The 57,671-nt window shown below is 55.8% G+C and carries 23 protein-coding genes (2 of these 23 only partly in view); 10 read left to right on the forward strand and 13 right to left on the reverse strand.

The genetic code is table 11. The features are described 5' to 3' along the window. Nucleotides 1-559: the start of a hypothetical protein gene (locus FYC48_RS15035; RefSeq protein ID WP_160149543.1), read on the reverse strand. The gene continues 1,037 nt to the left of window position 1, outside the view; only the first 559 of its 1,596 coding nucleotides appear in the window; it begins with the start codon at nt 557-559; the stop codon falls past the left edge of the window. Between the two features lie 324 nt (nt 560-883). Here FYC48_RS15035 and FYC48_RS15040 point away from each other — a divergent pair, with 324 nt between their 5' ends. Both FYC48_RS15040 and FYC48_RS15045 read left to right on the forward strand, forming a co-directional pair. Beyond that, nucleotides 884-2,074, forward strand: coding sequence for a trans-sulfuration enzyme family protein (locus FYC48_RS15040; RefSeq protein ID WP_149497708.1), 1,191 nt, complete (start codon nt 884-886; stop codon nt 2,072-2,074). Beyond that, nucleotides 2,071-3,234, forward strand: coding sequence for a trans-sulfuration enzyme family protein (locus tag FYC48_RS15045; RefSeq protein ID WP_149497539.1), 1,164 nt, complete (start codon nt 2,071-2,073; stop codon nt 3,232-3,234). The genes FYC48_RS15040 and FYC48_RS15045 overlap by 4 nt, the downstream gene beginning before the upstream one ends. Here the strand turns inward: FYC48_RS15045 and FYC48_RS15050 are convergent. The 3 genes from FYC48_RS15050 to FYC48_RS15060 all read right to left on the reverse strand — a co-directional run bounded on the left by FYC48_RS15050 (nt 3,231) and on the right by FYC48_RS15060 (nt 6,302). Beyond that, a complete protein-coding gene (locus FYC48_RS15050; protein WP_149497709.1) occupies nt 3,231-4,373 on the reverse strand; it encodes an iron-containing alcohol dehydrogenase in 1,143 nt (380 codons plus the stop codon). The two genes, FYC48_RS15045 and FYC48_RS15050, sit on opposite strands and share 4 nt — an antisense overlap. A 95-nt stretch (nt 4,374-4,468) precedes the next feature. Continuing rightward, the gene (epsC, locus tag FYC48_RS15055) at nt 4,469-5,440 is read right to left on the reverse strand and encodes a serine O-acetyltransferase EpsC (RefSeq protein WP_149497540.1); all 972 of its coding nucleotides are present in this window, start codon (nt 5,438-5,440) and stop codon (nt 4,469-4,471) included. A gap of 403 nt (nt 5,441-5,843) precedes the next feature. Further along, nucleotides 5,844-6,302 (reverse strand): hypothetical protein, encoded by a 459-nt coding sequence (locus FYC48_RS15060; protein WP_230775784.1) that lies wholly within the window; start codon nt 6,300-6,302, stop codon nt 5,844-5,846. A gap of 410 nt (nt 6,303-6,712) precedes the next feature. On the opposite strand from FYC48_RS15060, the gene FYC48_RS15065 reads away from it, so the two are divergent. Beyond that, nucleotides 6,713-7,135, forward strand: coding sequence for a hypothetical protein (locus FYC48_RS15065; RefSeq protein ID WP_149497542.1), 423 nt, complete (start codon nt 6,713-6,715; stop codon nt 7,133-7,135). A 209-nt stretch (nt 7,136-7,344) separates the two neighbouring features. Here FYC48_RS15065 and FYC48_RS15070 read toward each other — a convergent pair whose 3' ends face one another. Next, nucleotides 7,345-8,742: a tetratricopeptide repeat protein gene (locus FYC48_RS15070; RefSeq protein ID WP_149497543.1), complete on the reverse strand. Its 1,398-nt coding sequence runs from the start codon at nt 8,740-8,742 to the stop codon at nt 7,345-7,347. Between the two features lie 148 nt (nt 8,743-8,890). Next, nucleotides 8,891-10,444 (reverse strand): sigma-70 family RNA polymerase sigma factor, encoded by a 1,554-nt coding sequence (locus FYC48_RS15075; protein ID WP_149497544.1) that lies wholly within the window; start codon nt 10,442-10,444, stop codon nt 8,891-8,893. A gap of 841 nt (nt 10,445-11,285) precedes the next feature. On the opposite strand from FYC48_RS15075, the gene FYC48_RS15080 reads away from it, so the two are divergent. Continuing rightward, the gene (locus FYC48_RS15080) at nt 11,286-11,810 is read left to right on the forward strand and encodes a hypothetical protein (RefSeq protein WP_160149544.1); all 525 of its coding nucleotides are present in this window, start codon (nt 11,286-11,288) and stop codon (nt 11,808-11,810) included. A gap of 178 nt (nt 11,811-11,988) precedes the next feature. Here the strand turns inward: FYC48_RS15080 and rnhA are convergent, their stop codons facing one another. Beyond that, the gene (rnhA, locus tag FYC48_RS15085) at nt 11,989-12,447 is read right to left on the reverse strand and encodes a ribonuclease HI (RefSeq protein ID WP_149497546.1); all 459 of its coding nucleotides are present in this window, start codon (nt 12,445-12,447) and stop codon (nt 11,989-11,991) included. Next, a complete protein-coding gene (locus FYC48_RS15090) occupies nt 12,444-14,264 on the reverse strand; it encodes a sensor histidine kinase (protein ID WP_149497710.1) in 1,821 nt (606 codons plus the stop codon). Before FYC48_RS15090 ends, rnhA begins: the two co-directional genes overlap by 4 nt. Before the next feature lie 458 nt (nt 14,265-14,722). On the opposite strand from FYC48_RS15090, the gene FYC48_RS15095 reads away from it, so the two are divergent. Both FYC48_RS15095 and FYC48_RS15100 read left to right on the forward strand, forming a co-directional pair. Next, nucleotides 14,723-16,306, forward strand: a complete 1,584-nt coding sequence (locus FYC48_RS15095) for an SHD1 domain-containing protein (RefSeq protein ID WP_149497547.1) — start codon at nt 14,723-14,725, stop codon at nt 16,304-16,306. 216 nt (nt 16,307-16,522) lie between these two features. Continuing rightward, nucleotides 16,523-17,041: a GrpB family protein gene (locus FYC48_RS15100; RefSeq protein WP_149497548.1), complete on the forward strand. Its 519-nt coding sequence runs from the start codon at nt 16,523-16,525 to the stop codon at nt 17,039-17,041. Nucleotides 17,042-17,204: 163 nt separating this feature from the next. Here the strand turns inward: FYC48_RS15100 and yaaA are convergent, their stop codons facing one another. Beyond that, nucleotides 17,205-17,975: a peroxide stress protein YaaA gene (yaaA, locus tag FYC48_RS15105; protein WP_149497549.1), complete on the reverse strand. Its 771-nt coding sequence runs from the start codon at nt 17,973-17,975 to the stop codon at nt 17,205-17,207. Nucleotides 17,976-18,119: 144 nt separating this feature from the next. Between yaaA and FYC48_RS15110 the strand changes: the two genes are divergently transcribed. Continuing rightward, nucleotides 18,120-18,899 (forward strand): class I SAM-dependent methyltransferase, encoded by a 780-nt coding sequence (locus FYC48_RS15110; RefSeq protein WP_149497550.1) that lies wholly within the window; start codon nt 18,120-18,122, stop codon nt 18,897-18,899. A gap of 216 nt (nt 18,900-19,115) precedes the next feature. Here FYC48_RS15110 and FYC48_RS15115 read toward each other — a convergent pair whose 3' ends face one another. From FYC48_RS15115 to FYC48_RS15125, 3 genes are all read right to left on the reverse strand, one after another. Then, nucleotides 19,116-20,117 (reverse strand): ThuA domain-containing protein, encoded by a 1,002-nt coding sequence (locus tag FYC48_RS15115; protein ID WP_149497551.1) that lies wholly within the window; start codon nt 20,115-20,117, stop codon nt 19,116-19,118. Nucleotides 20,118-20,348: 231 nt separating this feature from the next. Then, complete coding sequence (locus tag FYC48_RS15120; RefSeq protein ID WP_200836615.1) at nt 20,349-20,849, reverse strand: cold shock domain-containing protein; 501 nt, start codon at nt 20,847-20,849, stop codon at nt 20,349-20,351. A 202-nt stretch (nt 20,850-21,051) separates the two neighbouring features. Next, the gene (locus FYC48_RS15125; protein ID WP_235034265.1) at nt 21,052-21,831 is read right to left on the reverse strand and encodes a YqgE/AlgH family protein; all 780 of its coding nucleotides are present in this window, start codon (nt 21,829-21,831) and stop codon (nt 21,052-21,054) included. Between the two features lie 188 nt (nt 21,832-22,019). Here FYC48_RS15125 and pdxH point away from each other — a divergent pair, with 188 nt between their 5' ends. Further along, the gene (gene pdxH, locus FYC48_RS15130; RefSeq protein WP_149497553.1) at nt 22,020-22,667 is read left to right on the forward strand and encodes a pyridoxamine 5'-phosphate oxidase; all 648 of its coding nucleotides are present in this window, start codon (nt 22,020-22,022) and stop codon (nt 22,665-22,667) included. A gap of 260 nt (nt 22,668-22,927) precedes the next feature. After that, the gene (locus FYC48_RS15135) at nt 22,928-23,464 is read left to right on the forward strand and encodes a hypothetical protein (protein ID WP_149497554.1); all 537 of its coding nucleotides are present in this window, start codon (nt 22,928-22,930) and stop codon (nt 23,462-23,464) included. A gap of 30 nt (nt 23,465-23,494) precedes the next feature. On the opposite strand, the gene FYC48_RS15140 is transcribed toward FYC48_RS15135, so the two are convergent. Continuing rightward, nucleotides 23,495-24,652 (reverse strand): baeRF3 domain-containing protein, encoded by a 1,158-nt coding sequence (locus FYC48_RS15140; protein ID WP_149497555.1) that lies wholly within the window; start codon nt 24,650-24,652, stop codon nt 23,495-23,497. Between the two features lie 874 nt (nt 24,653-25,526). Between FYC48_RS15140 and FYC48_RS15145 the strand changes: the two genes are divergently transcribed. Beyond that, a protein-coding gene (locus FYC48_RS15145) for a tandem-95 repeat protein (protein WP_149497556.1) crosses the window boundary here: on the forward strand, nt 25,527-57,671 show its 5' portion. It continues 7,389 nt past the right edge of the window; only the first 32,145 of its 39,534 coding nucleotides appear in the window; its start codon is at nt 25,527-25,529; the stop codon falls past the right edge of the window.

A 57,671-nucleotide genomic window follows, 5' to 3' on the forward strand; every position in this document is an offset into this window, starting at 1 on the left:
AAATCTCTTCAAACTCCGGCCAGCCGTTGAGGTCGGTCGGTTTGCCCTGAAGGAAGTTCTCGATTTGATTTTCGAATGCGTGATCGGTCAACTTCGCAACGATTCGTTCGAGGCGGTCGATCTGCTCGGCATCGGTCAAACCTTCTCGGTGTCGCCGCATTGAAGGAATCGCCGTGGCACCGAGTTGGTAAAGTTCTTCCGAGGCTGCCTCGCGGGTTTTGAACTTCCCGCTAGCTAGCATTTCGACCAATCGATCGACTTGTTGCTCGGTGGACTGTTGTTCGGGGGGAAGGGAGGTGTTCGAGCTCGTCTCTGTCCCCGTTCTCGGATGCTCTGTCCCTGGAAGCTCTGCCCCCAATCCATTCGTGACAGGAGTGGCGACGACGAGGATGAGCCAGCAAATCAGGGGGTGCGAGGTTTTCGGCCAGCGGGTGGGGCGCACCGCGATCACTCGCGGGCCGGTTCGGGTGAGAAGAGGCGAAGCGAACGATCGATGACGCGAAAAAAGCCGTCGGGGCGGTGTCGATTCGGCGTCATGGTGTAAAGCTGGATGGATCATGCCGTCATTCGGGTCGGCGATTTGCCAATGCGGGTACTGCAAAACTGTTTTGCCTTGTCGATTCTATCCCGCGTAGCTACCCTGTGTGCAGTGACATTTCGAGGCATTTGCATGGTCTCGGATGTATTTAACGGGATTTACGGCCACTTGCAGCCTTACTGCTAAAGAGCCATGAGAACAGAACAAACTGCACGCGACGCTTCGGCGTCAACACCGACGGCTACCGATTCGGCCGTCTCGAAAACTTCTTCCAGCCGATCGGACGCTGCCCACCAAGCTGGCGGGCCTCAGCAGTCAGGCAGGTCTCAGCAAACCGGTAACGCCATGCAACAGGGTGATCCGCGGCAAGCTGATCTATCGACCCAGTGTGTCCACGCAGGCGAGCGGCGGCAAAAAGATTCCGGCAGTATCACAACGCCGATCTATACCGCCGCCACGTTTACTTTTGAATCGACGGACGACTTGCTTCGATTCGTTAACGGCGAAGAAGAGCGGGAGGAGTACGGTCGCTACGGCAATCCCAATGAACGCAGCGTCGAAGCAAAAATCGCGGCGCTCGAAAAGTGCGAAGAATCGATCGTTTACGGTAGCGGTATGTCGGCAATCGTTGGCTTGCTGATGACCAAATTATCTGCCGGCGATGAGATCGTTTTCTTTGACCAGTGTTATCATCGCAGTCGCGAGTTTTGTGCGAAGCACTTGTCGCGTTTCGGCGTCGTGACACGCCAAGTGACCACCGGCGACTATGACGCGATGGAAGCGGCGATCAACGAGAACACCAAGATGTTGGTCAGCGAGTCTCCGACCAATCCGCACTTGTCGGTGATCGACTTGGAACGTTTCGCCGCGGTCGGCAAAGCCAACGAAGTCGAGACATTGATCGATGCGACTTTGGCGACCCCGTACAACTTGAATCCGACCGAGTACGGTGTGGATTACGTCCTGCATTCGGCGACGAAGTACCTCGGCGGGCACAATGATTTGATCGCCGGTGTGATTTGTGGACGCAGCGAACAACTCGAATCGGTTCGCAAACTGCGCGGTGTGCTTGGCAACATCAATTCGCCGCACAACATGTACCTGTTGGAACGAGGCTTGAAAACGTTTGAGTTGCGGATGCAACGACAGAACGAGAACGGTTTGCGTGTGGCCCAGTTCCTGGAGTCGCACCCACGTGTTGATCTCGTTTATTATCCAGGCTTAGAGAGCCACCCGACGCATGAGATCGCGAAAGCACAGATGCGCGGCTTCGGCGGTTTGATCACTTTCACGATTCGTGACGCCGATTGGAAACAGACGGCGAACATCGTCGATGCGGCACGCATTCCACGGATCGCGCCAAGTTTGGGTGGTGTCGAGTCACTGATCGAGCAGCCGCTGGTGATGAGTTACTTCCACTGCACGCCGGAAGATCGGGTCAAATTTGGCATCAGCGACAACATGATTCGCATGTCGTGCGGCATTGAAAACACCGAAGATTTGATCGCAGACTTGGAACAAGCGTTGACCGCATGAGTGATCAGAAAAAGGACTCGCTCTCGTTCCGAACCCGTGCGATCCATGTCGGCAACGAAGTGGACCCGTCAACCGGCGCGGTTGTACCACCGGTCCATTTCGCCAGCACGTTTCGTCAGCCCGGCGCTGGCGAGTGGGGCGAGTTCGATTATTCTCGCAGCGGAAACCCAACGCGCAGTCACCTGCAAGACACACTCGCGTCGCTTGAATCAGGAATCGGGGCACTGGCTTTCTCCAGTGGGATGGCCGCAATCCATGCGGTCACGATGCTGCTGGAAACCGGGGATCACGTCGTAGCGGGCTGCGACTTGTACGGCGGCGCCTATCGATTACTTCACAAAATTTGTAACCGCAGCGGGATCGAGGTTTCGCTGGTCGACATGACCGACGTGAACCGGGTCGCCGAAGCGGTCGGCGATCGCACCAAGTTAATTTGGGCCGAAACGATCGGCAATCCGCGGCTATCGATTCCGGACCTTCCCGTCTTGGCGACGCTTGCCAAACAACGTGGCGTGCTGATTGGCGTCGACAACACCTTCGGAACGCCAAGCTTGATTCGGCCGCTTGAATCCGGCATCGACATTGTCATGCATTCGGCGACGAAGTATCTCGGCGGGCACAGTGATTGCCTCGGTGGAACGCTTGCCGTTGCCGATCAAGAGCTATTCGACCGGTTGTATTACATTCAAAATGCGACCGGCGCGGTGCTGGATCCGATGAGTTCTTTTTTAATCAGTCGGGGCCTGAAAACGCTGGACTTGCGTGTTCGTGAGCAAAGTCGAACGGCATTAGAAATAGCGGCCTGGCTGCGAGAGCATCCGAAGGTCCGCGGCGTACTCTATCCGGGGCTTGAGAATCACCCGCAACATGAATTGGCGAGCCGGCTATTCGACGGTGGATTCGGGGCGATGGTGACGTTCGAGTTAGACGCGGGAATCGACCAGACGGCGCGGGTTTGCGAAGCGACGCAGTTGTTTCATCTCGCCGTCAGCCTGGGCGCGGTCGAGTCATTGATTGAGCAACCGGCGACGATGTCGCACGCGAGCTACGATGCTGCCGACCGAGAACGCTTTGGGATCACCGATGGGCTGATTCGATTGTCGGTCGGACTTGAATCGTTTGATGACCTTCGCGACGACTTGGCTGCGGCGATCGGTTAAGCGACCGAGCGATAGAGTTGCTCGGCGTTGTGGCGATCCAGCGGAACTGGGTTAAAACTGCCCGTCCATTGCTGGAGTGCTTCTTCGACAAAGGACTCGATCCCGCTGACCGGAATTTGTAGTTCATTCAAGCTGGTTTTCAGTCCCGCTTCTTCAAGCCACTTGGTCACCATGAGGGCGAGCTTTTCGGGGGCTTCCGTTTCGGTGATCGTTGGATCGACTTCACGCATCAGTTCGGCGTACCAATCGGCATGCCGTTGACCGTTCAGGCGAATGACGGCGGGAAGCATCAAGCCGACCGCTTGTCCGTGTGTGATGTCATGTCGGGCGGTCAGTGGATTGGCGGTTGCATGGGCGGCACCAAGCATCGACGTTTCAATCGCCATTCCGGCAAAGCACGCTCCCAACTGCATCGCGCTTCGGGCGTCCACATCATCGGGACGTTCCAGTACGGTGGAGAACCCCGACGCGAGCAGTCCGAATGCTCGGCGACTGTACGTGATCGACATCGGGTTGCGACGGTTGGTAACGTAGGTTTCGATCGCGTGTGAGATCGCGTCGATTCCCGTCAGCGCCGTGACCGCGCGAGGCTGCGTGACGGTGAGTTCAGGATCAAGGATCGCGATGCTGCACGCCGCTCGTTTGTCACCGCATGCCATCTTCACATGGGTTTCGGCGTCGCTGATCAAGGCGAACGATTGCGCTTCACTGCCCGTGCCACTGGTGGTCGGGATCGCGATCATCGGCAGCAAATCCGCGGTCGCTTTTCCCACTCCGTGATAATCATGGATCGTCCCGCCACAGGAATAAACAAAGTTAATTCCCTTGCAACAATCCATGCTGCTGCCGCCACCGAGACCGATCAACAAGTCCGGTTTGACTTCGGCCGCTTTGCGAACCCCCGCATCGACCATCGCCGAAGTCGGGTTTTCGGCGAAGTCGTGAAATGATTCGACTTGTAATCCTGCCGCCTGAAGATGTTCGGCGGCGTGCCGAAAGTGTCCGGCTTTGACGATGCCGTGATCGCTAACGATCAACACACAGCGGGGACGAAACTCGGATGCAAGTTTACCGAGCTGAGTAAAGACGCCTTGCCCGAAGACAAAGCGGGTACGATTGATGACGTCAAAGGGTTGCAGCGTGGGCATTGCCGGCGGGGAGTTCGTAGCGGTGGGATGGTACGCGGTCGGGCTATTCTACCCCGAAGGCAAAACGATTTCGCGTTTTCGCCGTCCTAGATTTGGTACGAACCGGCTTCGACCTGGGGTGGTTCGCCGGCCGCACCACGGACTTTCAATTCGGGTTTTTCCAGTAACACCGTCGTCCTGGGTGAAACGCTTTTTGTCACCCAAACACTCGAACCGATCACGCTATCTCGGCCAATCACCGTTTTGCCGCCAAGGATCGTCGCGTTGGCATAGACCACGACGTTGTCTTCGATCGTCGGATGTCGTTTCTGGCCACGGATCAATGAGCCATCGTCATCGGTCTTGAAGCTCAGTGCGCCCAACGTCACGCCTTGATAAAGTTTGACGTGGGCGCCGATTTCGCACGTTTCGCCAATCACCACACCGGTGCCGTGATCGATGAAAAAGTACTTTCCGATCGTGGCCCCAGGGTGGATGTCGATCCCGGTCTGCTTGTGAGCCCATTCGGTCATCATTCGGGGGATGAATGGCACACTTAATCGGACGAGTTCATGTGCGATGCGATACACGGTGATCGCTTCGATTCCCGGGTAGCAAAAGACGACTTCATCGGTCGTTTGGCAGGCCGGGTCACCGTCGTACGCGGCTTGGACGTCAGTCGCCAATGTCATCCGCAAGTCGGGGATGCGTTCAAGCAGTTCGATCGCCATCGCCTGACCTTTTGCTTCGTAGTCGGTCTCGCTTTCGCAATCGTTGTGGTTGTTGCGAACGCGATCCTCATGCCGAAGCGCACGGGCAATTTGCGTGGTTAGTTTGTCGTGCAGCGAATCGATAATGCTGCCGACGTGATAAACGATGTTCCCGGCATGCAGACCGATCTTGCGCCGATACCCCGGATAAAGGACGTCCTTGATGTCCAGCAGGATTTCGACGATCGCTTCATAGCTGGGCAGCGGACAGTGGCCCAGATGGTTGATTCCGTCATCGGGGGTGTAACTGGCCACGATGCGATCGGTCAATCGCGGCAACTGTTCTTTCAGTCGTACGTCTGATGCCACGGCTAATTCTCTGACACGCTTGGAGGAACGTGATCAATGCGGTACGGGGGCGGATCTGTCAGTGACAGTTACTGTACCAGTCCGTCAGCCTAACACGAAGGTTCGCCAATTTTTGATGAAGACGATTGCCGGCGATAGCCCGGATATCCCTCGACCGTCAGCCGCGGCAGTCTTGTGACAACCGTAGCCAACGTCATCCGGCGAGTTCATTCACGGCGGCCGATGCCAGCGTTCTCAATGGAGTGCTTCGTTACCACCGAGTTTCGGGGTGATCCATAAGCCGATGGGCGTTAGCCCCGGTTATTGCGGTACAACCGTGGCCAACACCATTCGGCTAATCTTCAAATCGTGATCAAACAAAGCATCATCCCAGACACGAGCGTCGACGGGTTGACGCCCGAGCCTAGCGTCCGATCGTCGGTGGATCGTTCAGCAGGAAGTCACGAGGCCCACGCACGGTGTAGTACGGGTAGGCAACCTGACCGGTCGGAGGTCCGGGCGTGAAGGTCTGGGCATTGGCACGCTGACCGAGGTGCCCCGGACCGAGGTGCGAACTGTAGTCCAGGCCGCCTTGTTGCCATCCGATTTTGCCGGGGACACACCCCGTTCGGCAGCCATCGCCGCACGAGTTGCAGCCGGCCAATTTGCCCAGCAGACCCGAGCCACAGTTTCCATTTGAGCAGGTGCCGGTCGAACAGGTGCCTGTTTGGCAGGTACCGTTCGAGCAGCCTTTACGCGTTTGGTGACGCAAGCAGCCGGTGCTGACGAGTAGCAATCCGGCCAGTGTTCCAATCCACATCCAACGGTTCATCGCGGAATCCTTTTGTGCTTCTTGCCAGTCAGAGACCACTGAACGTGACAAAGCGATCTCTCCGAGTCGTGAGCCAGAATGCGGGAACCTCTGGCACACTGAAACCATCGACCCTGCAGACGCCACGGTGCAAACAATCCGTGCAACCAGCACAACGGATTTTAAATCGTCAACGGAAAAGCTACGCAAACTACCTAACCGTTGCTAGCAACAGCAAATCATGTCGCTAACGAACCAAACTTCGGCTTCGATCGATCCGCAGGTGAACGTTGCTGACAGTCGTTGGTCGGCAACACCAGGACCACGCTGGCAAGCTGGACCAAGAATCTTCACGCCATCACACTGAATCGCGAAACTGGCATTGTCGTTCGGCGTCACAACTTGGTAACGGCGACTCTGGGAAGGCTCGAATTTTCGGGCACTCAGATCAAAACCACTCTCCGCGTCACGGCTTTCTTAGCATGATTGAACGCTTCTACACCATCGTCGCCGGCCTAGCGATTGCGCTCGGTGCGACGTCAACGCTGTCCGCTCAAACGACGATTTACCCCGGCAATTTGCCGTTAACACCGGTCCCAAGCAAGGCACCTTCGCTGGAAGACTACTTGGTAAGTCGACTCCGCGCGACCTCGGAAGACCAGCGTAGTTATGTTCACGAGATAGTCCGGCTGATTGACCAACGCAAACTCGACAAACGGCTCGTACTTGCGCTTGAGCGTCGCGCTCGAGGGAAAAATCCCGTTTTTCCGCTGCCAGTTTTTGAGCGCACCTTGCGGTTCGAAGCCGCACGACGACGGATCACCGTTCCCACGATCCAAGAAATCGTTGCTCGTAACGGCGCTTCGGCTGTCCAAGCGGTTCAGGATTCGCGTTTCCGCCGATGACGTGTCGGCGGGGCTTAAGATGAGGGTTTGAACGGTAGCGGAAGCCATCAAGGGGTTGTTGATTTGCGATAGTCGCCTATCACTGCGTGAAAGCTGTGTACTTCATCGCTACTTTTGCGGAGCAGAAGTCGACTCTGTTCGTCGCACTTCTGAGTCAATCAACGAGCCGTTGACGAGTTCCGCTGCTTCACACCCGAACGTGCAAAGCACTAGCCTGCCCCTAGTTCTCGATGCACGTCAGCGATGACGCTTGCCCAGTCACCCATCTGTTGCTGGCGAAACAGTTTCACGCTTGGATACCACGGCGTGCGATCACCTTCGGTCAGCCACCGCCAATCGGGGACCTTGCCCAGCATCAGACATGTTGGAACCCCCAACGCACCGGCCAGGTGTGCGAGCGAAGTATCGGTGGTGACAACCGCATCGAGATTCTTCATCACCGCGGCGGTGTCGGTGAAGGCACCTCCGGACGTGTCCGTGTCGGCCGGCAGTTGGCGGATGCTATCGCAAAAGTCGGCACCAGCGATCTGCTCGCTTCCGAACCCGAGTTGCAGACTGATCAGCTTCAAGCGATCGTCTTGGGCGAGTGGCCGCAGTGTTTGCAAGGGAATACTGCGATAGACATCCGCGTGGTGTTGAGGGTTTCCTTGCCAAGCGATGCCGACCCGTTTTCGTTGATCCTTGCCCAAACCATTTTTCTCCATCCAGTGCAGCCAATAATTCACGAGCGGCTCGGATACGTTCAGATAGCCTTGGTGATTGCCGTGATCGTGAAAGAAGTCGTTGCCCAGGGGTAACTCACCTGACGACTGAAACCAAGCGTCGACCGCATCGATGAACGAGGCTTGATAGTCGACCGGCGGTAGCTGACTGCCGGTGGGCAGCAACGACTGGATGCCGCGAACCGATGTGAACAAAGGGACCATCGCCGGGGCACACTGGACGACCACACTCGCGCCGGCTTGGGCGAGTACCGATGCGACGCGGATAAAGTGCATCTCGTCCCCGCGCCCCTGTTCGGGATAGAGCAAGATGCTCCGACCGGCGATCGGCTGGCCGGTCCAAATCGGCGCCGGCGAAGAAGGTCGTCGCATACCCGGCATCTTCCAGCGCCAGCGATACTCCGGCCAGCCACGCTCGAAGTCCCCTTGCAGCAGATAAATGACGCCAAGGTTGCGATGCAGTTCGGGTTCCTCTGGGGCGATGTGCAGCCCTTTCTCATACCAGGCCAAACCACGTTCGATTTCGCCCGACCAGATCCAAAGTGTGCCACGGTTCTTGTAAACCGATAGATAATTGCTGTCCATCGACAGCGCTTTTTCGAAGCATCGGTCGCTTTCTTCAACCTCGCCAAGCATACGAAGCGAGTTACCGAGGTTATTCCACGCGATTGGAAATGCTTCTTTAAGCGAGATCGCTTGCCGGTAGGAGTCGACCGATTCGCCGTAGCGGCGCTGGTCGAAAAGCGCGATCCCCAGATAGACGTGTGCTTCGGGGTTTCGTGGAGCTTGCTCAATGACGTGTTGATAGACACGAAGGGCTTCGTCGATTTTCCCAGCTTGGTGAACTTTCCAACCCTGGGAAAGCACATCGGCAACGGTCGGCATTGAATTCGAAAAGAGAGAGTCGAAGAGAGAAGTCGCGGAGTTTTTTGCGGCGAAGCAAACCCGAGAAAAACGAAAAGGCGACGATTATGGCTCATAATCGTCGCCTTCGGTGATTGACTGTTACCGGTGCGATTGCAGCGGTGGCAGACTAGTCGAGGAAGCCAACCAAGTCTTGGCTGCGGCTGGGTTGTTGCAGCTTGCGAACCGCTTTGGCTTCGATCTGCCGGATCCGTTCCCGAGTCACTTTGAAGATGTGCCCGACTTCTTCGAGGGTGTAACTGTAACCGTCACCGAGTCCGTAGCGGAGCTTGATGATTTCTCGCTCACGATAGGACAGAGACTTGAGGACGTTCGTGATCCGGTCGCGAAGCATTTCCTGTGTCGCGCCAATTTGCGGACTCTCGGCAGTGCCATCGGGAAGCAAGTCACCGAATTGGCTATCTTCGCTGTTTCCGACCGGTCGATCCAACGAGATCGGGAAGCGGCTCATCGTCAGGACGCGACGCGCTTCTTCGACGGTGACGTCGGCGCGGCGAGCGGTTTCTTCAATCGTGGGTTCTCGGCCGAGTTCTTGAAGCAGTTGTCGAGCGACGTTGCGAACGCGGCTCATCGTCTCGACCATGTGTACCGGGATCCGAATGGTCCGGCTCTGATCGGCGACCGCGCGTGTGATCGCTTGGCGAATCCACCAAGTCGCATAAGTACAGAACTTGAAACCACGGCGGTATTCAAATTTGTCGACCGCACGCATCAGTCCGGCGTTGCCTTCTTGGATCAGGTCCAAGAACGATAGGCCACGGTTACGATACTTTTTCGCGATCGAGACCACCAATCGCAGGTTACCTTCGCTGAGTTCACGTTTAGCTTGCTGATATTCAGAATAAACCGTTTTCAGCATCATCACGCGGTTGCGTAGTGAGGTTGGGGTTTCTTGACAGGCGGTCAGGATTTGACGACGCTCATGAAGCAATTGGTCGCGGGTTTCGCGGCCGTGCTTGGTGCGTTTTTGGTCGCGGATCAGGCGATCGATTTCGGTCAATCGGCTGCTGAATTTTTCTAGCAGCTCGATACGGGTTTCGATCCGCTGGGTACGCAAACCGAGTTCTTCGATCAAACGAACGGCGCGTCGACGACGACGAGCGAGTGCCCGCCAGGCTTCTGCACGACGTCGTTTCGAGGCGCTCTTGCTGAGTGCGACTTTGAAATCGTGCTTGTTGCGTTTAAGCAGCGTTTGCAGGGTGAGCAGGTTGTGTGGCAGACGCCCGATGATCTGTTCTTTTTCCAGTCGATCGGTCACCGAAACTTGCACGGTGCGATCGAAGGGCAGTTGGCCTCGGTAAACCTTTTTGAGGGTTTTGTAGGCTTCGACCAGAACGTAGTGGTTTTCAAGCAGCTTGGTGCGAAAACGTCGACGTGTTTCTTCGATGCGTTTTGCCAGTTCAATTTCCTGCCGCCGCGTCAGCAACGGGATCTCGCCCATCTGTGTGAGATACATACGGACCGGGTCATCCGACCAAGTCTCGGCCTCCTCGGCCAACAACTCGTCGGGACTGTCCAGTTGGACTTCGCCTTCGGCTACTTGCGGCGCCGAGACGCCGTCATCTTCGTTCTCGTCGACGGGCAATTTTCGAAAGCCACCGGTCACTGCTTCGGCAGACTGAGCGGCAACGTCGTCGAATTCGTCCAAGAGGGTATCGAACAAAGCTATGACTCCAGGAGGAATATTTCAGGATGTTGAAGGATGATGTGGTGATCGGTGTGGTTGAAGCCTTCGATCGAAAGCGATCGGGATGCATGACCCCGGCGTTGATGATCAGAGTACTTCGACCCGGCCGCACCGTCGCGGAACGTTCCACAAGGGTGCTTCGAAAGGCCAGTTGCTCGGCGTGGTTATTTCACAGTCGACTCGCATCATTGAAGTTCGCTGCGGAAACTCTACCACCCCTCTGACACTTCCCCGGTGACCTCCGCCAATTGGAAAAACTTTCCTCTTGTTCCAAATAGCTCTGATTGGTTGACTCTGCCGGTTACCGAAAGTCGAGCAGCTAGCGCGCAGAACTCGACCTGATTTTTTCCGTGCAAATTTTCCCAACAAGAGAGGCCCCCCCGGTAACGGTTTTTGATTCAGCAAACTGCGATGGTGGTTGCCAATTCCCAAATTAAAGCGAAAATCCCGATTGGGATTCCTGCCGGATTTAGGACGCCTGCACCCTGACTCTCGCAAGCTGATTCGTGCCGTCTTGGCCGTTCCCGATTTGTCACGCCAACGTGGTGGGATGCAATTCCAACTCCTTTGAACTGCTACACGAACAAATTAGTTCGTTGTCTGACCGCGGGTCATCCGGGATGTCCGGCGATCGAAGTCTAGCGCGTTTGGGCCGCAAATTCTCCAAGCAATAAAAAACTCAGAAATCAGCGCGGCGCTAGCGATCCGATGCGGGAGCGGTGCGTAATGTGGCGTGTTCGAGTACGGATTAGATTCTAGTCCGGGCAAACGCTCGGTCCAGTCGCTATCACTTCAAAACTTCTTCATATTTCAATCGATGTACTTGCTATCTTGCCCAAATTGTCAAGCGGACGTTTCGGTCACCCCAGCTCAGGCGGGAGATAGTATTGCGTGCCCTGAGTGCCAATCGGTGGTGGTGATCCCCACGCTCGGCGAACTACGCAAGCTCCCCCAGAAGGAACAGCCGGTTGCCGCGGAGCCTTCGTATGCCGGCGGCTCGCAAAGCAGTTTCGGTTTCATCGCCTTGATGCTACTCGCCGTGCTCGCCCTGCTCGTCACGTCTTACTGCGGGATTCGCTGGGCCGCGATCGAGACGACCACGACCACCGAGATTCACGTCGAGGAAATTCGCGAGGGCTACGACCAAGCTGACGCCGCTTCAATGATCATTGAATTCGATTCCATGGATCGTATTCCGCTCGAGATGTCCGGTCGCTTGGATTACCAACTGGCGAACGACCTGAAGGCCAAGTGGGCACGCAACGCTGCGATCAGCGGAGCCATTGCCGTCTTCTTCGGCATAGGCGGACTAATGCTCGCCAGTCGACGCCAATCGGCGTAAAGTTTTTCGAACTCGGTAACCGGACACTTAGGAATCGTGCCGGGACTCTTTCAGTCGCGCGCCCGGTCAAGCAATCGAAGAAAAGAAAACATCGTAGAATCGAACGGCCGGAAATGGATCTTGCAAGATAGACGTCACGTCCATCGCACTTATCCGGCAGACACGGAATCGAATGGCCTCAGCGTTTGACGAGATAACGCTGATAAGCGGCTACCGCCAATTGATCACAACGCTCGTTTTCAAGGTGCCCCGAGTGTCCTTTGACGTGCTCGAACCGAATCGTGTGCGTTTGCATTTGGCGATCGAGCTCCTGCCATAGCTCGACGTTCTTAACCGGAACCAACTTTGAACCGTCTTTCCGCTTCCAACCGCGGCTCTTCCATCCGGCCATCCATGACTTCATCCCTTGCAGCACATAGTTGCTGTCGGCGTAAAGCGTGACCTCGCACGGTTCCTTCAGCGCCTTGAGTCCCTCAATGACCGCTTGTAATTCCATTTGGTTGTTGGTCGCTGTCGGAGTTCCGGCAGCCCGCTCGAGCTCTTTGCCGGTTTTCTCGCATCGCAGGATAAACGCCCAGCCCCCGGGTCCAGGGTTACCGCTACACGCTCCGTCGGTGAAAAGTTTGACTTGCTTCATTTGCTGATCGAAGGAAGATCCGTTGGCTGGCTGAGTTCATTAGCAGCTTGTAACGACTGGTCGCTTAGTCGCCAAGGAAGTTCCACCCAGAACGTGCTGCCGCGTCCAAGCTCGCTTTCAAAGCCGACTTCCCCGCCCAAGAGTTTGGCAAGTTCTTTGACGATCGATAACCCCAACCCCGTGCCGGCAAATTCTCGTGTCAGACCTTCGCCGTCGAGCACTTTGCGGCTCTGGCGAAATTTTTGGAAGATGATCGACTGATCCTCTTCGGCGATTCCCACCCCGGTGTCGATCACCTCCAGTCGAAATCGGTCCGACGCCGAGCCGGCCGAGAGATCGTTCACGCGAACGGTGACCTTACCGCCTTCGGGGGTGAATTTAATCGCATTGGAAAGCAGGTTGTTGATGATCTGCCCGAGCTTGTTGGGATCCTGGTATGCCATCGGCAGTGACTCGGGGATCTCGGTCGTCAATGAAATGTGTTTCTCTTCGCTCAGCGATCCGATCATGTCCGCTTGGGCGGCAATCAATCGGCCGAGGTCAAATTCGTTGCGACGGACTTCCATTTTGCCCGCCTCGACTTTGGCAAGATCCAAGATGTCATTGATCATTTCCAATAGCAAGCGACCGCTCTTCTGGATGTTCTCGGCATAGCGTCGCTGCTTGTCAGTGAGCGAGTCGATCCCGTGCAGGACATCCGAAAATCCGATGATGCTGTTCAGCGGTGTGCGAAGTTCGTGGCTCATGTTGGCCATGAAGTCACTCTTGACTCGGTTGGCTTCGTAAAGTTGCCAGTTCAGTTGAGCCAGCTGGTCGACGCGTCCGTCAAGTTCGGCGTTGATGATTCGTTCTTTCTCTTGGCTTTCTAGCATTCCCCGCAACATGCGGTTAAACGCGTCGGCGAGTTCTCGAAATTCATCTTCCGACTCGATCGTCGCACGCTTGGTAACATCGCCATGGGTGATCGCTTCGCTGACATCGCGGATGTGATACAGCGGTTCAAGGACTAAGTAACGAATCAGCGCATGAAGCATGTACAGCGTCATCGCGACGATAAAGAGTGCCAAGGCAACAACAATCGAACTGATCCAAGTGGTTTGGTCCTCGGTGTCCTTGTAAGGCATGCTGACGCGAATGACGCGAAACGGTGCCAACTCGGCAAGCTTGACCGGATCGCCACCGGCGGCAAGCCGCAATTCCTCGTTCTCGGCGTAGTGGCATGAGCGGCATTCGATTTTTGGAAACGGAAAAATGGGTCGGTAGTAGATGAACGATCCGTCGACCGGGCCGACCTGTTGGTGGACCGGCTGGGTGCCCAAACCGATCATGCTCATCGATTCGTTTTCACCCAAATCGAAGGACTCGGTGATCTCAGGTTCCTGCGCGATGATCCGCGCTAGCTGTTCTCGAAATTCTGGCAGCAGTGTTTCCAGTCGAGCACGCTCGGTGGCGTCCGCGGGAGGGCGGGGTGGAGGAAGATCCGCGTATTTTGTTTGGTCTTCCAGCCCCAGGATTTCGAACTGGATATCTTGCGCCAAGATTTCATTACGGAGGTCCGCCATCACACTGGAATTGTGCGCGACCAATTCTTCGTCGCGGTCATCCGCCCAAATCGCATCGCCATGCAGCATTAGCAGCTCGGCATCGGCGAGGTCTTGGGCTCGTTGCTGAGTGGTCCGCAGGACTAACCGATTGCCCAACGTCTGCACGACGAAAAACGCACCACACATTAAAACGGTGAAGAAAAAGCCAAAAAACAGCAGGCTCTTTCGCTCCAGGCTCATCGACGAAAACAGTCGTTGAACAAAGCGAAACATTCGTATGGTGTCCTGTAAAGTGCATCGTGCGACGTTGCGGTAATCACCGAAACCGGCGGTCATTGGCAAAATCGGTGGCCGGAATGGCCAATGAGTTGACCGCAGCGATTAATATCTTCGTTGGTGACGCGATCGCTCCGGTTCGGTTCACCGCGCCGAATCGCTCGCCACACCTTTGGTCTGCGGCGACTAGGCCCGTTTTATCGACTAGACGGTTTGAAAGGACAGGCCAGTCGCGTGAGCAAGTCGAACGCCCGTCCGATCAACCGCCATCGGTGGTCACATCTGCATTTTGCCCAGTTTATCGACTTGTGACGGCATTTTGACCCAATTAGCATTGAACGTTCAATTCCACGCCCAAACGCCGCTATCGGAGCTGCGAAGCGCTGGTCGAACTCGCACATTAACCGTTGTTGATTTCAAACTGCGGCCAATCCGAGCCGTTGTAGGAGCCTAAAATGATGAAGCGAAAGGTCCGAAACACCATGCGGTGGACCCTCGTCGTCTGTTTGTCGACCGGCCTGAGCGTCGGGCCGGCCACCGCCGGAGGATTGCTGAAACGTCTGCGTTGCAAACCCGCGGCCGATCAGTGTGCCCCGGTAAGCTGCCCCCCAGTGAGCTGCACCCCCGTCGTGGTTTGTGAGCCAGTGGTTTGCGAACCAGTCTGCTGCGAACCGATCGTCTGCCCGCCCGCTTGCGATACCGGTTGCGAGACAGCACCGGAACCTTGCACCGATGGCTGTGGTTCGGCAGACGGCAGCGATGCCTCGACCGCTGTCGAAGAAAGCAACGACGCCCCGCCTATCGTCACCGATTCTCCCGAAGAGGCGAAAACCGACGAAGCTGAAACCTTCGACGCGCCTCAAACCGATGAGCCGGCGGACCAAATCGAAACCGGACGTCCGGCACTGACCGATGATGCCGCCGCGGCGGCCGGTGCCGCAGCCGCAGCCGAAAACGAAGCTGCTGACCCGAATCCGTTTGATGCGTCGGAGACAGAAGCCGCGCCTGCTGAGGAAGCCCCCACCGAGCCAGCAATGCCAGCTGAGCCGGAAGCTCCCGCCGAAGCTCCTGCTGCCGAGATGCCAACCGAGCCGGAAGCCCCCGCCGAGCCAGAAGCCCCAGCCGAACCGGCGACGGACGACTTGTTTGGTGAGCCTGCACCTGCGGAAGCACCGGCCGAGATGCCGGCGGAAGCGCCCGCCGATGAACCGGCCGAAGCGCCGCTTGACGATTTGTTCGGTGACACCCCTGCGGAACCGGCAACCGAGCCCGCCGCTCCGGCCGAAGCCGAAGCGATGGACGATTTATTTGGTGAGCCCGCCGCTCCTGCTGAAGCTCCTGCTGAAGCACCCGCGAACGAGTCAATTGATGATTTATTCGGTGACCCGCCAGCGGACGCCGCCCCCGCCGAAGCCGCACCGGCAGACGCGATGGACGATTTATTCGGCGATCCTGCTCCCGCCGAAGCCGCACCTGCCGAAGCGGCACCTGCTTCGGAATCGATCGACGACCTGTTCGGTGAAGCACCGGCCGCAGATGCAGCCGCCCCCGCAGAAGCTGCAGACGACGCGATGGACGACTTGTTCGGAACACCCTCGGAAGCACCTGCCGAAGCCGCTCCCGCAGGCGACGCGAGCGATTCGCTTGACGATTTGTTTGGTCCGGCCGAAGGTGAAGCTGCTCCAGCTAACGACAAGCCCGCTGGTGAGGAAAAAGATCTCAGCGATAGCCTGGATGATTTATTTGGGAAGACAGAAGCCGATCCTTCGGTAACCGTTCAGGTCACGTCGGTTGATCAAGTTCCCGCACTCGATCCACTCAGCGAAACGCATGTTCGGACATGGATCGACAACACCGGAACGTTCAGCGTTCAAGGTCGATTGATCGAAATCAATACGGGCAACGTCCGTCTGCTCAAGGATAACGGCCGCACCTGCACCGTGCCGGCCGGACGTTTGTGCCCAGCAGATGAAGCCTACGTCGATTCAATCCGAAAACAGATTGCTTTGAACAAGCTGGCGATGCTGAGCAGCAAGTAACACGTCTGCTTGTCGATTGACTCCATTTCAGAACGCCTGCCGCATTGTTGTGGCAGGCGTTTTTTTTCGTTTTGCGGTCACCGCCCGCAACATCGATGTTCGGGGCCATCGGGCGGGGTGACGCTGGGATACGATATGATCGACACGCGCACCGTTGCGATCCGATCGCGACGATCGAATTCCCAGTTTTGTTCATCCCACATCCGCCCGAATTTTATGGACAGTCCCGTTCGTCTGATGCACTACGACCCTCGCTGGAAACAAGAGTTCCTGCAGACGCGAAGTGGACTGTTACATAGTTGTGATGGCTGGGTCAACGAAGTCCATCACATTGGCAGCACGGCGGTCAGCGGCATGATCGCTCAACCGATCGTGGACGTCATCGCCGTGGTCAAAGACGACGCCGAACGCGAGCAGGCGCTCGCGGAGTCGACGGTGTTGATCGAAGGCATGTTCTTCCGCCGCCAGGAAACACCGATGTGGGCGGCCGAGACGATCGTGCTGGAGAAGCCTCGTGGTGGTGAACCGACGCACCGTGTGTTTTTAACCTACGCCGGCAGTCCGTTTTATCATTCATCGCTCATGATCGCCGAGCGTTTGCAAGACGATCGCGAGTTGTCGTTGCGGTTCGAAACGACCAAGGTGGATCGGTGGCGTCAGGGAGAAGGCGACCCGGCTCGCTATGCGGCCGACAAAGCCGTGTTCTTTGCACACCTGATCGAACATTCCGATTGACGTCGTGTTTGGCATCGGGTCAAGAGAATGCATAGCACCAATGCTCAACCTGGACCAAAGATCCGGCTCGGCGTATCGGCCGACGGGCGTTCGCCTGGATCACCGTACCGAAACGGTGGCTAACGCTAATCGGCGAATCCTTATTTCAAGGGTTGACGACGCACTAGCCCCGCAGGAACACCGGCTTGGCGGCTGTGGAACTCGCCTCGTCGTAGCGATAGCCATCGCCGTCGAACTGTTGCAACTTTTTGAGTGTCTTCGCTTTCTTGCGGATCACCCAGGCGGCCATCGTGCCGCGAGCCTTTTTCGCGTAGACCGTGATCACCCGGTAGTCGCCATTTTTCGATTTGTCTTTGAAGACCGGAGAAATGATTTCGGCGGCAATCGTTTTCTTGTCGACGGCCTTGAAGTACTCGTTAGAGGCGCAGTTCAGGATGAACTTCGAACCCGTCTGCTCGAGTTGGTGATTGAGCGATTCGGCGATCGAGGTTCCCCAGAATTGATACAGATCTTTGCCGCGCGCATTCTTGAGTGAGGTGCCCATCTCCAGCCGATACGGCAAGATCCCGTCGAGCGGACGCAGGACTCCGTATAGGCCTGATAAAATCCGCAGGTGTTCCTGAGCGTATTCGAGTTGTTTTGCGGTCAACGTTTCCGCTTCCAGTCCGAGATACACGTCGCCTTTAAACGCAAACGCCGACTGCCGCGTCGCATCGTCCGGCATCGGCGCGATCCAATCCTGAAAACGTTGATGATTCAGCGTGGCTAACTCATCGCTAATGCCCATCAACGAGGCAATTTGCTTGGGGGTGAGTTCACGAAGTTCGTCGGCCAATTCGGTACTCGAATCGATCAGCTTGGGGGTGGTTTTTGTGTTGACCGTTACGGGGGAGTCGTAGTCCAGTCGCTTCGACGGAGACAGTAGGATCAGCATGGCGTGGGAAAATAAAAGAACAGACGAATCAGTTTCGAGCCGACTCGAATTGCGGGTCGGCGAAGGTGATGGGCGGTCGGCGCTTGCCAAAAGAAGCGTGTGTCGGTGGTAGACGGAAGATTGTAGAGCGGTTAAAAGCCTGTCATGGAAGAACTCAACGAATCGATCTACGATCACCCCAAGTATTACGATTTGGTCTTCGGCGCCGACTGTGCGGCAGAGACAAAATTCATTCTCGGCTGCGCCAAGCGATACATGAAGAAAGCGGCGAACCGATTTTTCGAGCCCGCATGCGGGACCGGCCGCCTGCTCTATCATCTGGCACGCCAGGGTTACGATGTCGACGGTTTGGATTTGAATCCCAAGGCGATCGAGTTTTGTAACGAGCGATTTCGAAAGCACGGTTTCGACTTCCGTGCGTTTGTCGCCGACATGTCTGACTTTCGAGTCAAACGAAAGAGCGACGTCGCGTTCAACACGATCAACAGCTTCCGCCACCTTTCCACCGAAGCCGCCGCCCGTGGGCACATGGAATCGATGGCCGGTGCGGTCCGTGTCGGCGGGCTTTATTTATTGGGCGTGCATTTAACACCGACCGAAGCGGAGCCGAGCGAGGGCGAGTCCTGGTCCGCTCGCCGTGGTCATTTGACGGTTAACACACACATGTGGACCAACAGTCGTGACCCGAAGAAGCGTGTCGAGCGATTCGGAATCCGCTTTGATATTCACAAGCCCAGCGGTAGCTCACGGATCAACGACGAGCTTGTCCTGCGGAGCTACACCAAGGCTCAGATGGCGCGTTTGATCAAGCACAGCGGGAAATGGGAGGTCGTCGCGACGTACGACTTTGGGTACGACTTATCCGATCCGATCGAAGTCGACGAGACGACCGAAGATGTTGTCTACGTTCTCAAGCGAGTTTAGCAAAGCGCCCGTTTCAACGTAGCGGAACTTGTCAGCGGCCTGTTGATTGAGCTATCGTCGCAGTTCTGACTATATCAACAGGTCGTCGGCGGCTTCCGCTACTGAAATCCGCAGACACGCATCAGCGTCGAGGCTGTGTCGCAAAAACCTGTCGAAAAGCGGGGCCCGCCGCTAGCGCCGTCGGCTCACAAGTTGACATCGATCAGCGGATCCGCGTTATGACTCAAATTCGCGTTTGCTGGTTTCGTTGACGCCTGGAAAATCCTCCGGCACCTTCGTTAACGTGACTTCGCCGGTACCCGCCCATTCGCAACCGCGGAGGAGTGTGGTGATGAAACCAACGCAACTGAACGCAACGTCGTCATGCCCCATCGTCGTGTGAAAGATGCGCCCCTTGCCGTAATCGATCGTCATTAGTTTGGGTTCATGCCGATCGGTGCCACGATACTTTGGGTCAGCATAAGCGGTGGCCAAAATCGTCATGTTGAGTGCCGGACCACGAAGCTTCTGGTACAGTTCGTCCTTGGTGTGCAGCCATGCCTTGGGCAGTCCTTTGACGATCGGGTGGTCGGGTTGGCGGACAACGATTTGGTACTCGTGCGCCGGTCCGTGATTGCCGCCGGGGCCTGGCGAAAGGTCGCGTTGGACTTGGCCTTCTTTGTCGACGTAAACGTAGGGGCCGGACTTTTCATTGCGTCCGTCCCAGCCACCGAGTCCGATCATTTCATTGAACTCCGTCCATGAACCGAACGAATTGTCCGCGGCATGGATCACGACAAAACCTCCGCCCCCGGAAACATATTGTTCCAAGGCCGTTTGAGTTTCCTCCGGCCACGGTGCCGCTTTCCAGCCGAAGTTGCTGATCACGACGTCGTAATTTGAAAACGTCGGTTTGAAATCAGGATCGGACTTGGGCTGCGGTAGATCGGTGTATGACTTGCCGTCTTCGAGCGGATATTGTTCGAGCAGCTTTCCGCCTTTCCAGGTGAATTGAGTCCGGGCGATATCGACGCTGAATCGACCCGAATCTTCCAAGTACGACTTCATCATCATCGTCGTCTTCGGCCATGCCCCGTGGTTGTTCTGCCCGTCAATAATCAAGGCCTTCAGGGGCGCCGTTTCTTCTGCGGAAAGCTCCGCACAAGGAAGGATCGCCGCACAATACGTCACGGCGAGGGTCAGCACGAATCGTCGTGTCAGCAGGGAGTTTCGAAGCATAGGAGTCGCGAATAGAGACGAAGTGGAAGGGCCAACATTGGCGAAGAGATCGCAAGCGGGGACTTCCGTTAAATCGGACGCTCGCGGTTCGCTTGTCAGTATAGCCGATCAATCACGCCTCACTGAATTTCGTCAACATCAGCTGATGATTCCGCGGGAACGTTATCGCTGGTTAAGACAGGGGTCAGACCAGTAGCGGGTGCTTCTACTACGCCTGCATCAGAACGCCGCCTACTTTCGCCAATCGGGGCGTTTGCGGCGTGCTTTGGGATGGTGCGTAACGATATTGAACGTTGCGTCACGCCCGGTCATCCGCCGTCCCATCGGTCGCTTGGTCAGTTGAACGGTGGTCGCGCGGAGTTTCTTTTCGACTTCGAAGAGGTCATCGTCGATCTCAAATTCGACGTGCCGCCCGATCAGTTCTTTACTGAGTATGGGCTGGCGTGTGTCCTGATGTCGATCTCGTCGTGGCGGTCTCGAATCACGGTGCTGCGGCCGCTGATCGGAGAATGAACGCTGGTCGCGGCGGGGCCGGTTGTGCCCCGGGTCAAAGTTCTCCGGCTGTTGCCAGATCGACTGATGGAAGAAGACATCGTCTCGAAAATCCTCCGCTTCGATAAAACCGAACTCACCCTTGTCATCGATAAACCGGATTGTTCCCAGTCGTTTACGGGTGATGCGGAATTTTTTCGGCGACTCATCGTCGCGGGGGGAGGAGGTGTCTCGGGGCAACGTCGGGATCCACGGCAACAAGGAAGAAGCGTTCCCAAAAACTTAGCAAGAATGTCGGCGAGCGGAAGTCTTAACCTCGAGTGATTGCCGATCACCTCGCCGACCGGTTGGGAATGAGGTCCATTGGTGCGATTTTACGCCTGCAGGCTCGCCAGAATCTGTATCGATAGCCAGCCTCGGGCGGTTTGGCCTCGACGAAGCACTAATTTAATTCGGCGGCTGCGGGAAGCTGATCAATTCCCAGCCAGTGGGCCATGCTGTTGGTTGTCGCTCGTCGGATAACCGTTGGCCAAAGAAAGTCGTCGCGGGTGAAAACATCGTGCTCGTTGGCATCGATCACGTGCCAGAACCCAGCCTCACGCTCGGCCTGAAGCTGCTCCTGCGTCCAGCCAAGATGCCCAACAATCAGCCGATAAGGGCCCGGTTTCTGTTTGACGAGCGTTTCTAGTACCGATCGCTCGGCGGCGACGTAAACGCCCTGGCCGGTCTGAGCTTCGGCGTGTTCGCTGGAACTATGGACGGCAACGACGGGGCCTGATAGGGGACCACCGAAATGGATTGTCCCCAGAGATTTCGAGACTTCGCCGGCGGTTTTTTCGGCCAACGTGGATTCAGCGATTTCAGTAAAATCTGATGTCGGATCATCAATCTCGCCGGACTGCTGCGACGCCTCGTCCGCCAAGACATCAGCCGCCTTCTCAGGTACGCCCGGATCTGATTGCGGCAATCGCGAGCGGCGTTGTTCGTCTGACTTTGCCGCCGGTTGTGATCCTGGCGAGCTGCCAAGTGAACCAAGCATTTTGCTCAGTCCCGCCGGTGCCGCCATCGGCCGATTGAGTAACACCGCAAAGACATTCTCGGTATCTTGATGGACGACCAGAGAAACAGATCGATTCAGCATCGGATCCTGGACAGTGGTCGATGCGACCAGCAATTTGCCGACCAGAGAATCAGACGGTTGTAAGGCGTTGGAATCCATCATCGGTTGTCTCAAAAAACAAAAGAAAAGTGTGCCAAATTGGCAGGTCTTCTTGCGTGTAACCTAGCAACTCTTTTAGGGTTGCAACGCCTGTGCCAAACCGCGACAGATGCCAGTTTGCCGACTGAAAACACCGGCGAAACCCGCCGAAAGCAAGCGATCATTGCTCCGAAAATCAATGCGAGGCTTCCATGAGTTTGTATGAGATGCGAAAAAGTTACACACTCTCGACCCTATTAGAGAAAGACATTGATCCCAACCCGATGGTTCAGTTCAAAACTTGGCTGAGCGAGGCACTCCAAGGAGATTTGCCCGACTGGGTCGAGGTCAACGCGATGACGCTTTCGACCAGCGATGGAAAAGGCGAAGTGTCCAGCCGGATCGTGTTGCTAAAGGGACTGGAGCAGGATCGCTTTTGGTTCTATACCAATTACGATTCGGACAAGGCCGCACAGATGGAGTCAAATTCGCACGTCGCACTGTGCTTTTTGTGGCAACATATTCAACGTCAAGTGCGCGTCACCGGCACGGTCTCAAAGGCACCACGTGATCAGTCCGAAGCGTACTTCCGCAAACGTCCTCGGGACAGCCAATTGGGGGCGATTGTCAGTAGCCAGTCCTCCGTGGTCGAATCCCGTGAAGTCCTCGAACGGCGACTTGCCGAGCTAAAGCAGCAGCACGGGGATTCCAACCCAATTCCTTGCCCCGACAATTGGGGCGGATATTGTGTTGACCCGATCACCATTGAATTTTGGCAGGGGCGTGATAGCCGGCTTCACGACCGCCTTCGCTATCGGAAAGACGCTTCGAACTGGCGAGTCGAGCGGCTCGCACCCTAACACACGATCGAACCAGCCTCCGCAAAAGTTTGGCAACCTGGCTGACCTTCCAAATGAAACTGACAAGTCGACACAAGGCGATCGGAATCTCCATCGTCGCTCACGCAATCCTACTCGCCGTTCTGCTTGCGTGGATGGTGCCAAAGACGACATCCAAATCCTCCACGGCTGCTCGGCCGGCTCCTCCTTCAGGCCCCCCCCAGGAGCATGCTGCTCCCGCAAAGGAGCCGTTGCCATCCCCAACTATTTCGCCGCCACCGATGGAGAAAATCTCTGAGCGAGAGATTCAACAATCAGTCGACCGGCAGCTGGAAGCGGTTGAACGTTTGCCCGATGAACGCAAATTGACTGAGTTGGAAAAGAACGCGAAACGATTGCAATCGATTGCCAGCCCAGAGTCAGTCGAGCGAACAGCAACGACGGTCGCAAAATCACTCGGGGTCGACACTCAGCAGTACGCTACGATCGATAAGACGGTTGAAGGTTCGCTTGACGTTGCTTCTGCGCAAATTGAAGACGTCATCCGCATTCAAGATTCCGATGGAACTTGGAATTACACCGCAAAAATGGTTGACCGGCATGGTCACCGCAGCCAAGTACCGATGAGCCAGCAGGATGGCGAAAAGCTCTACGATACCTTTCAAATAATGGCGAAGTATCCAATGATGCGAGGCGTTTACCAATCTGTGGTGATGCCGATGTTGCAAAAGCTAACCAGTGACTCGGCGGAGGCAACGAAGCCGAGTCAACCGACGGCCGCCGAGGTCGATGCGGCCGAACCAACTGACGAACCCTAAATTCTTTGAGAACGAGCAGTACCGGCGGATTTAACTGCCGATGGAATAGCGGAAGATTGCGGCCGATGCGTTCGTCTGTTCGCTATCACGCTCGTCGGCAACGACGACCTCGCCTCCTGTTTGAATCGTCAGTCTTACCGCTTCGTCCAGCAAGTTGTCCGGCCCGTCAGGACTGACCGAAACCGATCGCTTATCTTTATCGAACGATCCTCGAACGGGCGTTTGTTGCTGGACGATCAGTGTCTCAACACGGCCATCGAGCGCGGCGAGCAGGATCTCATCAAGCTTGGTCGACCCGAGGCCCTTGCCCAATGCATTGCCAAGTTTTTCGCCGAGCGAATTACTGACGCCATGAGTTTGAGACTGACGTGTTTCAAGTAGTCGAGTGTTCCGCGCCGTTTCATTGAGGCTATCGGGGCTGGCTGAGATAACGTGGCCGATGGTTAGGTCGCAGTTGGACTTGAAGTGCCCCTGCACCTCTTCGGTCGCCATGATCCACAGCGGACCGTCATGATCATAGGCGTGACTTTTTAAACGCTTGGCGATCTGGTTGAGGTACATTTGCCGGTCAGCTTCGATCTTCTGTTCGCCGAGCCCCTGGCCGTGGTACATCGCGACGTCTGAACCGCCGCTGCCTCCTGACTGCGTGTGGTACTGAAGCTGTTGTTCGGGATCACGCTCGGTCACAATATCGTCGTAGGCGGCCGGGAAGCCGCCCGTCGTGACTTCGGTGACCGAACTTTGGTGCACGTGAAGCAAGCTCGCACGCTCCCAACTGAGCGTTAGCACGAGCGGCGTTGCCATGGTGTTGGATTGCGCGGCGAGCTGACAAAGTGAAAAGTGGCTACCGACGGTGACTTCTTCTTTAGGCTCTGTCGGTAACGAAATCCATGCCTGACGCGTGGGGCTGATCAGGATCGCCAGACCATGAGATTGATGTTGCCAAAAAGTCGAGTCATGCTCCATCCCGGCAACTTCTTCAAGTGTTTTTTTGAGAGTGTCGTTCCCACCGTCAAGTTGCTCGTGGGCCTGTCGAACTAAGTTCTTCAAACGGATCGGCGCTTGCGTTGTCTCAGGACCCGCCGTTGCCGTTTTCATGTAGATCGACACACAGCGTTCCGAAGTTTCGTTGGCGAGTTCGTTGAGGAGTTCTTTGGAAGGCAGTTCGGTTTTCGTTGCGGTCTTCATCTTGCGTTCGCCTGGGTTAGAGATTGGGAATGCTCGGTGTGGAAAGCGAGTGCTTCGTTTCGATCCGGTTCTAAAATTAGCCGAATGGCGTTAGCCCCGGTTTCCGAGCGACAACCGGAGCTAATGCCCGTCGGCTGAAGACTCTTGCCAGCGATTTCAAACGGAACTAAGCACTCGATCCAAGGAGCAAACTGATCAATGAGGCAAAGTGCATGCCGTAACGAGTCTGTGAGTCTAGAAACGGTGGTTCGTGAGCCGATTGACGCGTGATACGAGGCGCGATTTAACGGATTCAATCACCCGGCACTTCGCGGCGGGGTGGTGGTGATCGCCGGTATGCGAATTGAAAGCAAGCTTCGGATTGACGGTTATGAAGCCAATCCGGTGACAAACTCACCAAAAATACCGCGTCCGCGAGCTCCCACGCGGGGAGGAAGCGGGCAAAAATCGGCGAATCTCCATCCGCCAGTGGCTGGCGGCAAAGCGACATCCCAGCGGTGCTTGGTCACTTGCATTTGACCGGGGTGGGCGTCATCCTGGACCCATCGCATGGACGGTGCGAGTCTCCGCAATGAGGCGTGTGATAGACGAACAGTCACTGATGATCGGCACTCGTCGAATTCACCGATTTTTCCTGCCCGAATTGGCCTTGGAACGATCGCGGATGGGGCGCGGACTTTTGTTTTTCGCGAGCTTTCGTCGTTCGGTCCCAGGTTCTCGGTGCTGCTCTTTACGCGGATCTGCTGGCCCAAAACGCGATGACTTTTCATAACCACACTCTCGGTGGCCAGACCGCGAACGACGGATTCCATGCCTTTGGTGTTTAGGCAGTTGTCTCTTGTCCCCGGTTCACCACCGCAGGAAAGGCAACGCGATGAGACGGACCAGGGGCGGGCTGCGCAAGCAGGCTGGGGTGAGGCAGGTGCTGCGTGACAAGAAGCGTGTTCGTACTGCGACACTGGCGCGAAAACGATCTTCACGGCGACGAATTCGAGCCCCGTTTGAAACCCTTGAACAGCGTCATCTTTTAGCGGCGGTCCAGTGGGATGGCGGAGGCGACGGCGTCAGTTGGCACGATCGGTTGAACTGGGACACCGATCAGTTGCCCTCGCCGACCGATGACGTTGCGTTAACAGATCTCGCTGCTGACCTGGTGGTCACGATCTCGGAAAACACCCATGTCGCCTCGGTAGAAACGACCGAGAAACTGCACCTCGTCGGCGCGGAGCTGAAAACGACTTCTTTGGTCGCCGCCGAACTTGTGCTCGACAACGCAACGCTGTCCGGGACGAACACCGCAGCCCCGTCCGTGTTGGTCACCGACCGGCTCTCGATTGACCAGTCAGCGAGCGACTTTATGGTCGCCGGACAACTTCAAGTCGACGGCGATCTATTTCTGGCATCGCCGATCACTTTGATCGCCGACGGACCACAGGCATCGCTCGATGTCGCCGGCGATGTGAATTTGCAGCAAGCGCAATTGACCGCCACCGCAGGTGGCACGATTTCGATGCCGAACGTGTCGTCGCACTGGTTTGATTCCCAGGCCAACAACGAGTCGCAAGTCTTTTTTGCCGAGGGAGCCGGCAGTGAAATTAACCTGAGCGGCGTCAAGCAATTGCGTGGAGGACGTCACTACAACAACCATCTAAACTTCGTCGCCATCGCTGGCGGCTCCATCGATCTGTCTTCGGTCGAGAGCGTGGTCGATCCTACCGAAGGCAACACGGGCCTACGATCAACCAGCTTTGAAGCGGCCGGACTAGATAGCCACATCGATCTATCGTCCCTACAAACGATCGTTGATCAAAACCCCGATAATCGAAGTCGTCTCGCAGTGACTGGCGGTGCGGCAATCACGCTCGCTTCGTTGAAGAACGCCCAAGCGATTGAGATTCAAGTCGGCGGGGAAAACGGACTTTCGATTCCCGCGATTGAGTCGCTCGTCGATTCCAGTGTTGTCGTTCGCGACGTCGACCAAACGCTCGCGTTACTTCGGCTGGCGACGGGAACGGAGTTTGACATCGAAGGCGTTCAACTTTCACTGCCGCTGGTCGATCGCTTGACCGAGGGCGGTATCACGGTGACCGCCGGCGGAACTATCGACGCACCACTGCTTGAGAACATCGATGGATCTGACCTGGATGTTCGTGGCGGGAGCACGTTGGTATTGCCAAATGTCACCTCGTTCGAACACTTCGCGACCGAGATCTCGACCGTTCGGCAGTGGAGTGTCAGTGGCAGCGGTTCGCGGCTTGAACTTCCTGATTTGCGATCGATCGATGGAGCGACGACGTACGGCGGAGTCCATTCGATTGACGTTTCCGGCGGCGGCCTGCTCTCGTTGCCACAGTTGAAACAAATCGTTGACCCTGCGACTGGCAATCCAAATTTTCGGCGCGTCGAGTTAGTGGTGACCGATAGCGGAAGCCGCTTGGAGCTCGATTCACTCGTGTCGATCACGGATCGATCGTCGGGATCTGCAAGCCTAGCGTCCATCATCGACGCCTCTGACGGGGGCGTTCTGGTCGCTCCGCAATTGACCTTCATCGAAGGTGTTGCCACGACGATCGATACCCCCGGTGATCTTCAACTCCAGGGGCTCGAATCGATCCGCGAAAGCGACGTGACAATCGATGGGCGCCCGAGCAATCTCGAATCGTTAGCGTTCATCGAAGGCACCACGCTGAGACTCGCCGATACCGATGCGGTCTTGGACCAGATCACACGTTTCGAACACAACGTATTGATCACCGATCGCTCCGCGACGGTGCAGATGCCGTTGGTCCAGAGTTTGGATGGATCTGGTTTCGAGGCCTACGGCGGGACGACCATCGCGTTTCCCGGCATCACCGAATATCGGCTTGATCCACGAGAACCGAACGAACAACAACACTGGATCGCGGACGGCGCGGGGAGCAACCTGGATTTGTCCGGATTGCGCTGGATCGCAGGCGGCGACCAGTACAACACACGCTTGAGTGTCGAAGCGAGTAACGGCGGCTCGATTGATTTGCAGCAAACTCGCCAAGTGGTCGATCCGATCGAAGGCAATCCCAGTTTCCGGCAGGTCGCGTTCAATGCCATAGGCGATGGCTCGACAATCCATCTCGATCAACTGACCAACGTGATCGATCGAGATGGCAATCTGACTTCATCGTTAACCGAAGCAGCCGGTGGTCAATTGATCGCACCCATGCTTCAAAGTTTGGTCAACACAACACTGATGGGCGAGATGTCCGCGCCGTCGGCGGTCGCCGAATCCGGGCAGTCGGTACTTTCCAGCGATGGTGATGCAAGTTTTCCGCTCTCGATTCCCGGTCATGATTCACAAACGATCGTTTGGGTCGGCGGCGAAGGGGATTGGAACGACGCGGCGATGTGGATCGGGGGACGCGTTCCAGGGGCATCCGATGACGTCGAACTAACGACGGGGACGGTCACGATTTCTGCCGGCGACCATGCCGTTCGTTCAATCCGCGGTGACGGCGGGTTGACGGTGAGTGGAGGTTCATTGACCGTCCATGGCGATTCGCTAATCGGAGGCGATTTCTCGCTTGCACCTGGAACATCACTCACCGTTCAAGGCCAACAGGCCCGTTTGGTTTTAAACGGGAACCAATCGATCGATGGGGCCAATCTTTTCGTCAGTGATGGTGGCGAGTTGCGTTTCCGGCATCTCAGCAATTACTCGCACGCCGGGACCAGCAGCGAGGTTCGCGGTTGGGTGGTTCAAGGCAACGGGAGTCGTCTGGTCTTTGATCAGTTGACGCACCTGACCGGAGGAACGCACTACAACACCCAAATCAACTTGGAAGCACATTCCGGCGGTGCGATCGAACTTCCGGAATTAATCGAGATCGCCGACGGAATCGGTGGCAACACGAATTTGCGGGCCATCAATTTGCTTGCCAGCGGTTGGGGCAGCGCGATCCGTTTACCAAAGCTTAACCGGTTCATCGATCAGTCCACCACTCCATCCACCCCGGCAACCTATTCCCGACTTCACGCTCGCTTGGGAGGCGAAATCCAATCGCCCGGTTTGGAGACCATCGACGGTATCGAAGTCAGGCGGGACGTATTCAGCACGATTGATTTGTCGAGCATTACAACATTCGACAACGGAGCCTTGCATGTCGATGGTTTTGATATTTCATTGCCATCAGTCGCGTCCAGCAATGGAACAAACTTTTTCGTCCGTCATGGGACGTTGCAACTCGCCGCACTGGAAAGACTACGGCGAGGCGGATTACATGCAAGCTCGCAGGGAACGTTCGTCGCCCCGAAGCTGTTTCAAATCGATGGAAGTCAGCTTCGCACCCGGCAAGGGGCCACGATTGAGCTGCCACTGGTGACCGCCTACGAACACCTCTCCGTCGGAAATTCCGAAGAACGATTGATCGAAGCAACCGGAATCGGAAGTGTGATTTCGCTGCCCGAATTGGCTTCGGTCATCGGCCCGACCACCTACGCATCGCAGCTTGTTTTCAGATCTGACGACGGCGGTTTGATCGACCTACCCAAGCTAACGATGATCAGTGAAAACGACACCGGGAACACCGCGTACCGTGGTGTTCAATTGATTGCCGAACGGCAAGGTAGTCGTATCGAAACGCCACGATTAACGTCATTCATCGATATCGGTGAGACGGCGATCACCCAAGACACGGCACGCGGGTATTCCGGAATCACGGTGACCGGCGGAGCAACGATCACAACCTCGGCGATCACGACGCTTCAAGGTGTTCGCATCTTTGCTGACTTGCAAAGCGAGGTTGATGTGGCGTCAATCGAAACGGCGGTCAATAGCGTGATTGACCTTGTCGGTGAAAAAGAGATCGACTTCGACAGCCTTGAGCACGCACCGGGGACCGCACTTCGTTTCAATGGAGCGTCCGCGCGATTTCCAAAGTTGACCAGTTTGGTCGGTGGTGAATTGTCGGTGATAAAATCAGCAACCATCGACGCGCCGTTACTAACGAACATCGATTCGGCGACGGTTATCTCTGCCGCCGGAAACACGTTGTCGTTCCCCGGCGTCACCGCGATCACACATCGGACAACGGCGGCCGGCCAGTCAATGCGGCTGCGAGTCGAAGGAGAACAGAGTCGTCTGGAGCTGCCAAACGTCACCGCGATCGAAGGCGGCACGCACTACGACAGTCGCGTCATCCTTGAAGCATTATCCGGTGGCGTGCTCGATTTATCGGGCGTGGTCTCGATGCTGGATCCCGCAGAGGGCAACGTCAACTACCGGCGATTCGAAGTGCTCGGTGAAGGCACCGGAAGCCATGTGAATTTGCGATCGCTGTCGCAGCTTCACGATCGTTCGGCCGGCAGTCTGACCGCAGGTAATTTGTCGTCGCTAATCACGTCGCGTTACGGAGCAGTTGTCGAGCTTGGTGAGGTCGCGATGCTCGAAACTTCGCTATCTGGAGTTCGAGTCGTCACGCAGACCAACGGGACCATCGCCGGCCATTTACGGATCGAATCCGATTCAATCTTGACCGGCGATTCGACGGTGGATGGCGATGTAACGGTGGCGGGAACCGTTCGGCCCCACTCCCATTTGACGATCACACGGACTGTAAGTCTGACGCCTTCTGGGATCATTGAATTTGAAATCGCTGGGACATCACCTGCGATTGATTACGGCACGCTCACGGCCGGGCGTGTGGAGTTTGCCGGAACGATTGAGCTGATCAAAGGCGATGATTTTCAGCCGCAGCGTGGAGACAGCTTTCAGCTGATGGCGTTCGACCAGCGAATCGGAACGCCCACGTACGCGGGAGTGGACTTTGGCAGCGAGGTTTTATCACCGGAGCTGACCGATCAAACACTGGAAATAGTCGCCGGGTTTTCCAGTGGTCCGTCGGTTGAATCAGTGCAAGTATCTGATGCTGCGGATGATTCCGATGGACCTTTCGTGGTGATCACCTTTAGTGAATTGATTGACGAAACATCGTTGACGGTCGATGACTTTCTTTTGAGCGGCCCCGGCGGCGAAGAAGTCGATGTCGAATCGATCGTGGCCCTCGAAGCATCGCCCAGGCAGTATCTGATTCGTCCGAAACGAGATCAGTACGTCGACGGCACGTATGACTTGACGATCGGACCTGAGATCTTAGATCGTGTCGGTAACGCGATGAATCAAGACGCCGATCAGGTCAACGGTGAACCGATTGAGGATCGGTTCACGACATCGTTTCAGTGGACGTTACCCGATCTGCGTCTCGCCGAACAGTCGTTTTCGACCGATCAATCCGACTATCAGTTCGGTCAAGATATGGCGATTTCATTCGCGATTGTCAACGCGGGAGTCGTGGCAGCCGGCGGAAGCGATTGGGTGGATCGCATCTACCTTTCTGATGACACCATTCTTGGCGATGACGATGTTTTGTTGTCATCGCTAGATCACAGCGGCGTGCTAAATTCGGGTGATCGATACGTTGTTTCAACGATCGCATCGCTGCCGCTCACCGAATCGTTGCGGTCGGGAACGTACTACTTGCTGATATCGGTTGACGATGAAAAGCAAATTAGCGAGTTGTCGGAAGAAAACACATTCGTCTCCGGCCCTTTATCGATCAGTATCCCACCACTGATCGATCTTACCCCCAAAGCGATTTCCGGACCGAACCTATCGCAACCAAGCAAATCAACTGACTTCAGTTGGACTGTGACCAATCAAGGCGATCTGCCGACCGATGATCGTTGGTTCGACCAAATTAACTTGCGATCGATCGTCGATCCGGACCAAGTGTTTGTCGCCGGTCGAGTCTTTCACTCAACGATCTCGGTCGCACCGGGCGAGACCTATCAATCGACAATGACGGTCGATTTGCCCGACATTCCCGATGGGACCTATCAGATCGAATTGCTGACCGACTGGAATGACCGGCTATTCGAAGGACCTTATGAAGCGAACAATATTCTCACCGGAAATCAGATCACGATCGATCATCCGGACATTGAAGTGGTCGGCTTCAGCGCAGCGGCATCGGTCCAATCTGGACAGTCGTTGACGACGCATTGGGAGTTCCATAATCGTGGATCGGGAACGGCCGATTCATGGGTTCAGCGGATGTACCTCTCACAAGACGGAAGCCTTTCGGGTGACGATCGATTGATCGATCAGTTCACGGTCTCTCAAGACTTGTCTCCCGGACAGTCACGTTCACAAGTTCGTGAGGTCAATATTCCTATCGACTTTTTCGGTGATTGGAACTTGTTGTTGGTCACCGATGCCGAAAACCAGCTTGGTGAACGACCCGCCGGAGAAAGCAACAACCTCAACGCTCGATCGATCGAGATCGTCCTTTCGCCCTATGCCGATCTAGTGGTCGATGATTTAGCGGTCACATCGAGTGTCATCGGTGACCCTGCGAAGACAACCATCAGTTGGACGGTGCAAAACCGAGGAACAGGAATTGGAGTGACGACAGCATGGACGGATGCGATTGTTTTCAGCTTGAACGATCAATACGGCGATGCAGACGATATTGTGATCGCCACGTTCGATTCCATCACCACACTCGAACCGGCGCAACAATACCGTGCGAACGAAGAAGTCGAATTGCCGCCAGACGCGAGTGATCGATTTTATGTTTTCGTCGTCACAGATTTCGAAAACGCGGTGTTCGAAAATGGGTTCGAACAGAACAACCGCACCATTGCAGCCAACACGATCGATGTGATGCCGGCTCTACCGGCTGATCTGGTTGTCACTGGGATGAACGTGCCCGATTTTGTCGATGCCGGGACGCCGATCGAAGTCACGTGGGAAATTGAAAACGCCGGACCGGGGATTACCAATCGCGGTGACTGGTACGACCGGCTTTACCTCGCGACCGATCCCGCCGGCGAGTTCCCCGTCGATGGAACCGCGAAACGATTTCAACACTTCGGCCAGATCGCTCCCGGCGAACACTACCAGCGAACCGGATCGTTTGTGATCCCGCACGGGCTGCAAGGGGAACATTATTTGATCGTCGATGCGGCGTTCGATCAACCGCCGTATGAATTTCTCTTTGACGGGAACAACCGCCGAATCAGCCCGCCGATCACGATTCAATCGCCACCGACTCCGAATCTGACGATCACCGAAGTGATCGCCCCCACGACGGTCCAGGAAGGCACGCGAGTCGACATCCGCTGGACCACCCAAAACCAGGGTTTGTCGATTGCCGCCGGCGGTTGGATCGACCGTGTATTTTTGCGACCGGCCGGACAACCATCGGGTGAAATGATCGAACTGGGGACATTTCCTTTCATTGACCCAATCGAACCAGGGCACGTTTTCACTCGCACCGAATCAGTTCGAATTCCTGAACGGACAACCGGGATCTTTGATCTATTCGTTCAAACCAATGACGGTTTGTTGTTGTACGAGGGAACGGACACGACCGACAACGCGTCGTCTCGTCCAATCACGATCGATGTCCAGCCACGCCCAAACTTAAAAATCCAGTCGATCACAATTCCGGAACGCATCGACGCCGGCGCGACGTTATTTCCCAGTTTCGTCGTCGTCAACCAAGGGCCGATTGAGACGCCGGGGGCGACCTGGACTGACCGAGCCTTCTTGTCACTCGACACGGTGATCGATCAAGCTGATTTGCTAATCGGTGAATTTGAAAACGCATCGGCGCTCGACGTCGCCGGTCAATACCTTCGCGAAGCTGGCAGTGTCGAGGTTCCGCGCCACTACCGAGGCACGGTGTACGTGATCGTGGAAACGGATTCCAACGATGCGATTTCCGAATGGCCGGGCGAGGACGACAACGTCAGCTATCACCCCATCACCATCGAGCGAGATCGATTGGCCGATCTGGTAGTCAGTGATGTCGTGGCACCATCACAAGTCGTCGCCGGTGCCCGAGTCCCGGTTCGTTATACGGTGACGAACTTGGGCGAGTCGATGACGCTCGGCGAGACTTGGTTGGAAAACGTTTGGCTGACTCGCGATCAGAATCGGCCACATCCGGGGCAAGGTGACTTCGTCTTAAAGTCGCTCTCCCACTCCGGATCGCTGACACCGGGAGCCGGCTACGAAACAGAAACGATCGTGACGATTCCCAATGAACTGGCTTCCGGGACGTGGTACATCACGCCGTGGGTGGACCCGCTCGACATGATTCCCGAAGAATCATTAGCGGCGGACGAGAATCCCGACGATCCGACGAATCTTGACAACAACAACTACAAAGCCCGAGCCGTCGATGTGCTCGGGGCACAGCCCGATTTAATCATCAGTGGACTGGTGGTTCCCGATTCGGCAGCGGCCGGTGCAACCATTGATCTACAGTGGACGGTGACCAATATTGGGTTGGCCAAGGCCGGTCCGGGTGGCTGGGTTGATCGCGTTTACTTGAGTGACCAGCCGAACCCAAAATCCGATGACGCGACCACGCTGTTGCTGGGCGAAGTGCGGCGTGATCTGCCGTTGATCGCCGGCGGTTCCTACACGACGAACCTCAATGTTGATCTTAGTCCTTCGGCCGCAGGCCAATACATCGTGGTCGTGACGGACGACGATTTACCACCGCAACCGCAGATCGACTTGGGAGCGTTTTTCGGTCACCTTATCCCACCCGAAGAACAGTTCTTCCCCGTCGTTGAAGTCTTCGAAGACAACAATCAAGCCGCGGCGCCAACGGCCATCGTTCCATCGGCAGCGAATCTAAAAGTCGTCTCGTTTGACTTGCCAGACGATGCGCGAAGCGGTGAAGAGATTACGTTTCACTACACCGTTGAAAACATTGGAACCGATCCGGTGTGGGCGGGTACGCAGTACTGGAAGGATTTTGTGTGGCTGTCGAGCGATTCGACGTTTCGACGTGACCGGGCGTCGTACCTTGGAGCGACCATTCATGCGCCGGCCGAACCGTTGCAACCCGGTCAGCAATACACCGTCTCGATGACGACGACGCTGCCAGAGGGGATGGCTGCCGAGCACCAATCCTCGGGCGAATATTCCTTGTGGGTTCATTTGAACGCCAACAATGACAAGTCACCTTTTCTCTATCCCTACCTCGCTCGCCGGTTGGACGAGCAGTGGTATCCGGCCGATGAAGGCGACAACAGCCTTTGGCGATCTCACTTTGATCATTGGGCCTTCGAAGATCCATCGGACAATCTGGCTCGTGCGGATCTGCCGATCCAGTATCACGAAGCGGACTTGGTCATCACCGATGCAACCTTTCCCGAATCTGTCGTGTCGGGAGGATCGTTCGATGTAACTTACACGGTCGAAAATCAAGGCACCCGCGCGACACGTGTCAATCAGTGGATCGATCGAATGTTCATCTCTCACGATGAATCACTCAACCATCTCGATCATCAAGTCGGGATCGCCTCACGATCCGGGGTTCTCGAAGTCGGCGAATCTTACACGCAGACCATTTCGGTCAATGTCCCCGACGGGATTGAAGGTGAGTTTCAGTGGATGCTGTTCACCGATTCGGCCGCCCAAACCGATCGTAGCGGACGCTTTGGCGACATCGGATTTCGAAATATTGGCATCGAGTTTGAATTGCCGGGATCACTCGCCCCTTGGGATCTCGCGTCTCAGGCGGCCCGTGAATCGGCTCGAGGCAAGGTCAAGGAATACCAATACGAAGGCAACAACGTTATCCAGGGGAGTTCGAACATCGTGCTCGCAACTCCACCTGATCTGCAAGTTACATCGATCAACGCTCCCTCGCGTGTGGACCGTGGTCAAGTCCTACAGATCGCTTACACGGTTGAAAACTTCGGCGGTGACACCGTTGCACAGCAAAGAAATTGGACCGATTTGATTTACTTGTCGCGAGACACATTCCTGGATCTCACGACGGACGTCTACTTGGGTAGCCTCGATCATCAAGGCGGGCTACCTGCCGGCGGAACGTATGAGTACGGTGCAGAGTTTTCGCTTCCCACGGATTTGCTCGGTCCCTACTACGTTTTCGTGATCACCGATCCCGACCGCATGTCTCGGCAAGGGGATGTCTTTGAAGGACCTCACGAACGCAACAACTCCGCCCATCCCGCAGCGCCGCTGCTGATTGAACTTCCGCCGCCGGTTGATTTGCAAGTCGAATCGATCACATCGTCGGCTGACGCGGTGACCGGCGATTCGATGGAGGTGACCTGGACGGTGACAAACGCAAGCAGCGAGACCGTCACCGGTCGTTGGTCCGACAGCGTTTTTTTGTCCGACGACCCCGCATGGGATTTGTACGACACGCCGCTTGGGAAAGTCGACTTTGAAGGCACACTCGGACCGGGTGAATCGTATTCACAAACCCTGCAAACCGATGCGCCGTCGCTGACGCCGGGCAGCTATCGCGCGATCGTTCGTACGGACATCCTGAACCAAGTTTACGAAGATGCTTTTGATTCTAACAACACGGCCACGTCGCCATCGACCGTCCAGTTAACGGCGCCGTCGTTGACCCTTGGGATCGCTCAACAAGCTTCCCTCGGCGCTGGTCAGCAAAGACTCTTTGCCGTTGATGTTCCTCCCGGCCAAACTCTTCGCGTCACTGCCGCATCACACGGCCAACTTTCGACCGAAGTCTACTTGCGGTCCGCCGTCGCGCCGACAGTCCGCCAGTTCGATGCCAGTAGCGGCGGGACACTCACACCCGCACCTGCGGCGATCATTCCATCAACCGTCGCCGGATCCTATTACGTGCTGTTGCGAGGATTTGGATCCGATGACAATTCTTCACCCGTGGAAATTTTGGCAGAGTTGTTGCCTCTGGCGATCACCGATGTGCGAACGGATCGAGGCGGTGATTCAAAATACGTGACGACAACTTTGACCGGGGCCCGGTTTCAAGAAGACGCGATCGTCAAGTTGGTTCGCCCTGGCGTTGCCGAGCTATTGCCGGTCAACCAGCATTACGTTTCCGCATCGGAAATGATTCTGACGTTTGACTTCGATGACGCACCACGCGGATTGTATGACATTCAAGTCATCAATCCCGACGGACAAACGGCTGTACTGCCCTATCGTTTTCAAATCGAGCGAAGCCTGGAACCCGACGTTTCGATCGGGATCGGTGGACCACGTTATGTGTTTGCCGGTGACAACGGGACGTACAGCGTCGCGCTGGAAAACCTAAGCAACGTTGACACACCGTACGTTTTCTATCGTGTCGGAATTCCCGAGCTAGGGATCAACCAAAACGTCTACAACCTGCCTTACACGCACTTCACATCGAATCTTCGTGGCGATCCCGAAGGCGTGTTTCAAGATCTGCCCTGGGCGGAACTCGATTCGGCGATCAATCTCGATGGTCATGTCACCACCAGTGGCTACCTGTTTGATCAAGCGGCCGATCGAAGTGCCGGATTCAATTTCCAAGTTCAAACGTATCCCGGTCTTCGTGAATTAAGCGATCACGCATGGGAAGCATTCAAGTCAAAGCTTTACGACGCCCTACCGCTTTATGCCGAACAAGATTTACTCGCCGATGGTCCCTCCGCACTCGATCAGCTTTCGCCAGGTTTGGCATTGGTTTGGGAAGCGTTCGGGGCAGTTCCGGACTTGCTGACGCAGCCGTTGATTCCGTTTCAATTTCATGTCGTGGCTTCGGCAACCGCGATGACTCGTGACGAGTTCATCGACCATGCGTTGGCCGAAGCGGATCGATTGCGTCGCGGGATCTTGACCGACGCCGACGCCGACGCTGCCTTGGTGACACTGGCCGCCGACGCGGAATCTTGGCAATCGCTGTACCTAACGCATCTCGAAGAAAGTGGACGTTTGCGTTCAGAAGACGCGGTGCCACCGACGCGTCGTGATCAGGAACTTGCCAGTTTGATCGCGACCTTGGCCGGCGGTGTGCTATCCGGACCCAACGGAGAACAGGTGATATTGAGCGGCACCTTTGATGACTTCTTTGTCAATGTGCGTCGCTGGTATGGACATGACCCAAGCTTGAAAGCGTCGCTCGACGAAGATTTGATTCAGTTTGATTCGGATTCGTTGTCGTTTCTAGGCATCCTAAAAAGTTCCAATCCCGTCGCCGCATTGCCAGACTTTGATGACGCTGACTTGAACTTGCAAAGCAACACACATTTCCAAGCGATGCGAGTGTACGTGCCGTGGGTACCATTCGGTCGCCGCAGCGAAGGCATTCCGGCGGAGTATCAGATCAATGGAATCACCCCCAACGACGAGGACGTGTTTTTCCCACTGAACTTACAAGGCTACTATGACCAACAAGGCGCATCCTCCGGCGGTGTTTCGCAAACGGGACCGTTCACGTTGGAAACGGGAGGCTTCGTGCCCGCGGCGTCGGCTTTGCCGTTTACCGTTCATTTTCAAAACGATCCGAACGCCAATCGCGATACCAATGAAATTCGGATCGTGGTTCCATTCGATGACAACGTCGATCCACGATCGTTTCGGTTGGGCGATCTAAAATTCGGCGATATCAATATTCGAATGCCGAGCGGACGGTCGCTTTATCAAGACGAGTTTGACTTTGCATCGACGCTGGGATTCAACGTTCGTATCAGTAGCGGCGTGGATCTGAAATCAAACGCGGCAACCTGGACGATTCAAGCAATAGATCCGCTCACGGGCGACGTTCGCAGCGGCGATCAAAACGGGCTCTTACCACCAAACAATGCCCAAGGCATCGGCGCCGGATCGGTCAGCTATTCCATCGAAGCCTCCGAAGATTTACCGATAGGGGCGTCGCTGACTTCGCGTGCACAGGTTTGGCTGGACAACGCACCCGCCGATCGGTCACCGGAGTTGACGTACGCGGTGGATTCTCTGGCGCCGACAAGCACACTCACAGTCTCGCCGTTGAGTGGAGCTGGCGGTGACAACCATTATCGCGTGTCCTGGGAAGCTGACGATGAACCGAGCGGCAGCGGTTTCAAACATGTGACCATCTACGTGGCCGAAGATGGCGGTGACTTTCAATTGTGGAAACGTCAACTACCGGAATCGAGCGGCGAGGAAGTTTTTGTCGGTCGCGCCGGGAAAAATTACGAGTTTCTTTCGCTCGCCAGTGATCGCGTCGGCAATCGCGAGTCACCGCCGTCGGGCCGCGCGGCTGCGGATGACGGCACCGGGGTCACCTTCGGAACGACGACACAAATTGATTCGACGACATCTGGGACGTTTGGTCAACCGACCGGTCCATCGACCGAACCGGCCACGAACGCGCTGTTTGTGGCAGCCGAAAATCTAATTCCATCGCAGCGTTCTACGTCGGCTCCGGCGGCATTCCACACCGTGCTTCAGCCCTTCACGGCCGAACGCTTTGCCGATGGTTTTCAGACGAGTCTGTCGAGCGTTGTCGATTCCAGGATCGGGCCGATGGCGATCGTCGAAACGCTCGAAGGCGAAATTTTGGTTAGCGGCGGTCCGAGCCGGAACCAGATTTTTCGGTTTGGTCGTGACGGAGGAACCGCCGACCAAGTTTGGGCAGAGATCGAACATCCCGTGTTCAACTTGGCGTTCGATCTCGACGGTCGCTTGTGGGCGACGACGGGGGGCGGCCCGCTCTTACAACTCGATCCAATTGACGGAACCGTATTGGCCGAATATGGCGACGGATTGACGATGGGATTGGCGGTCGATCCTACAACCGGCGACTTGGTCGTCGGATCACAGCATGGCGTCGAACGATTCGATCCCCTGACCGGCAACTTTACAAGGCTATCTCGTGATCAAAACCTGCGGGTCGGAAGCTTGGCGTTTGGTCCTTCGAAAGAACTTTATGCGACGCGTTGGCCAGAACGAGACTCGGTCGTCAAGTTCACCCCGCTTGGTCGTGCAGAAACGATCCTTCGTTTTGACACACCGATTGATTCGCTTGCGTTTGGAATCAAGGGCACGTCGCTCGACGGTTTAATGTTCGTCACTCACAACCAAGGTCGACACCCAAACTCAAGTAGCGATACCGACAGCGACTTGACGATGGTTGACATCGCGACGATGCGACAAGTCGCGGTGGCTCGCGGTGGGCCCCGTGGTGACGTGGTGATCACGACGCGCGCGGGGCGTATTTTGGTCAGCGGGTCGGATACGGTGGACATACTCCATCCCGCAGAAACCCCCGTTGTCTTGGCAACGTCTCCGGCCCAGCAAACCGTGGTGGCGCTCCCGCTTGGAATGGTGCATGTCACATTCAGCGACGACATGTTCGTCGGCCATGGTGGCGAAGTGCATTCGGTAATCAACCCGGGTAACTATGCCCTACGTGCGGCCGATGGCACCGATCAAACGGTTTCGGAAGTGCGTTATCACGCGGCTTCACGGACGGCATACCTGTTTGTCGAGGGGCTACAGACGGGAGAACACACACTGTTCATTGGCGACGAAATCGAGAGCGTCTCTGGGGAAAAACTGGGAACCGGATACGAAGTTCAATTCAGAACCGTCAGCGAATTTTCGGCCGATGTCAGCTTCCAACTCGAAGCGACGCGTTTCAATCGCATCGATCAAACGTTGGCTTATGAGATCACGATTACGAACGAAGCCGACTACGATCTGTTGATCCCGATGTCCCTGGCAATGATACCGACGAGCGATGATGTCCATGTCGTCCCGGCACTCGCCGGATCTGCAAGGGCGAACGGACGATGGGTGTTTGACTTGGTCGATGCCGTTGACGACGGAGTCCGGCTTGCGCCCGGAGAATCGACCCGGGCGAAGACACTGCGTTGGTATTCGCCCCAAGAGTCGATCGCCGATCTGATTCCCGAACTTTTAGCGACCGGAACCGTCAATCTGCGTCCGCAGTTTGATTCGGTACCGGTTCAGGTCACTCAAACGGGGCGCGACTACACCTACGACGCCAAAGCGGTCGATCCGGATGGAGTGTCGGTGTTTTATCTACTGCACACTGCACCACCGGGAATGCAAGTCGATCCGATCACCGGCAAAGTCTCGTGGCCAGTTCCGGAACAGACGTCAGCGCGACACGACGTGGTCCTGTACAGTTTCGATTCACGTGGCGGACACATCGCACAGTCTTGGACGATTCAAGTTCAAGGAGGCAACTCGGCACCCGTCTTTGTTTCATCGCCGAGCGTCGCCGAGATGTCCGAAGATCAGATTCTGAAGCTGGTCATTGAAACCTCGGATCCCGACGGCGACTCGGTGACGACTTGGATTGATGACCTGCCACCGGGAGCGTTTTATACTCCTTCAACACAAACGTTGTGGTGGCAGCCGGGTACGTCAGCTGCGGGGACATATTCCGACGTCATGCTAGTCGCCAGCGATGGCGTAAATCTGGTGAAACATCGGTTTGACCTGATCGTTTCCGATGCCGATCGGCCACCGATCATCGATGCGATCTTGCACCAGACACTTCGTCAAGGCGACCGGTGGACCTATCGAATCAACGCCGACGATCCCGATGGGGATTCGTTGCGATTCACGAGTGACCAACTGCCCCGCGGCGCGACGCTTGATCCAATCACAGGCTTACTTCAATGGGAAGTCGGATTTGAGACATCATCTCAGGCCTTGATTCCAATCACCGTGACTGCGAATGGGCGAACAGCCACCGCCGAAATCTCGGCCGACATCATCAACGCCAATGCCGCTCCTTCATTTGGATCGATGGAACGTTGGGTGATCGACGAGGGCCAAGTCTTCACGTTGACGACGTTTGCCATTGATCCCGATCATCCGGATTTTGTCCTACCAATCCGTGACAATCAGGGAACACTGATTCCCGCGGACAGCGTTTCGCCGCTGACGTATGCCGCGACCGGGCTACCCGACGGGGCGGTTTATGATCCTATGACCGCGACGCTCCGCTGGACTCCCGATCACACCCAATCGGGCGAGTATCGTGTTCGCTTTTTTGCGACCGACGACGGCGATGGAATCGACGATCCGATCACGGTATCGGTCGAAGTTCCGATCGTCGTTCGTGACGTCAATCGTGCACCGGTAATCGATCCCTTACTATCGCGCACGATCGAACGAGACAGCGTGATCGACGTTCCCATCCAAGTGACGGATCCCGACGATGACTTGGTAACGATCGAGGTCGGTAACGGTCTTACCGGGTTGCCATTGCCAGACTTCGCTAGCTTCACCGATCACGGCAATGGCACTGGATTGCTGCATCTACGACCTAAGGCAGGAGACCGAGGCGACTACACGTTCTCGATCGTCGCGACTGACGATGGCGGTGGTGACTATTCAGGACATGATCAACGTTCGCAGTACGACTTTGTCATCAGCGTCGAATCCGAAAATGATCCGCCGCGATTGCAACCGATCCCGTCGGTGGTCGTACTCGCCGATCAGTTTCTACGTTTACCGCTAAAAACCACTGATCTGGATCAAGAGCCGCTGCGGTACTCGATCGACGGTTTGCCAGCGTCGGCAAGGATCGTCGACGGGGCCCGCTACGGTGAAGCAGTCTTGAACTGGGAACCGACCTCAAACGATCTAGGCGAATATCAAGTCACCGTGACGGTCGAAGATTCTGGCAATGGCGACTTGGCGAAAACGATGTCGGCGGCACAGTCGTTTTCGATCGAAGTCCGAAGCACGAACGCGGCGCCGACTCTGCCCCCCCTTGATCCGATGGTCATCGATGAAGGATCGGCATTCGTTTTGCAACTTGATGCGAGTGATACCGACGGCGATGACATTCACTATGCCATTGATGGGTTACCCGTCAACGCAGACTTGAATCCGATCAGCGGACGATTGGATTGGACACCGACATTCGAACAAGCCGGTGTGTATTCATTCGTAATCAACGCAAGTGACGGATCTGCGATCGAGACACAGACTGTTTCGATGGAGGTTGTCGATGTCAATCGCCCCCCGGTGCTTGCCTATCCGGCGATCCAGTACGGGCGGGAAGGAGATTGGATCGAGTTCGACGTCTCGGGCGCCGACTTCGATGGAGGTTCGACTGACTTATCGGCGAGCGATCTGCCGACTAATGCGACCTTTGATCCAGCCAGCGGTCGGTTTCGTTGGAAGCCGGATTTCGACCAGGCGGGAACATACCACGTGACCTTCACGTTGACCGACCAAGCCCTCGCATCGGACACGATCATCGTCCCAATCACCGTTGCCAACAACAACCGACGACCATCGATCAAAACGACACGGCACCAAGTCGTTGTCGGTGAGTTGCTAGACATTCACCTCGATGCGTTCGATCCCGACCTTGACGACGCCCTGACGTACGCGGCATACGGACTGCCACAGGGAGCGGAATTCGACACCGGCAGCGGGACCATTCGCTGGATTCCGAATCCGGGACAACTGGGAAAGTTCTACGTTGATGCGCGTGTCAACGATGGATTGTCAGAAGCCCAAACAACGGTTGTGATTGAAAGTGTTGCCGTACCGACACGACCAACCCTACAGATCATCGCGACCCCAAGTTTCCCTGCTGTCCCGGGGCAGTCGGTGACGGTGCAAGTGATTGCCGACGGCGTCGCATCGATCGAATCGATCGCGTTAACACATGATGGTGTTGATGTTCCGTTGGATCGATCCGGACGTGGAACGGTGATCGCTGGCAGCCCTGGGGTAACAAGTTTGCGGGCTTCGGCGACCGATGCCGATGGCTGGACGGGGACAATGGCGACGTCGCTGCGTGTTCGTGATCCGTCGGATGATCAAGCCCCAACGGTGATGCTGACTTTGGAATCCGAAGGGATGATCAGCGAACCAACCTCGCTGATTTCAACCGTTCAGGATGCTAATTTGGATCGGTGGACGGTGACAATCGAATCACTCCACACCGGTACCCAGCAGACCCTTGCCGAAGGCACTTCCAATCAATCTGACAGTTCCATCGCGACGATTGTACCCCGCGACTTTGAAAACGGATTCTATCGACTGTTGCTTGTCGCCGAAGATGTCCAGGGACGACAAAGTCAGGTCGAACGTTTTGTCGAGATTAACGGTTCGGAAAAAGTCGACGCCTTTGTTCGACGTGATGTCGATGCAGAGTTAGTGATCGGCGACAAAACGTTTCCGCTGACACGTTTTTACGAGTCATTGTCGAAGACTTGGCGGTGGGACATGTTTTCCATCGGGCGCCCGTCAATGACACCGATGTCGGCCCATGCCCTGCAGTTGACTTCGGCCGGAATCACATCGCCACTTTCACAAGGCGACCGAGTCTATTTTTCGCTGCCCGATGGGACACGATCGGGATTTACGTTTGATCCCGTTGCGGAGTCATTCCATCCAGCGATCGAATCACCCACGTTCTACCGACCTCGCTGGATCGCAGATGGCGACAGCACATACGAAGTGCGGACGACGAATCGATTGTTGGTTAGAGGAGGCAACCGGTTTTACGATCAGAAAACCGGATCACCTTACCACCCCAGCAATCCCTTCCTGGGTGAGCACGCATGGGAACTGGTCCATCCCGATGGTCGAATCGATATCGCAGGTCAAGATGGCGATCTCTTACGAACCATCTGGCCCGACGGAGAAACTTGGCACTTCAGCGATAGCGGGATAGTGCTCGGTGACGGAACGTTTTTACCGATCGGGCGTGATGATTCTGGCAAGATCGCGGCGATCCGAATCCCCGCCGGAGTCTCTCTGACATCGTCTTCACCAACGGTCGGGACTCTGACGGAAACGACGCTGACGGACGATCTGGATTTGCGTTATCACTACGACGCGAATGATCGGCTTGCCGAAGTCACGGCCTGGGAAATTAGCGATGGGGTCGCCTCGTCGCAATCACTTTTCCGCTATGGATACAAGTCACCTACGCAGACCGATTTGTCGGTTGCCATGAGTTCCAGTGACGATCATCGGTCCTATCCAAGCGACGAATTTTTAAAGGCTGATCTTGGTGACTCGGGACAGTTTTCCGGCGTTTCGGTTCAGGCAGAACTGCAGCCGGGCGATATCGACCGATTCGTGTTTTCGCTGCATCCCGATCAGTTGCGTCAAACGTCCGAGCAGATCGTTTGGATTCGTGCGACGGTCACACGGGATCGCAGCACATTCGTCGCCGCGGTCCCTTCGATTGCCGGACTGCAGCCGATCGCATCCAGCGTTGACGATGATCGTGCGATGGCGGTTTTCGCAGTCGACCGCGCCGACTTGTACGTATTGGAAGTGCGTGGGGCGAACAATCACGAGTCGGGTCGTTACCAGATGCAACTCGATCTCGTGGGAGACTTCAACCATGACGGGCGCGTCGATGGGATTGATAGCGAACTGATTGCCAATTCACTCGGAACGTCGGTGAATGATCTCGGCTTTGAAGTCAACGCCGACTTGAATGCAGACGGAATCATTTCGGTTGCCGATTCGCAGTTATTGGCCGCGAACTTTGGTGTGACCTCGGTGACGACATCGACAATGTGGACCGATGCGTTTGCGATCCCGACCAGAGGCTTGGTCTACCAACCGGAAGTTGGCGATGGAGGCAACCCGTCGGTGGACGAGCCCAGCGATCCGGCTTCGGAAGGAATGCCAAGGATTCGCCTACCTGCAACGGAAGATCCTTCATCGGATCCACCGACCTTGGACTCAAGTTCGCTTGCGCCGACCGACGAAGCAACCTTCGATCTTCGCAACGCCCGTTTTGAGTCGTTTTCCGAAGGCTGGACGACGAACGGAAACGTTGACTTCGACGGGCAATCTGCGTTGTTGGCCGAGCACCCGGACCAGCGTTCTTCGCTGCGGCAAGCGTTCTATGTTCCCGATCAAGCAAGCGTACTGTGGCTGAAGGTATCAGACATTTACCTACGATCCGATACAGGACATGCACCGGACGCGTTCGAAATTGCACTGCTCGATGCGCAAACTCTGTTGCCCTTAGTCGAACCGACAGGCGATTCCCATACCGACGCTCTATTAAACATTCAGTCGCATGGAACCTATTCGGCGAGCTCTCTGGTGACCGTTGGCGACGCGACTTCGATCGACCCCGCGGTAGACTTGCAAGGTGTGATCGATGTCGATGGCCAAGTCAACGGGGAATGGCTGATTCAGGTGGATGTGTCGGCGATACCTGCGGGAATCTTGGCGATTTTGTCGCTGGATTTGTTGGGGTTCGGTCAGCGGAAAAGTCGCGTCTTAATAGACGACATCGGATTGTCGGCGACGCCTTTACGGTCCCCCGTTGCCGCAAGTGATGTCGTGACGACTGAGGAGGATGTCCCGATCAATCTGGACATCCTAGCGAATGATCTTGATGCCAATTCGTTGCTCGATCGTTCTTCGATTTCGATCGTAAGTGCGCCCCTCCATGGTGACGTTTATGTCAGTGGTGAAACTGGCTTGGTGACCTACTCACCCGATGCAGATTACTCCGGATTTGATTCATTCACCTACACCGTCCGCGATCACGATGGATTTGTATCCAGTGAAACCTTTGTCGGGATCGAGGTGACTGCGGTGACAGACGAACCGGCGCTGATCGCCTTGACCGCTTCGGGGGATCAGGAGACGCCGTTGCCGCTGCAGATCGATGCCCGTTCCACCGACCTCGACGGTAGCGAATCACTGGTGGTGCACATCGATTCGCTACCCCACGGCGCAACCCTCAGTCACGGACGTCGTGTTGCCGATGGCAGTTATGAATTGACGGCCGAGCAACTGCAGCAACTCACGCTTCGCCCAGCTCCTGGTTGGAGCGGACAAAGCGAACTTGATGTCACCGTGGTTGCCATCGACGATTCGGCTGACGCGGTTAGTAAGCACGCGACGTTGACGCTGGATGTCAGCCGAGTCATCGTGCAACCGCTCTCGATTACAGATTTTGAAATCAATCGGGGAGAGGAACAGCGGTCCTACATTCACACGCTATCGGTAACCTTCAACCAGGAAACATGGATCGCCGATCCGATGGCGGACATCATCATCCGTAATATCGACGGCAATGATGTCGTGGTCGATCCAGAGCGATTCGACTATGACGTTGCCAATTCCAGATTGACGATCGACGTTGACGGATTGATCGAGCAAGATTCACAGTACTACTTGCTTCTGCGCCGAGCCGGAATCGCAGCGAGTGCGAACCGTCTGCAAACGATGGCTAACGGACCGGAACAGGTCAGCGAGTTCCTACCATTGCCATTTCATCGACTACTGGGAGACGTCAACGGCAACAATGAAGTCGACTTGGAAGACTGGGAGGATATCCGCGAAAGTCTGAACAGTGACCAGTCTTCCGACCGGTATGTCCGCTACCGAGATTTGACCGGCGAAGGGGAGGTCGATCGCTACGATTTCCTGGCCTGGAGAAACCGCTATCCCTCCACAACCGATCATCACCCTCCACAAGTGATCGCCGGGGTCACACTGCCAAACCATCGGTTGCCGCTTGTCAATGCCTTCCAGCGAGATGCCAACCTCGCGGTCGTCGTCAACGATGTTAGCGAAGTGGTCGGGTTGACTGTCGAAGTGAACGGAGGACCGGAGATTGAATTGACGAATCATTTGACCGCAGCTCAGTCGCTGCAGCTTCCGCTTCTGGATGTCTTTCACAGTGCCGGAGCGGTGCTGACCGAGACCGAACATACGCTCGTCTTTCGAGCCGTCGATCGTTGGGGAAATGAGTCAACACCGAGCGAGTTGCGATTCCAAATCGATGAAACGGCTCCCTCCAGTCCCGCTCGGCCGATATTGATCGACCGCGATGGCAATCCGGCCACATCAATGGTGGTCTCTGATTCGATCGTGACCGTTCGTGCAGACGCCTCGGCGGACGACATCGTGCGACTATTCCAAGGCCAACAAAACGAAGTTGGAATCGCGGTTGCCGCAGGGGACGTCGACTTCGAAGTCAACCTTGGGTCCGCAGTCGATGGGACCTATTCGTTTTCTACGATCGCAGAAGATCCTACCGGCAATCAAAGCCTGCCGAGTGAATCACTCACGATCACGCTCGATCGTACCGCGCCCGTCTTCGGGCAGTTGCAACTGGACCCGGCGAGCGATACGGGAACCGTTGGGGATCACGTCACCGATCGGTCAACGATTTCGATATCAGGTTCCACCGAACCGGGAGCGATGGTCCACGTCGTCGATCAAGGAATGCAGGTGATTGCTGACGCATCGGGGTATTTTCTGATCTCGGATCTTCCGCTGCGATTTGGGACCAACGCTTTCGTTGTGCAAGCGATCGATGCGGTGGGAAACACCCGAGAGCAAACACTGCAAGTCTTTCGTCCGAAGCTGGAGTCCGATCGCCCGCTGCTGTCGGCAACGATCGCAGACGATAGCGGTCGATACTTCAACGATAAGCTGACCAACTCGTTGGATCTTTCAGGCGCGGTCGCCGACGCGTCCGCCATCAAAGAACTTTGGGTGTCGATCGAATCTGCTTCATTCGCAAAATCTTTGAAGCAATCATTTGATCCGGTCAACGTCGTCAACGCAATTCAGGACGGGACGTTCTATCTGACGACAGCGGAATTGGAAACGGCAATCGGTCAGCCGATCGACGATGGCGAAGTAACGGTGTCGATCATTGCGATCGATCGGTACGACAATGCGTCGGAAGCGAAAGTACTAACGTTCAAACTCGATCGTACGGTTCCCACACCTGTCTCGGGCTTTTCGTTGCTCGCAACAAGTGATCTCGGACGTGATGACACCGACGGTGTTACCAAGTTAGAAAACCTGCAATTTTCCATCGAACTCGCCGAAGCAGGGCAGGTCACGCTTTGGAATGATGAATCAACGATTGCGGACTTCGATCTGCCCCAGGGGACCAGTGACATTGTTGTCACCGGATTCGCGGACGGTCGTCACCACATCTCGGCAACGTTGACGGATCTGGCAGGCAATACCAGCGAGCTTGGCGATGTGATCAGTGCCTTGATCGACTCGGTCGAACCACAATCTCTTGACGCGACAGTTCTGCTACCAGCGCCCGATGGGGACATCGGTTCGCTTGAGGGAACGACTGATCCTTCGGCTTTGATTCGCCTTTACCGTGGTCTTGATTCTCAAACGCAAATCGCCCAGACCCTTTCCGATGAGAGCGGCGGATTCCGGTTCGATGGGATTGCGTTTGCCAACGGTGAGAACTCATTTCGAATTGTCGCCGAAGATTTGGCCGGGAACGCGATCGAGATCAGTCGGGTGATTCACTTTAATGCCCCGGATCGTTCGCCACCTGAGATTTTAGTCGACTTGGTCGAGGACACGGGAGCCTCGGAGGAAGATCGGTTGACTCGAATTGCCGACCTGGAAGGCATTGTTAGCGATGCCAGTCGAGTTGTTTCATTCCAGATTTCTGTCAACGATGGCCCCTTCGTCAATTCGCTGGGCTCGCTTCATGACCAGTCATTCACGTTGTCCCATTCCGTTCTGGAATCCATCGTCGGCGAACCGCTCGATGATGGAATGGTCGAGGTGCAACTTCGAGCGGTCGACGAATGGGGGCATGCTTCGGCGCTAAGTCAATTCCAGTTTCAGCTCGATACATCGCGTCCGGCGACACCATCGGCATTGCAATTGGCGCCGAGTCGCGATTCTGGATCGAAAGGTGACGGGATCACCAACCATCGCGACTTGCAGTTTGTTACAGAGACGCCATCGGACGACGCGGCAATCGTTCTCTATTCCAACGGGATCGAAGTTGATCGAGTCGATGCGACGGGTGAGGTGGTTTTGAAGACCAACGAATCGTCTGGCCGCCATCGATTCGTGGCTCAGGCAATCGATCTCGCCGGTAACATCAGTTTCTTTACCGCACCAACATTTGTCACGATCGATGATCAATTCATCACACCAACAATCGAAATCGCTCCCGAGTTTCGTCGCGATGATTTAGGCGGTCGTTTTTATACCGCTTCGGAAACCATTTCGCTGGTGGGATCCGCCGAACCGGGAACACTTGTGGAAGTCCTCGGCGGCAGCCTCTTTGCCCAAGCGAATGAGTTCGGTTACGTATTGATCGAAGACCTTGACCTTGCCGTCGGCACCAACACCATTGATGTGGCCGCGACCGATCGGGCAGGCAATACCGTCGCTTGGACGATCGATGTGGAAATGATCGACCAGTCTGGGCCGCGAATGGAGTTGTCTTTACAGTTCGATTCTGGATTCAGCGATCAAGACGGAAAAACAAACGACCCAACACTTGTCGGAACCGTTTCGGATACGTCGTCGGTCGTTTCGTTGACCGCTTCACTGAATCAGTTCCCAGCCCAGAATGTTATCGACGCACTGCAAGGCAACTCCCTTGTTTTGGATGCCGCTCGTTTGGAGAGCCTTATCGGTCAGTCGCTTCCCGATGGACGATACGAACTATCCATCGAAGCGATCGATGGATTGGGAAACCTTTCAGTGAAGGACGTTCGGTTTGACTTGGATCGCACGGTGCCACCAACGACCGCGTCGGTCGATTTGCTGACCGAAAGTGATCTGGGACAAAGTCCACGCGACAACCTGACTGCCCAAACGCAACCCATCGTTCGCCAATATGCCGAACGCGGGGCATTGGTGAAGTTTTACATCGATGATCAGTTGGCCGGCGAAGTTTATTCGACCGGTGTTGCGCAGGTGACTCTTCCGGAACTTTCTGGTGGCGTCTACGAAGTCACGGCAACGATCGAGGATACTGCCGGGAACCTGACCGAACCGACCGATCCGCTTGTGTTGACCATCGATGACCAGGCGCCTGATCCGGCAACCATTGAACTGTTGCCGATGCATCAAAGCCAAGTTCGTCCAACGCACACACTCGATTCCGACGTGACCGTGTCCGTGACCGCGGAGCCCGGCGTCACGGTTTCTATCGTGGAAACTGAGTCGTCCTGGTTGATCGACAACACGGGGTCGTTGACCTTCGAGACGACTCTGTTGCTCGGCGAGAACCATTTCAAATTTTTGATAGCCGATGCGGCTGGCAATACGACGCAACAAGCTCTGACACTCATCCGAGGCGAGTTGCTTCCGCCAACATTTTCGTTTGATCTGACGGATCAAGGGCCGCTTCTCGCCCCAATCGTTGAGGGACAGTTGATCTCCGAAAGTCCCATTGTGCTTGCCCAAGCCAGCTTTGATCCGGACTTTGAAACGAGAGTAACGAATTTGATGCCGTTGCTCGATGAAGGTCAGTTCCAGTTGGATCAGATTCGAATGGAGTCGATTTATGGAGCTCCTTTAGTCGAAGGAAACCACACGCTGCACTTTCGAGCGGTCGATGATCAAGGTCGTACCAGCGATTCCGCTTCGGTGACTTGGCATCACGACTCACTTGCGCAGGCTAACTTGCAGTCCAATGTGACCGAGGTGTTCGGTGGTTATCGTTATTCGTACACGGTGACTGCGGCCGAACCCATCTCACGTCGACTCGATCAGGTCATGCTCCCGATTCCGTCAAATGTAGCCGCCCAACAGATCGCCATTCCGCCTGACTGGAAGTTCGATCCGACGTCACCGTCCTCCGTGTTGCGACTAATTCCGATCGATGGGATCGGGATCACTCGCGGCGAAAGCTTCACATTCAGTTTCGTCACCGAAACACCACCGACCCGTTCGAAGGCATCATTAGCGATGGCGGATTTGGGTGTCGGGGGACAGACCGAACTAGTTGACCTGTTCGTCGATGTTCCGCTTCCGCCTGGAACGACCGTAAGTGATGATCGTTATTCGATGACGGCGTCGGAAACCTTGACCATCGACGCTGCGAATGGAGTCTTAGTGAACGACTTGGGGATTGTCGGTGGCGTGGTCTCGGCTTCCAACGAAACCCGATGGGGAGCGGACATCAATCTCTCCAGTGATGGTTCATTGGTAGTGATCCCAGGTGACCTCTATCAAGGGCTGGCGTTACACGAATCGATCATCGATACGTTCACCTACACCGTCACCGATTCCGAATCGATCCAACACGCCGCAACCGTCTGGATCGAAGTAAACGGCCAGAACGATGCTCCCATCGCCGTCGCGGACTTGGCGACCGCCGGTTCACCGGTCCAGCGAACGCGAGCCGATTCGCAACTCACACTCGATCTCGGTCAATGGATCGACAATGATCAAGACCCCGATGTCAACGACCGCTTAGAAGTCGTTGAAATTGAATCGGTCAGTCAGCGAGGTGCCGCGATCACCTTCAATGCCGGCGCGTTTGTTTACGATCCTTCGACAGTCACCGCGTTTGAATCGTTGAACGCCGGAGAGTCTCTGGTCGACAAGTTGACCTACACCGTCGCCGATCCGTGGGGAGCAACGAGTACAACGACTGCCGACATCATCGTGCAAAGTGCAGTCAATGTGGCGCCCGTTGCGATCGATCATATGATATCGATCCGAGAAGACGGCTTTGTCGAAGATGTTGACACCGTCAATTTGCTCGACGGTACGGTTGATCCGGATGCTTTGCCGGACGATCCAGCACTTCGAGTTGTCGAAACAACGGTTATCAGCGTTCTCGGGGCGACGGTCTCTCTGCGGTCCGACGGGACGTTTGAGTATGACGCCCAGGGGATCGCAGAGATCGAGTCACTGACGATGGGAGAATTGATTGACGACTCATTCCCATTTCAAGTCACCGATGGATGGGACGTTTCGCCGATTCGATCGGTCGCATTGTCTGTGTCTGGACTGAACACCGCCCCAATCGCGGTCAGCGATCACTACGAATCAGTGCTGGCAAACGCCTTGCTGTCGACGAATGTGACGACCGGACTATTGGCAAACGACATCGATGTCGATTCGGCGGACTTGATCGTCGATCCGAGTCGAACCGATGCGACATCACAACTTGGAGCCATCGTGACGGTGCGTCCCGATGGGACATTCGATTATGATCCAGCAAGCGATTTCTTCACCGGCTTGTCCGAAGGTGAAACTGCGATCGATACGTGGTCTTATGTCGTGATCGATGGCGATGGCCTGGAGTCGACTGCGACGGTGACGGTCGAAGTCATCGGAGTGGATGATGCACCGATTGTCGGCTCCGACGGGATCGAACGAGGCTATTGGGCGGTCGCTTCTCAAACGATCGAAGTGCCTGCCGAGTCTGGTTTACTGACCAACGACCAAGATCCCGATTCGACAAGCGGTCATTCGAATTTGGTCGCAACGTTTGATGGGTACAGCCAATACGGTGCGCGGGTGATCGTCGATGCCGACGGAGGTTTTAGCTATGACCCCACGGTCAGTGTCGCGTTAGCACAGTTCAAAGCCGATGGGATCGACGTCGTCGACACGTTCACCTATTCGGTCACCGAATCACCAATTGGAAACGAATCAGTCGGTGCGGGGGCGTTGGCGCAGCAGACCTTAACCGCCGGTAGCGCACCAACCGCCAGCAGTGAAGGCGTCGTGGAAATCGTTGTGCGCAGTGGGCCATCAACCTACAGCTTCGACTTGGTCGCCCAAGGTTTCGATCGAATCGGCGACGGTGTTTCGATCAACAACTATGGGGTCGTTGGATTTTCGGCGACCGAACAAGGCAAAGACAACCTTTACATCTGGACGAAGGACGATGGCATCACGCCGTTGATTCCGGAGACCTTGACGTTTGGTGGCGCCGGCGTCGAGACACCTCCGCGGGCTGACTTTGACTCATCGCCGATGATGCGTTTCAGCGATACGGTTCAGATCAACGATCAAAACGGCGTCTACGCACAACGTCATCTCAATGCCCTCGGAATGACCGGGATCATTGCGTTGGGCGTTCCAGTGCTGCAAACAACCGATCTCGCGTTGACGTATTCGGAACTTTGGAATGCAGAGCGGATCGTCAATCCTCCTCCGCCGCCTCCCCAAGACAACCCTTTCGTCGGCGAATCGAATCCGGAAGATCCCATCGACGCGGCACCGTATGCACCGCCACGACAAATTGCCGTCGGTGACATGGGGCTGGCCAACAGCGGCTTGCGTTGGGGCGATCCGACAATGATGGACCTTCAATTCTTGCAAACGCTTGCGGTCTTGCCCCCAACCTTGGGCACCGCCGCAACAATTCAGACCACGATGGTGCCGCGCGTCTGGACACTCAATCCTAGTTGGTCGAGTGCCTACTTTACTCCCGTCAATCCACTCTGGAATGCGTTTCAGCATCCCGATGCCGTCGACGCGGCGGTACTTCGGTCGGTTGCGATTTCGACGTCACTGGTTCCGATCTACGTGGACCAATTTTATGTGACACCTTTCGTTTCGATTCATCCAGAATCAAGTTCGGTCAACAATCGTGGCGAAACCGTCTTCATCGCCCAGACCAACAACTCGGAAGTGGACCCGGGGTTGAGCATCGTGACCTTTAGTCGCGAGCGGGCGCAACCTTACGTCAACATCCCGATCGATGCACCGATCAAGAACATTCAGTTGTCCGACAACGGCTGGGCGGCCTACGTCGAAGCAGGCGAAGTCAAAGCCGTGTCGATCGACGGCGTGGTCAAAACCTTTGGCATGGCAGCGATCGGTGACGAAGTCTCGATCAGTGACACCGGAGTGATCGCGGCGATCGCCGATGGCCCACTCGGTCGCGGAGTCTACGCGATCGATGCCGAAAGTGGTCGCTGGGTCAAGGTCGTTGGTGAGTCACAAGACGGTGTCGTGGATTCCAATGAAATCGATCTCGACGGTGTCGACATCGGCGGCATCGCGACGCTTTTGGATGGACCGATCGGCATCAACGGTTCGGTCAGTGTCAGTGAAAACGATCGTGGACCGGCGGCCGACCAGAGTGGTGAAACCAATTCCCAAAACAGTGACGGATCTGTCAGCGGGTTGGTGCAATCGATCGCCTCGGCAAAGGAGCCCCCCTCCGGTGCACCGTACTTCACAGTCACGTTTATGGCGGCCGATGGAGAAGGACGTCAGGGGCTGCACTCCGCACGTTTTGTCTTTCCGGCCGACAGTAGTAGCGATGTCGTTCCGGCAGCGTTCTTTCAAGGTCACGCAAAGGTCGTTGACATCGGTGAAGTCTTGCCAGGTATTGGAAAGATCGACGAGGTTCAGGGATTCGATCTCGTCAACAATGCCGGACAAATCGCGTTTTCGACCGGTGATAAAGTCGTCGTCGCGACTCCGCCCGTGTTCGCAACTGGTGAAGTGATCTACGCATTGGAAGGTCGATCGTTGGGCGAGAACTCGACCTTTACCCGCGACGATGGTGCCGCCGTCGCATCGTTCGTTGCCGGCGATCCAAACTCCACCGCCGAACAATTCACCGCGACGATTGATTTCGGAGATGGCACGTCCGCAGAAGGAGCCATTCGATCGCTCGGCGGAATGATGTTCGAAGTCATTGCCGACCATGCCTACCAACGCGAAGGTCCCTATGTAATCACCGTTCAGATCACCGACACCAAGAACGGTTCCGGTGGCTTGGCCACCACACTGGCAAACGTGATCAATGTCAAGTCGGAAGAAAATTTGGAACGGCTAGCGCTGACCGACAGCGATGGGAATTCCATGCCACCACGGATCCAAAGTTTTGCATCACCACTCACTGAATCGGATCAATCAAACAGCGGGCAATCGGGCGCGAGCAGCTCATCGGCAGGCGGTGCCGCAGTCACGTCGTTGGGATTGAAAACAGTTGTCGCGATCGACCGCTCGGCAGGAACCTTCGAAGTCGTCTCACTGGGAACCGCCGGATTCTCCTATGCGTTCGGCTACGAAACGGCTGGAAGTGATGGGCAAGGACAACCCAATGCCAGCCAGCAGGGCGATGGTGCGGGAATCAACGTCCGCAAAGTCCTCGCCCGTGGAAGTATCGATGCCGTCAGTTTTTCTCCCGGGGCCTTTCAGGTTGCCGAGTATGAAACTGCGTTTGACGGGGAAGTAGAAATGACGTCGACCACGCAGTCCAACTCGTATGCGCAAATCGCCGTCACGACGTCACAGTTGCGATCACAGTTTGTCGACGAGAAAACCTGGCACGAGGGACAGTTCGATTGGACACTGCAATCTCACAAGGAATCGGAATACCTCACTACCGGAGAACGTGTGGTCGACGGCGACCTGATGGGGCAACTCGATGCGATGATCGGCGGCGGTGGCATGTCCTACGTCGGCAGTTTCGTCATGGCAGGAACCCAGACGGTTGAAGAAACTCTCCGTGAATTTGGCAGCCATGATCAAGCCACTCGTGACTTGCAGATCACGACCGTTGCGACGATGCACCATTCCGGCGGTCGGCAAAACTTTGCATTCGACGATGTGGCGCAGTCCACATCACTGTTCCATTCCAGCGGCTCTGTTTCGTCAGGCGGGGCGTACGACCTCACAATCACGACCGACGTGACCAGCCAGATCATTGACCGCCGACACTCCAGCGGTCCGGCGACATCGGCGACCACCGGTTCAACGAATTCTGTCACGACGTCAAGTAAGTCGGGAAATCTATCCACCGGTGACTTCAGCCTCTCCCAGCAAATCAACACATCGTCGGCTCAAACGGTGATCGAAACGAACCAGGGGCGAACGAGTCAGACGACTATCGAGAGTCTGTCGAATTCAACCTTGACCGGCAGCGGAAACGATGAAAGCGGTCAATTTGTCTTCGTGGTTTCCGGCATCGACGATTCGGCCGTTGAAACCACGGTGACTCATCAAGTCGACGCGGACTACGTCATGGTGACCCATTCGTCCAGCCATGCCGAAACCGTCGTTGACCAATCAGGAAATCTCTATTCCGGGGACTACAACTACCTCGAAACATCAACCAGCGAATTTCAAACGGATACCGAAACGACGAATGGACCTGCACGAACCTCGATCGAATCGGAAGGACAAGCGATCGGTGAAAAACAGACGGTTGGGAACAAAAAGTCTGGCGAATTTCAGCTGAAACAAGAATCCGAATCAACCAGTACTTCGACCAGCGTCGCCATCAACCAGTCCTCGAGAACCGAATCCACGACTCAATCCACCGCGGTCTCGGAATCAGAAAAACGAGGGAATGCCCAAACCGGCGTCTACCAGTTTTCCGGCTACTCGTTTGGTGTTAACGAATCCGATCAAGTTTCGACCAACACCGCTGACAACGGCGTCATCGATCGTTCAACACAACACGACGTCCGTCGGAGCGAGTCGACCTATTCGGGAAGCGGAAATTCTAAAACCGGTCGGATCGAAAAGGAGGAACTCAATGCAATTGAGCTCACTTCGCAAACCACCGGCACTAACCAGACTCGATCAGCGCAGCGTGAGTCAGAGTCGATCTCGGAATCGGTTGTTCGCTCCGTGTCCAATACGTTGCTCGGAACGTTTCAATCTGACTCCGAAAAGCAAATCCAATCGTCAGTCCATGTGACGGAGTCGAACCAAGGTCATTCTCTTAATAGCGTGACTCGGACCAACGCTTCGTCAAGAACCGAAAGCGAAGGGGATCGTCTGACTGGAAAGACAACCAGTCGATCGCGATCAACGTCCACCGCAAATTCACAGTCGACCGTGACGATCGATCAGCAAACCACGTCGAAGTCTGGAAATTCGATCAGCCGAACGCTCGTCGAACAAAAGGCAAACTCGGTGACGGGAGCCAACGAGTCAACCTCCAAAGCAACGACGGAGTTTCGACAACAAAGCCACACATCGAATCAAACTTCGATGTCCTGGGAAGTTTCCGACGGCACTTCGACGACAGAATCCCAACAAACCGGCAACCAGCTAAGCGGGGACCAGACGGTTGCGACCACGACTGAAACGACAACCCGGGCGCTGGCAACCACTCTCAACGGTCAACACCCGACGCCTCTGAAAGAAGACTGGGAACTTACAATCGAACCGGGGCCGACAGAGCAGACCATCGCCGGCGGACTGACGCTAACGATTGATGCCGGGACCGTCGTGTCGCTTGACAATCAATCGGCATCAATCTCCGAGTCTCATTCGGTTGCGACCTCATCAACCACAGCCAATTCAATTGACGGCCAGTTCGAAACCGTTGCGACCAACACCGTATCTGCCCAGGTGTTGTCGCGGCGGACTCAACAGACCTCTCATACACAAAGCGAGCAAACGACCAACTCCGTCACTGAATCAACGACCAGCGGGAACTCAGTCACCGGTCAATCGCAAGTTGCTTCTATTCAACAATCTGAATCATCAAGTCAATCGACG

This window comes from Roseiconus lacunae, from assembly GCF_008312935.1.
Classification (GTDB): Bacteria; Planctomycetota; Planctomycetia; order Pirellulales; family Pirellulaceae; genus Stieleria; species Stieleria lacunae.

What these genes read in the sequence shown, in the direction of transcription:
- FYC48_RS15140 (WP_149497555.1), bottom strand. Translation starts at nt 24,652, where the DNA reads ATGAAGACCGCAACGAAAACCGAACTGCCTTCCAAAGAACTCCTCAAC.
- FYC48_RS15080 (WP_160149544.1), top strand. Translation starts at nt 11,286, where the DNA reads ATGTACTTGCTATCTTGCCCAAATTGTCAAGCGGACGTTTCGGTCACC.
- rnhA (WP_149497546.1), bottom strand. Translation starts at nt 12,447, where the DNA reads ATGAAGCAAGTCAAACTTTTCACCGACGGAGCGTGTAGCGGTAACCCT.
- FYC48_RS15065 (WP_149497542.1), top strand. Translation starts at nt 6,713, where the DNA reads ATGATTGAACGCTTCTACACCATCGTCGCCGGCCTAGCGATTGCGCTC.
- FYC48_RS15125 (WP_235034265.1), bottom strand. Translation starts at nt 21,831, where the DNA reads ATGATGGATTCCAACGCCTTACAACCGTCTGATTCTCTGGTCGGCAAA.
- FYC48_RS15090 (WP_149497710.1), bottom strand. Translation starts at nt 14,264, where the DNA reads ATGTTTCGCTTTGTTCAACGACTGTTTTCGTCGATGAGCCTGGAGCGA.
- FYC48_RS15040 (WP_149497708.1), top strand. Translation starts at nt 884, where the DNA reads ATGCAACAGGGTGATCCGCGGCAAGCTGATCTATCGACCCAGTGTGTC.
- pdxH (WP_149497553.1), top strand. Translation starts at nt 22,020, where the DNA reads ATGAGTTTGTATGAGATGCGAAAAAGTTACACACTCTCGACCCTATTA.
- FYC48_RS15135 (WP_149497554.1), top strand. Translation starts at nt 22,928, where the DNA reads ATGGAGAAAATCTCTGAGCGAGAGATTCAACAATCAGTCGACCGGCAG.
- FYC48_RS15100 (WP_149497548.1), top strand. Translation starts at nt 16,523, where the DNA reads ATGGACAGTCCCGTTCGTCTGATGCACTACGACCCTCGCTGGAAACAA.
- FYC48_RS15045 (WP_149497539.1), top strand. Translation starts at nt 2,071, where the DNA reads ATGAGTGATCAGAAAAAGGACTCGCTCTCGTTCCGAACCCGTGCGATC.
- FYC48_RS15110 (WP_149497550.1), top strand. Translation starts at nt 18,120, where the DNA reads ATGGAAGAACTCAACGAATCGATCTACGATCACCCCAAGTATTACGAT.
- FYC48_RS15115 (WP_149497551.1), bottom strand. Translation starts at nt 20,117, where the DNA reads ATGCTTCGAAACTCCCTGCTGACACGACGATTCGTGCTGACCCTCGCC.
- yaaA (WP_149497549.1), bottom strand. Translation starts at nt 17,975, where the DNA reads ATGCTGATCCTACTGTCTCCGTCGAAGCGACTGGACTACGACTCCCCC.
- FYC48_RS15095 (WP_149497547.1), top strand. Translation starts at nt 14,723, where the DNA reads ATGATGAAGCGAAAGGTCCGAAACACCATGCGGTGGACCCTCGTCGTC.
- FYC48_RS15070 (WP_149497543.1), bottom strand. Translation starts at nt 8,742, where the DNA reads ATGCCGACCGTTGCCGATGTGCTTTCCCAGGGTTGGAAAGTTCACCAA.